Origin of the sequence: Moraxella sp. CTOTU47579, from assembly GCF_032004885.1 — a bacterium.
Lineage (GTDB): Bacteria > Pseudomonadota > Gammaproteobacteria > Pseudomonadales > Moraxellaceae > Faucicola > Faucicola tetraodonis.
The window spans coordinates 1-51071 of sequence record NZ_DALZOJ010000012.1 but is presented as its reverse complement, the minus strand read 5'-3'; the positions used below and the strand labels follow the sequence as shown (position 1 = coordinate 51071).

The 51071-nt window shown below is 43.3% G+C and carries 46 protein-coding genes, 1 other RNA gene and 2 pseudogenes; 28 read left to right on the top strand and 21 right to left on the bottom strand.

Going from position 1 to position 51071, the window contains the following annotated elements; translation table 11 throughout:
- From RTP55_RS08860 to RTP55_RS08850, 3 genes are all read left to right on the top strand, one after another.
- Window positions 1-1642 (top strand): phosphomannomutase/phosphoglucomutase (locus RTP55_RS08860; RefSeq protein WP_312385627.1); only part of this gene is annotated, 1642 nt, incomplete at its 5' end.
- Between the two features lie 61 nt (window positions 1643-1703).
- On the top strand, window positions 1704-2600 hold the full coding sequence (argB, locus tag RTP55_RS08855) for an acetylglutamate kinase (RefSeq protein WP_076774514.1): 897 nt from the start codon (window positions 1704-1706) through the stop codon (window positions 2598-2600).
- Between the two features lie 332 nt (window positions 2601-2932).
- Window positions 2933-3439: a BLUF domain-containing protein gene (locus tag RTP55_RS08850; protein ID WP_050324054.1), complete on the top strand. Its 507-nt coding sequence runs from the start codon at window positions 2933-2935 to the stop codon at window positions 3437-3439.
- Between the two features lie 133 nt (window positions 3440-3572).
- Here RTP55_RS08850 and rnpB read toward each other — a convergent pair.
- From rnpB to coaD, 4 genes are all read right to left on the bottom strand, one after another.
- Window positions 3573-3927: RNase P RNA component class A (gene rnpB / locus RTP55_RS08845), an RNA gene on the bottom strand.
- A gap of 28 nt (window positions 3928-3955) precedes the next feature.
- Complete coding sequence (locus RTP55_RS08840) at window positions 3956-4369, bottom strand: PaaI family thioesterase (protein ID WP_007115445.1); 414 nt, start codon at window positions 4367-4369, stop codon at window positions 3956-3958.
- Between the two features lie 65 nt (window positions 4370-4434).
- Window positions 4435-4698: a YfhL family 4Fe-4S dicluster ferredoxin gene (locus RTP55_RS08835; RefSeq protein ID WP_007115444.1), complete on the bottom strand. Its 264-nt coding sequence runs from the start codon at window positions 4696-4698 to the stop codon at window positions 4435-4437.
- A 43-nt stretch (window positions 4699-4741) separates the two neighbouring features.
- Window positions 4742-5266, bottom strand: a complete 525-nt coding sequence (gene coaD, locus RTP55_RS08830; protein ID WP_007115443.1) for a pantetheine-phosphate adenylyltransferase — start codon at window positions 5264-5266, stop codon at window positions 4742-4744.
- A gap of 390 nt (window positions 5267-5656) precedes the next feature.
- Between coaD and smpB the strand changes: the two genes are divergently transcribed.
- A complete protein-coding gene (gene smpB / locus RTP55_RS08825) occupies window positions 5657-6127 on the top strand; it encodes an SsrA-binding protein SmpB (RefSeq protein ID WP_203171597.1) in 471 nt (156 codons plus the stop codon).
- Window positions 6124-6915, top strand: a complete 792-nt coding sequence (locus tag RTP55_RS08820) for a methyltransferase domain-containing protein (RefSeq protein WP_203171596.1) — start codon at window positions 6124-6126, stop codon at window positions 6913-6915. Before smpB ends, RTP55_RS08820 begins: the two co-directional genes overlap by 4 nt.
- Here the strand turns inward: RTP55_RS08820 and RTP55_RS08815 are convergent.
- Window positions 6912-8114: an extracellular solute-binding protein gene (locus tag RTP55_RS08815; RefSeq protein WP_312385624.1), complete on the bottom strand. Its 1203-nt coding sequence runs from the start codon at window positions 8112-8114 to the stop codon at window positions 6912-6914. The two genes, RTP55_RS08820 and RTP55_RS08815, sit on opposite strands and share 4 nt — an antisense overlap.
- Window positions 8115-8281: 167 nt before the next feature.
- Window positions 8282-8962: an alpha/beta fold hydrolase gene (locus RTP55_RS08810; protein WP_312385622.1), complete on the bottom strand. Its 681-nt coding sequence runs from the start codon at window positions 8960-8962 to the stop codon at window positions 8282-8284.
- 248 nt (window positions 8963-9210) lie between these two features.
- On the opposite strand from RTP55_RS08810, the gene RTP55_RS08805 reads away from it, so the two are divergent.
- Together RTP55_RS08805 and RTP55_RS08800 are read left to right on the top strand one after the other, a co-directional pair.
- A complete protein-coding gene (locus tag RTP55_RS08805) occupies window positions 9211-10083 on the top strand; it encodes a rhomboid family intramembrane serine protease (protein WP_312385621.1) in 873 nt (290 codons plus the stop codon).
- A 150-nt stretch (window positions 10084-10233) separates the two neighbouring features.
- Complete coding sequence (locus tag RTP55_RS08800) at window positions 10234-11775, top strand: fumarate hydratase (RefSeq protein ID WP_312385620.1); 1542 nt, start codon at window positions 10234-10236, stop codon at window positions 11773-11775.
- 210 nt (window positions 11776-11985) lie between these two features.
- On the opposite strand, the gene RTP55_RS08795 is transcribed toward RTP55_RS08800, so the two are convergent.
- Window positions 11986-12207: a PspC domain-containing protein gene (locus RTP55_RS08795; RefSeq protein ID WP_312385618.1), complete on the bottom strand. Its 222-nt coding sequence runs from the start codon at window positions 12205-12207 to the stop codon at window positions 11986-11988.
- 472 nt (window positions 12208-12679) lie between these two features.
- Between RTP55_RS08795 and nadR the strand changes: the two genes are divergently transcribed.
- The 7 genes from nadR to RTP55_RS08760 all read left to right on the top strand — a co-directional run bounded on the left by nadR (window position 12680) and on the right by RTP55_RS08760 (window position 19754).
- Window positions 12680-13753, top strand: coding sequence for a multifunctional transcriptional regulator/nicotinamide-nucleotide adenylyltransferase/ribosylnicotinamide kinase NadR (gene nadR / locus RTP55_RS08790; RefSeq protein WP_312385616.1), 1074 nt, complete (start codon window positions 12680-12682; stop codon window positions 13751-13753).
- Window positions 13754-13873: 120 nt separating this feature from the next.
- On the top strand, window positions 13874-14620 hold the full coding sequence (gene pnuC, locus RTP55_RS08785) for a nicotinamide riboside transporter PnuC (RefSeq protein ID WP_312385614.1): 747 nt from the start codon (window positions 13874-13876) through the stop codon (window positions 14618-14620).
- Window positions 14621-14803: 183 nt separating this feature from the next.
- Window positions 14804-15259 carry an Mpo1 family 2-hydroxy fatty acid dioxygenase gene (locus tag RTP55_RS08780; protein WP_095356396.1) on the top strand — a complete coding sequence of 152 codons (456 nt, stop codon included), beginning with the start codon at window positions 14804-14806 and terminating at the stop codon, window positions 15257-15259.
- A 150-nt stretch (window positions 15260-15409) separates the two neighbouring features.
- Complete coding sequence (locus tag RTP55_RS08775) at window positions 15410-16600, top strand: hypothetical protein (protein WP_312114061.1); 1191 nt, start codon at window positions 15410-15412, stop codon at window positions 16598-16600.
- A 439-nt stretch (window positions 16601-17039) separates the two neighbouring features.
- Window positions 17040-17411 carry an HAD-IIIC family phosphatase gene (locus tag RTP55_RS08770; protein ID WP_062334198.1) on the top strand — a complete coding sequence of 124 codons (372 nt, stop codon included), beginning with the start codon at window positions 17040-17042 and terminating at the stop codon, window positions 17409-17411.
- A 46-nt stretch (window positions 17412-17457) separates the two neighbouring features.
- Entirely contained in the window at window positions 17458-19032 is a 1575-nt protein-coding gene (locus tag RTP55_RS08765; RefSeq protein WP_312385613.1) for an aminoglycoside phosphotransferase family protein, read from the top strand.
- The gene (locus RTP55_RS08760; RefSeq protein ID WP_312385612.1) at window positions 19023-19754 is read left to right on the top strand and encodes a glycosyltransferase family 2 protein; all 732 of its coding nucleotides are present in this window, start codon (window positions 19023-19025) and stop codon (window positions 19752-19754) included. Before RTP55_RS08765 ends, RTP55_RS08760 begins: the two co-directional genes overlap by 10 nt.
- Window positions 19755-19828: 74 nt before the next feature.
- Here RTP55_RS08760 and RTP55_RS08755 read toward each other — a convergent pair whose 3' ends face one another.
- The 7 genes and pseudogenes from RTP55_RS08755 to RTP55_RS08725 form a co-directional block, all read right to left on the bottom strand.
- The gene (locus RTP55_RS08755; protein ID WP_312385611.1) at window positions 19829-20905 is read right to left on the bottom strand and encodes a WavE lipopolysaccharide synthesis family protein; all 1077 of its coding nucleotides are present in this window, start codon (window positions 20903-20905) and stop codon (window positions 19829-19831) included.
- A 160-nt stretch (window positions 20906-21065) separates the two neighbouring features.
- Entirely contained in the window at window positions 21066-22037 is a 972-nt protein-coding gene (locus RTP55_RS08750; RefSeq protein ID WP_312385610.1) for an HpcH/HpaI aldolase/citrate lyase family protein, read from the bottom strand.
- A 77-nt stretch (window positions 22038-22114) separates the two neighbouring features.
- Window positions 22115-23251 (bottom strand): cysteine protease StiP domain-containing protein, encoded by a 1137-nt coding sequence (locus RTP55_RS08745; protein ID WP_312385609.1) that lies wholly within the window; start codon window positions 23249-23251, stop codon window positions 22115-22117.
- 2 nt (window positions 23252-23253) lie between these two features.
- Window positions 23254-24084: a hypothetical protein gene (locus RTP55_RS08740; protein WP_312385608.1), complete on the bottom strand. Its 831-nt coding sequence runs from the start codon at window positions 24082-24084 to the stop codon at window positions 23254-23256.
- Window positions 24085-24166: 82 nt separating this feature from the next.
- A complete protein-coding gene (locus RTP55_RS08735) occupies window positions 24167-25354 on the bottom strand; it encodes a phosphoribosyltransferase domain-containing protein (RefSeq protein ID WP_312385607.1) in 1188 nt (395 codons plus the stop codon).
- Between the two features lie 27 nt (window positions 25355-25381).
- Complete coding sequence (locus tag RTP55_RS08730; protein ID WP_312385606.1) at window positions 25382-26464, bottom strand: ATP-grasp domain-containing protein; 1083 nt, start codon at window positions 26462-26464, stop codon at window positions 25382-25384.
- A 231-nt stretch (window positions 26465-26695) separates the two neighbouring features.
- Window positions 26696-26812 (bottom strand): annotated as a pseudogene (locus RTP55_RS08725) (IS5/IS1182 family transposase); the annotation flags it as partial.
- Between the two features lie 160 nt (window positions 26813-26972).
- Here RTP55_RS08725 and RTP55_RS08720 point away from each other — a divergent pair.
- The gene (locus tag RTP55_RS08720; protein ID WP_312385605.1) at window positions 26973-29036 is read left to right on the top strand and encodes an OPT family oligopeptide transporter; all 2064 of its coding nucleotides are present in this window, start codon (window positions 26973-26975) and stop codon (window positions 29034-29036) included.
- A gap of 168 nt (window positions 29037-29204) precedes the next feature.
- On the opposite strand, the gene RTP55_RS08715 is transcribed toward RTP55_RS08720, so the two are convergent.
- Window positions 29205-30719, bottom strand: a complete 1515-nt coding sequence (locus RTP55_RS08715) for an aminoacyl-histidine dipeptidase (protein ID WP_312385604.1) — start codon at window positions 30717-30719, stop codon at window positions 29205-29207.
- A gap of 228 nt (window positions 30720-30947) precedes the next feature.
- On the opposite strand from RTP55_RS08715, the gene tauA reads away from it, so the two are divergent.
- The 10 genes from tauA (at window position 30948) to RTP55_RS08665 (ending at window position 44194) form a co-directional block, all read left to right on the top strand.
- Window positions 30948-32015 carry a taurine ABC transporter substrate-binding protein gene (gene tauA, locus RTP55_RS08710; RefSeq protein ID WP_409418431.1) on the top strand — a complete coding sequence of 356 codons (1068 nt, stop codon included), beginning with the start codon at window positions 30948-30950 and terminating at the stop codon, window positions 32013-32015.
- 29 nt (window positions 32016-32044) lie between these two features.
- Entirely contained in the window at window positions 32045-32824 is a 780-nt protein-coding gene (locus RTP55_RS08705) for a taurine ABC transporter ATP-binding protein (protein WP_312385603.1), read from the top strand.
- A 154-nt stretch (window positions 32825-32978) separates the two neighbouring features.
- Window positions 32979-33782, top strand: a complete 804-nt coding sequence (locus RTP55_RS08700; protein ID WP_409418432.1) for an ABC transporter permease subunit — start codon at window positions 32979-32981, stop codon at window positions 33780-33782.
- Between the two features lie 30 nt (window positions 33783-33812).
- Window positions 33813-34676 carry a taurine dioxygenase gene (gene tauD / locus RTP55_RS08695; protein ID WP_309593675.1) on the top strand — a complete coding sequence of 288 codons (864 nt, stop codon included), beginning with the start codon at window positions 33813-33815 and terminating at the stop codon, window positions 34674-34676.
- A gap of 317 nt (window positions 34677-34993) precedes the next feature.
- Entirely contained in the window at window positions 34994-36361 is a 1368-nt protein-coding gene (locus RTP55_RS08690; protein ID WP_312385600.1) for a tyrosine-type recombinase/integrase, read from the top strand.
- A gap of 183 nt (window positions 36362-36544) precedes the next feature.
- A complete protein-coding gene (locus RTP55_RS08685; protein WP_312385599.1) occupies window positions 36545-36814 on the top strand; it encodes a hypothetical protein in 270 nt (89 codons plus the stop codon).
- 471 nt (window positions 36815-37285) lie between these two features.
- Window positions 37286-38584: an HlyD family secretion protein gene (locus tag RTP55_RS08680; protein ID WP_312385598.1), complete on the top strand. Its 1299-nt coding sequence runs from the start codon at window positions 37286-37288 to the stop codon at window positions 38582-38584.
- 20 nt (window positions 38585-38604) lie between these two features.
- The gene (gene rbbA / locus RTP55_RS08675; RefSeq protein WP_312385597.1) at window positions 38605-41448 is read left to right on the top strand and encodes a ribosome-associated ATPase/putative transporter RbbA; all 2844 of its coding nucleotides are present in this window, start codon (window positions 38605-38607) and stop codon (window positions 41446-41448) included.
- A gap of 3 nt (window positions 41449-41451) precedes the next feature.
- Complete coding sequence (locus tag RTP55_RS08670) at window positions 41452-42615, top strand: ABC transporter permease (protein ID WP_312385595.1); 1164 nt, start codon at window positions 41452-41454, stop codon at window positions 42613-42615.
- A 97-nt stretch (window positions 42616-42712) separates the two neighbouring features.
- A complete protein-coding gene (locus RTP55_RS08665; protein ID WP_312385593.1) occupies window positions 42713-44194 on the top strand; it encodes a TolC family protein in 1482 nt (493 codons plus the stop codon).
- 151 nt (window positions 44195-44345) lie between these two features.
- Here the strand turns inward: RTP55_RS08665 and RTP55_RS08660 are convergent.
- Together RTP55_RS08660 and RTP55_RS08655 are read right to left on the bottom strand one after the other, a co-directional pair.
- Window positions 44346-44501, bottom strand: a pseudogene (locus RTP55_RS08660) (transposase-like zinc-binding domain-containing protein); the annotation flags it as partial.
- Window positions 44502-44769: 268 nt separating this feature from the next.
- Window positions 44770-45036 (bottom strand): ArsR/SmtB family transcription factor, encoded by a 267-nt coding sequence (locus RTP55_RS08655; RefSeq protein WP_007117092.1) that lies wholly within the window; start codon window positions 45034-45036, stop codon window positions 44770-44772.
- A gap of 67 nt (window positions 45037-45103) precedes the next feature.
- Between RTP55_RS08655 and RTP55_RS08650 the strand changes: the two genes are divergently transcribed.
- Window positions 45104-46396: an arsenic transporter gene (locus RTP55_RS08650; protein WP_239743207.1), complete on the top strand. Its 1293-nt coding sequence runs from the start codon at window positions 45104-45106 to the stop codon at window positions 46394-46396.
- Between the two features lie 25 nt (window positions 46397-46421).
- Window positions 46422-46832 (top strand): arsenate reductase (glutaredoxin), encoded by a 411-nt coding sequence (arsC, locus tag RTP55_RS08645; protein ID WP_312385592.1) that lies wholly within the window; start codon window positions 46422-46424, stop codon window positions 46830-46832.
- A 109-nt stretch (window positions 46833-46941) separates the two neighbouring features.
- Here the strand turns inward: arsC and RTP55_RS08640 are convergent, their stop codons facing one another.
- From RTP55_RS08640 to RTP55_RS08625, 4 genes are all read right to left on the bottom strand, one after another.
- Window positions 46942-47643, bottom strand: coding sequence for an IS1 family transposase (locus tag RTP55_RS08640; RefSeq protein WP_312385590.1), 702 nt, complete (start codon window positions 47641-47643; stop codon window positions 46942-46944).
- Window positions 47644-48159: 516 nt separating this feature from the next.
- Window positions 48160-48579 (bottom strand): translesion error-prone DNA polymerase V autoproteolytic subunit, encoded by a 420-nt coding sequence (gene umuD, locus RTP55_RS08635; protein ID WP_312385589.1) that lies wholly within the window; start codon window positions 48577-48579, stop codon window positions 48160-48162.
- Between the two features lie 11 nt (window positions 48580-48590).
- Window positions 48591-49850, bottom strand: coding sequence for a translesion error-prone DNA polymerase V subunit UmuC (umuC, locus tag RTP55_RS08630; RefSeq protein ID WP_312385588.1), 1260 nt, complete (start codon window positions 49848-49850; stop codon window positions 48591-48593).
- A 155-nt stretch (window positions 49851-50005) separates the two neighbouring features.
- Window positions 50006-50704: a hypothetical protein gene (locus tag RTP55_RS08625; RefSeq protein ID WP_312385587.1), complete on the bottom strand. Its 699-nt coding sequence runs from the start codon at window positions 50702-50704 to the stop codon at window positions 50006-50008.
- A gap of 176 nt (window positions 50705-50880) precedes the next feature.
- Here RTP55_RS08625 and RTP55_RS08620 point away from each other — a divergent pair, with 176 nt between their 5' ends.
- Entirely contained in the window at window positions 50881-51021 is a 141-nt protein-coding gene (locus RTP55_RS08620; RefSeq protein WP_312385586.1) for a hypothetical protein, read from the top strand.
- Window positions 51022-51071 lie beyond the last annotated feature (50 nt).

Below are 51071 nucleotides of genomic sequence, written 5' to 3'. Positions count from 1 at the left end.
GCTAATCAGTCGGCTTTTGCCCAGCTTAAGGCTATTAGCGGTGCGTAACTTCAGTCAGTTAGATGTTTTTTTTATGAATACTCTGTTTATTCATCCTTTTTTTCCGCAAAAATCCCTTTTTAAATCTTACGATATTCGTGGTGATGTCACCTTATTTACTGATGATTTTGTCTGGTCATTGGCAAGGGCGTTTGCCGAGCTTTTTGTCTATGCTCACCAAACGACAGCAACAACGCCAACGTTAGCGGCGCCCAAACCGACGGTTATCATCGGTTATGATGCTCGCCACCAAAGCCAAGAAATTGCCAAATATATCGCCTATGCTTGCCAGCAAGCAGGTCTAGTAGTGCAGTGGTTGGGATTGACAACCACACCGATGATGGCGTTTATGGCTCAGCAATTTTCCGGTAATGGGCTGATGGTCACCGCCAGTCATTCGCAAAAACATATCAATGGCATTAAATGGCTTATCAATCATGAGTCGCCAAGCGGTGATGATGTGCAGCAGCTTTATGAGGCTTTAATTGGCTACAAAGCCATTGTGCCTGATGACAGGCTTATTGCTGCCATCAGGCAAACTACTTATACAACGCCCAAGGATTTTTTTGCAGCTTATATCCAGGCTATCGAGCAGGCTTTTACTCACATCAATCAAGCCAAACTCACTCAGACCACCTATTTTCATGCCCCACAGCAAATTGTCATCGACTGTATGCATGGTGCGACCAGTGATTTTGCAGAGGCTCTATTTAGCCAGCTTGGCTATTATTGCATCATGCTAAACGCCTCCCCCGATGGCAATTTCCCCCAAGGTAACCCAGACCCAACGCAATCCAATCGCTTGACACAATTAGCTCACACAGTCAAAGCTACAGGCTCAGATATTGGCTTGGCTTTTGATGGCGATGGCGATCGGGTGATGGTAATTGATGCACAGGGTCAGATGATTAGCCCTGACAATTTGCTTTACCTACTCTCTCGCATTGCCATTGAAGAATTGCCCAGTACGTATACATCAACTGATAAAAAAGTCATTTTTGATGTCAAATGCTCGCATCACGTACCCAATCTCATCGCTTCGCATGGCGCCGCCCCGATAATGACCAAAACTGGCAGTAGCTTGATGCGAAAGTCGCTACAAAACAAATCAGACAACGCGATTTTTGCAGGTGAGTTATCAGGGCATTTTATTTTTAACGATGGCTATTTTGTGCTACATGACGACGCCATGTACGCGGCTGCCCGCTTGCTCAATTGGCTAAGCCATCAGCCTATCAGCCTTAACGATATTCTAGCAAGTTTGCCCACTTGCATTAGTACGGCGGATATGTACCTACCTATCGCGGATAACCATTATGGTCAAACCGTGATTGCTCGTATCACGGCACTGGGTAAAAAGCCGTTTAAACGGTTAAAATCTTCATTTGCGGTCAAAAATGTCAATACGATTGATGGGTTACGCTTGGATTTTGCGGAGGGATTTGGTATTTTACGCAAGTCAAATACGGGCAGTTTTTTGACCGTGCGTTTTTCTGCCAATGACGTCGCCGAGCTGCGGCATATTCAATCTATTTTTGTTGACTTATGTCGTACGATTGATGAAAACCTTGCCGAACAAGTCGCACAAATTCAGCCTGTATAAACACCGCTTGTAAAATCGCATTTTAAAAAACGTCTCTAGCAAAATTATATAAGGATTTGAAATGGCATTAGATCTTGAGCAAGCCATGCATACCGCTGACGTGTTGACCGAAGCACTACCCTACATCCAGCGTTTTGAAGGTAAAGTGATGGTGGTCAAATACGGCGGCAATGCCATGACTGATCCGATATTAGAGAGTTCTTTTGCCAGAGATATCGTCATGCTAAAAACCGTAGGCATTCATCCTGTGGTTGTCCATGGCGGCGGTCCACAAGTCGATAACTTGCTTAAAGAATTGGGGCGCAGCTCTGACCGTATTGATGGCATGCGAGTGACCGACAAAGCCACCATGGATGTGGTGGAAATGGTACTTGGTGGTAGCGTCAACAAATCTATCGTCAATCTCATCAACAAACACGGTGGTCGTGCTATTGGCTTAACCGGTAAAGATGCCAGTCTCATTCGCGCTAAAAAATTACCCATGAGCAAAACGGATGAACAAGGCAACGAACAACAAATTGATTTGGGATTTGTGGGTGATGTGGTCAGCATCAATCGCGATGTGATTGATTTGATGATTGCCTCTAACTTTATTCCTGTCATCGCACCGCTTGGCGTGGATGATGAAGGCAATACTTACAATATCAATGCCGATGTGGTGGCGGGGAAAGTCGCTGAGTTCATGCTCGCGGAAAAACTGATTTTGCTCACCAACATCAAAGGGGTGCTTGATAAAGAAGGCAATGTTGCCACTGGACTTACCCCTGCCAAAGTTGATGAGATGATTGCCGATGGCACTATCTCTGGCGGTATGATTCCAAAAATCAGCTATGCCCTAGAAGCAGTAAAAAACGGGGTAAAAAGTGCGGTGATTGTCGATGGTCGTGTCCCGCATGCGACATTGCTAGAGGTCTTTACCGATAAAGGCGTTGGCACCCTCATTAGCCGCCATCCTTGAAGTAGCTTTTGCGTCACTTATGTTTTTGGGTTGCTTTTGGTTTAATAAACCGCTGATTCAAGCGGTTTTTTTTCGCTCACGATATTGGTCAAATATTGTGCTTATTAGCAATATTACCTCTCTCAACAATAATCGCCCAGTTGCGCTAATCTTTATACCAACGATAGGATATATTTTAGTATTACAACACAAATGTAGTTGGTATTTTTTCTAATATTGACTATCATGACTATTTTAATTTGCAAATTTATATAATGTTGCAAGCGGCTGTAGTGGATAATAGCAATTATTTGAAGTTGATATTCACGTACCACTTACCAAGGACTATTGGGATGTCGCAAAAATACTTTATGGCTTATTGTAGTGAGATAACGCTAACTGCAGCGTTAAATCAACATACGTTTACCCACATTCTGAACCAGTCGATTAAAAATAATACCCGCTCTGGTATCACTGGTTTTTTGCTGTACGATGCCGGTAAGTTTTTTCAGTATTATGAAGGCGATGAGTTAGCATGTGTAAACTTGCTGCATGCTTTAAAACAAGATAATCGCCACACCCATATCAAAATCATTGGTCAAGGCTATATTTCAAACGCCGTATTTGACAACTGGTTTATGGGTTGTTTTGATTTATCCAAGCATTCCTATCTCTTTAAACACCATGCTTTTATCGAATCATTTGATGTCTATAGTTGGTGTATGCAAGAAGTCGTCAAGCTGATTGATATCATGTCAGAGCAAAGAATCACTTACATCACGCCGCAAAAACCTATCAAATCACTGTTTAGTAAACGCTTTATGCGTATTCGAAATTTCACCCTGCCGTTTCAAGGTTAGTGGCTAATGTCAAATCTACTAAATCGAGAAATTAAGCTAGCTATCAGGGTTTGTAATAATCAGGAAGTTAAAACGATATTATTGCCACCCGTAAAAATAAAAAACCTATTGATAACAATAGGCTGATTAAAATAAGCATGGCAAACCGATAAGCCGGGTTCTGTCTAGGACGAACATTCATCTAGGCGTATCGTTACCAATACGCTCAAGCAACCTACCCGTGTCCAACGCGGGCAACGCCATACGGACACCTATTTGGTCTTGCTACGAGTGGAGTTTACCTTGCCATGAACTGTTACCAGTCATGCGGTGGGCTCTTACCCCACCCTTTCACCCTTACCTTATTGCTAAGGCGGTCTACTCTCTGCTGCACTTGTCGTAGGCTTACGCCCCCCAGCCGTTAGCTGGCACTCTGCCCTGTGTAGCCCGGACTTTCCTCCCCTTACCCACTGTAAACAGGGACAAGCAGCGTTCGTCTGGTCTGCCAAGGCAAGCATTATAGCAGGCTTTATCTATTTAGTCACGGTCAGCAGGCAACGCATACGTACCGACTGCATGCGCCACAGGTCTGTCATCACCTTCTGAATAAATCAATACATCGCCTACCGCAAGCGTGCGCCCGACTTTGATAAGCTGGCATTTGGCGATAAGGTTGGCTTGTGCAGAGGGTTTTCGCAGAAAAGACACGTTAAGATTGGTAGTCACTGCCAATGGCACGATACCGATTTCACCCAAAATAGCCACATATAGCGCCACATCGGCCACTTTCATCATCACAGGCCCTGATACCGTGCCACCCGGTCGTAATTCATCATCACCGATAGGATGGGATACAATGGCTTGACCGTTACCAACCGATTCGATATGGCAGTTGGCTTGGGGGAAAGATTGCTTCAGAAAAGCACTCAGTTCTGCTTTATTGGCGGGCATAGACATTCCTTATCTACAATAGCGTTGTTAAAAATCGACGCTGTGAAAATAGCAGTTGTGAAAATTTATTGACTGGTTTTAGTTTGGGTGATGCGCTCAAATTTGAGCAGCAACTGCGCTGGCGTCTCTAGATAGTTGGGATCTTTTGGGATACAATCAGGTACAGGACAAAACAGCGAACACTGCGGCTCATCAAAATGACCGACACACTCGGTGCACAGCGCAGGGTCAATCTCATAAATCAACTCGCCCACATAAATCGCATCGTTGGGGCAAAGGGGCTCGCAGACATCGCAGTTGATACATTCATCAGTGATTATTAATGCCATAGCTTTTAAAACATTTACCAAGAAACGTTTATTTTACCACGACTTACCAACCCTGTTGTTTTTTTCGTTCAAACGCCTCTTCGACACATGGCGGTACAAATTTACTCACATCACCCTCTAATTTGCCAATTTCGCGCACCAGCGTTGAGGAGATAAAAGAATATTGCTGCGATGGGGTCAAAAACACCGCTTCAAAATTTGGGTCTAGTTCACGATTGAGATTGGCGAGCTGAAATTCATACTCAAAATCTGACATTGCCCGTAGTCCACGCAGTACACCGGTGGCTTGTTGATTTTTTGCCAAATCCACCAACAACCCATCAAAGCCAATCACAGATATATTGCTCAAATCTTTATCATGACAGGCTTTTTCTACCAATCCAATCCGTTCCTCTAAAGTAAATAGCGGTTTTTTATGATGCCCAATCGCCACTGCGACAATCACCTCATCAAACAGGCGGCAAGCGCGTTTAATCAAATCAAGGTGCCCTTTGGTAATCGGGTCAAATGTACCCGGATAGATAATTTTAGTATAAGGGGTGGCAAGTGGCTGGCTGGCTGCTGACATGGCTGTCTCTTTATGATAAATAATGCGCTATTTGGCGCTAACAATACGGCTAAAACAAAGATTGCTAGTTTGTTGCTAATCCTAGCAAAATTTGACCCCAATTAACAATCAAATCTCACTATCAATTTGTGTTTAGCGTGTTATCATGACAGCTTTGCAGCATTTTACCCAAAGCTTAATGAAAAATTAGGGTAACGCCTAGCAATCAAAAACTTAAATTTAATAATCGAAATCTATGAATTGATTTATTGGGATTTATCGCCATATTAAACGGCTTGTCATACTGATTTATGGCAACACGATTGTTGTAATAAGATTATTACAATAAGATGATTAACACACGCTGTGCAGCATTGGGTACGTCCGCGATGTTGCAGCAAGGAAACCTAAATGACTAAAAAACCAAAAATGCCTAGCCTGATTGCTAGCAACAAAAAAGCGCGTCACGAGTATTTTATTGAAGAAAGCTTTGAAGCGGGGCTTGAGCTACTCGGCTGGGAAGTCAAATCCATCCGTGCGGGTAAAATGCGTATCACCGAAAGCTATGTGATTTTTAGAGATGGTGAAGCCTTTTTGTTTGGCGCGCACATTCAGCCGTTGCTATCGGCATCGACTCACATTGTTGCTGACCCCCTTCGCACCCGTAAGCTGCTACTACACCGCCGCGAGATTGATAGGCTCTTTGGCATGGTCAACCAAAAAGGTCATACCTGTGTGGCGCTCAAAGTGTACTGGAGTCATGGACGCGTCAAATGCGAAATTGCCCTTGCTAAGGGTAAAAAACTGCACGATAAACGCGCCACCTTAAAAGAGCGTGATTATCAACGCGAAAAACAACGCGGATTGAAAAATCTTGTATGATGAACCAAGACCGCAATTTTGATGACATCAGCGCGCATTTTGAAAAAAAAATATACGGCGGCTTAAAAGGTGAAATTCGCCTTGCCGTGCTGCGCCATGATATTTTTGGCTGGGTAAAGTCATGGCAACAGACACACACCCGACCCCTTCGCATGTTGGATGTTGGTGCAGGCTTGGCGCAAATCAGTATCGAGCTTGCCAAAGACGGTCATGATGTCACCATCAATGACATCTCTGCCAATATTCTTGAGATTGCCAAACAAAATGCAGGCGAGGCAGCACAAAATATCACTTGGCATACCTGCCCCTATCAGCAATTGGATGATAAATTAACGGGCAAATACGATTTGATTCTGTGCCATGCGGTGCTTGAGTGGTTGGCTGAGCCCAAACTGATTATGGATTTTTTTGATAGGTGGCTTGTCGATGATGGCGCTGAAAAAGGGGTGCTATCGCTGTGTTTTTATAACCCTGCCAGCTTTGTGTATCGTAACTTGGTGATGGGCAATTTTAATCTACTACATAATAAAGATTTTAAAGCCGATAATGGCAGTTTGACCCCCAATCACCCGGTGGCAAAAGATGAGGTGATTGCTTGGATTGGCGACCATCATTACCAAATCTTGCATACCTCAGGGTTACGGGTGTTTCATGATTACTCACCGCTCAAGCGTGGTGGACATACCAATCCACAAGCGGTGATTGATATGGAAGTCGCCTATAGCGGACAAGACCCATATAAATGGCTAGGGCGTTATTTGCATTTTTTGGTGAGCAAAGCTAATTAGTAATAACCCGCTTGCTGCATTGAATCGACTGCCAACGCTTGTCTTTCGCCATACAGTCTGACAGGTATCGGGCTGACTTCGATATCCCCCCAAGACTTGAGTAATACTGAGGCTTCGGCATTGGGGTCAATTGGAAAGGTGTTACTTAAACTGGCATACAGTGATTGCTGATCTTTGGCAGCCAGCCATTCAATCAGCCCCAGCGCCAACTCGGTATGCTTGGCGGCATGGGGAATGGCAACCCCTGTGATGTTGGTACTGACGCCGCCGTAGCCCTTATTGATCCATTTGATTTTAATCGGGGTATCGGGATGCGCTTGTAGATAGCGTCCGTAGTGGTTGCTGTTGACCAGACCGATTTGGCATTTACCGCTTTCTATGGCCTTTAGCACTTCACTGTCATCCAGCAGCACAGGGACACTTAGATTGGCAAGCCAACCTTGCATCACTTCTTGGGTGCGTTTATCGCCTAGATTATTGATGAGATTGACCACCAGTGACTGATTAGGGATATATTTGCCTTGGCTTAGGCACAGTTTTTGTGACCATTTTAGTTTAGACAAGTCGGCATAGCTTGAGATATCATTGGTATGGAGTACACGACTATCATACACTGCGGTACGCGCGTAGCTAGATAACGCAATCCAATTGCCATCAGGATCACGGTAACGCTCTGGGACATGCGCCACTGCTTTTTCGGCATTAAAGGGTTGTAACAACCCTTCTTCGACTGCGGTACTAAAAATACCCGCATCTTCAGTCAAAATCACATCCGCAGGGCTATTGGCACCCTCTGCTTTTAACCGTGCCAAAATTGACATTGGTTCATCTTGCACGATATGAATCGGCACATTGATTTGCCTAGCATAGCTAGTTAATAACGGCTCAAGGGCCGCTTTGTCAATGGAGGTGTAAATCGTGAGTTGATTGGGCACTGCTGGAGTTGTACTCGCAATACTTGCATTTGGGGTCGCATTGGTATTACTGGCATCATTGCCATTAGCGCTCGAAGCGGTGGTCGAAGCCGATTGTGACGTTTGGGATGGCGGCGTCGATGACGGACTACAGGCAGTTAAGGTCGCACCCGATATACTGACCAAGGCAATTAACAAAGCGCTGATGGCTGATGATTGCGCATTGACATTGGTACGCACCTTATGACCCATCATACAACCCATCCCATCACTTGCTTTCAACACAGCTTAACCTTCTTCAACAGCTTTGCCTGACCATCGCTAAATGGATTATGGCTAAATACATCATCGCTCAATAGCGCGCCTAAAAAACTTTGGATGATTATAGCATTTTGCCCCAACGTAATTCTTAAAAAAACTTTGAATTGACGGGTTTTTAACCCTATTTTGTCTCAACAATTTTTTGTATGCAAAAAATGCCCTTGTTGCAAAAAGTGATGGATTTGTATCGCTACTTCATCATTTATCAGGAGTCCCGTATGGGACGCATTGATGATGATATGGTCTTTGGCAGCGGCAAGCTGGGTTTCGTGCACAAACACCGTGCCGTCATTGGGCTGCAGATGCGGCTCAAGCTTGGCAAGCTCACGGTTACGGGGTAATACCACTTTGCCAAGCCCCACCGACCGAACCCCCGCAATACTACCTAGCTGTACTCCATCGTTGAGTGCAGGTGCACTGCCATCTAGCCCCTGTAGATACGAGCGACCGATGAATTTGGGCAGGATTTTGAACATGTTATTGGCACTGATGCTACCATTATGCGGCGTTCCAAGTGTCACACAGCGCGTAATCTGCCACTGTGGATAGCGCTGCAAAAAGTCTCGAATGACCAGCCCACCCAGACTATGACCGACCAAATAAATAGGCGCATTCGGTTTTTCATGTTTGGTCAGCCAGCGGTGCAAACGGCGGCTATGGTTGGCAAGATTATGCGCGACGCTAAAATACCCAAACCTGTGACACTCATAGCCAAGTTTGGTGAGTTTTTTGGCAAGCGGTCGCATCGCCCAGGCATGCATGTGCAAACCATGAATGAGGATGACAAGCGGTTTGGGTTGGCGTTTTATCATAAAGCCTTTTGTATCTATAATTTTTATCTATGATGCTAAAAATTTGGCGAAAATGCCGCCCACTTAGCTTATCATTTTCTAGATTGAGCAGACGGATTTGCAAAACATTGTTACCATTTCATACTATAATTGCGATTTATGAATTGATGATAATGATTTTATACAGGCTTTTTTCTTTTGAAATTTTGGCTTAAATTGGCTTACACTTAAATTGGTTTACACTTAAATTGGTTTATATAAGGCGCGCTATGGCATTTGAATCCCCAATCCAACAAGCTTTACAACACTACCCTATCACGTTGGCGTTGGTGGTAATGTGTGTTGGGGTGTTTGCCTTACAGCTATTTTTTGGCGTCAATCCGACCCATCCCACTAACCAATCGTTAATTGCTTGGGGTGCCAATTTTTTACCCTTTTCACTGGGTGAAGCGCCGTGGCGATTGGTGACCAGCTTGTTTTTGCATATTGGTTTTATGCATTTGCTGTTTAATATGTTTGCTTTGTATTATTTTGGACAAGTTGCTGAGCGGATGTTTGGCGCTGTCAATTTTTTAGGGTTGTTTTTGTTGTCAGGTATTGGCGGCAATTTACTGAATAACTTTTTGGGCTTGCATAGCGTGATGGCAGGTGAGCCGCCAATCATTAGTGCCGGTGCGTCAGGCGGTATCATGGGCATTGGGATGGGGCTATTGGTGACAGCGCTAACCAAAACATCGTTCAATAATTTTGCGTTAAATTTTCGCTCGTTATTAATAGTCATGGTGATTAATTTGGGCTATGGTTTTTTGGTGGGCGGTATCGATAATGCCAGTCATGTGGGCGGTGCAATCATAGGTGGCTTGCTGGGCATGGTGTATGTCATGCAGTATCGTATTATCCGCCAGCAGCAGCTATTCGCCCATCAAACTAGTAGCGCGCATTGGCAACCCAATCATCTTGGTGATGGAGCAATCTCTGATAGCACTGCCCCATTCATTCCGCCTTCTTTAGTTGTGTTAAAGGGTAAAATTATCACTGCAAGCTATGTAGCTTTGATAGTGGGATTTATAGCGATGTATGGCTGGCTACATATCAGTTTTATGCAATTATTGAATCTTGCATTGCCAAGTATTATCCACTAATTGTTAATAATTTTTTAACGGGATAAAAATTTTAGGAGTTAACCGTTTAAAACGCTTATTCCTGCGCCCTTTTGCCAATCTTGTTTGCCAATCTAGCAAATGACAATGCTATAATAGCGCCACTATTTAGCCAGTGAAAAGGACCAGCCAATGACCGTCATCAAGAAAGACGACTTTATCAATTCTATCGCCAACGCCTTTCAATACATCAGTTATTATCACCCAAAAGACTTCGTTGATGCTGTATATGAAGCATGGCAAAAAGAAACCAACCAATCTGCCAAAAACGCCATGGGGCAAATCCTCACCAACAGCCGTATGTCAGCGATGGGTCATCGTCCGATTTGCCAAGATACTGGTAGTGCGGTGGTGTTCCTTGATATCGGTATGAACGTGCAATGGGACTTAGGGGATGACGCTGATATGAGCGTGGAAGACATGGTTAATGAAGGGGTACGCCGTGCTTACAACAATCCTGACAATCCATTACGGGCATCCATACTAGTAGACCCAATTAGTAAACGTCAAAACACCAAAGACAACACGCCAGCGGTGGTTCACATGAGCGTGGTACCGGGTGACAAAGTTGATGTGATTTGTGCCGCAAAAGGTGGCGGTTCAGAAAACAAAGCAAAATTTGCGATGCTAAACCCCTCAGATTCGATTGAAGAATGGGTGTTAAAAACCGTTCCCCAAATGGGGGCAGGTTGGTGCCCACCTGGTATTTTAGGTATCGGTGTCGGCGGTACACCAGAAAAAGCTATGATGCTTGCCAAACGCTCACTCATGGAACACATTGATATCCATGATTTACAAGCCAAAGCCCAAAGCGGTGCCGAGCTTGATAGCGTTGAGCGCTTACGTCTCAATATGTATGACAAAGTGAATGAGCTTGGCGTTGGCGCCCAAGGCCTTGGCGGCTTGACTACGGTACTCGATGTGAAAGTACTAGACTTTCCTACCCATGCCGCAAGCAAAGCCGTTGCCATGATTCCAAACTGTGCGGCGACTCGTCATATTCACTTTACCCTAGACGGTCAAGGTGAAGCAGCCTTGCCGGTACCTTCACTATCAGATTGGCCAGAAGTGTCATTTGGCTCCGATGATGTGATTAAAGTCAATGTTAACGACTTAACCAAAGAAACCTTAGGTCAGTTTAACATCGGTGATACCTTACTACTTAGTGGTAAAATCTTAACGGGTCGTGATGCCGCCCATAAACGCATGGTCGATATGCTTGCCAAAGGTGAAGCGCTACCCGTTGATTTACAAAATCGCTTTATTTATTATGTCGGTCCTGTCGATGCCGTGGGCGATGAAGTGGTCGGTCCGGCGGGTCCCACCACCTCAACGCGTATGGATAAATTCACCGACACAATCTTGGATCAAGGCTTGATTGGGATGATTGGTAAATCCGAGCGTAGCCCTGCGACCTGTGAAGTCATTGCCAAACATGGCGCAATTTACCTCATTGCCGTGGGCGGTGCCGCTTATCTGGTATCAAAAGCTATCAAAGGCGCTAAAGTGCTTGCCTTCCCAGAGCTAGGTATGGAAGCGATTTATGAGTTTGAAGTAGAAGATATGCCGGTGACGGTCGCTGTTGACAACCAAGGTAACAGTATCCACCGCTTTGATAAAGTCGCAGAACGCGCCCAGCAAGTGATTGCCGAGCCTGTACGTTTTGTGCCTTAGTCAATTTTTTCAAGATTTTTGATATAGACAAAAGCCTTAAGCATTCCCTTAAGGCTTTTTGTTTGGGCTAAAAAAATACCCAGATAATGTATTATCTGGGCAGGAGGAAAAGCGGAGAAGTTTATAGTTATTGTTATAGCTAGTTGTTATTATTCATAATATTTCTTTTTTTAATTGTTTAGCTGGGCTACAAATACGCCTATACACCCATCAAACCACACGGTAGGAATTTTGGGTAGCATTTGGCATGACAATCCATAAAACGATATATATCAGAATGCCAGGCACTGCCACACTCGCGGTTGAGATAATCACAAACAACAAACGCACCAATGTTACATTCCAGCCTAAATACTCTGCAATACCCCCCATCACACCTGCAATCATACGATGATTCTGAGAGCGATGAAGTTTTACCAGTTTATTTGCCATTCAATTTTTTACCTGTTAAAAATAAAGAAAACCACTTACGACTTAGTTAAAACCTAACATCTTTAAAATTTAATGCCTTTAAAACGTGCTGCCGTTAGAAAACTCAGTGCCATCAGCTAAAATTACTAATTAAAGATGCTATGTTTTGGTCATGATTTATTATAAGCAAATGCAGGGTGTAGTTGGGTGACAAAACGTAGAATGATGTTTCTTTTGGTAACTTTTTCTACAGCATTATTATCATGAACGATTATTACGAGCACAGTTTTGCGGCTATATAGCGTGTGTGGTAGCGTGTGCACCGATTCTTACAAATTGTGATACTAGCGTTACAAACGATTGTAACTTCATCGGGGCTAATCGATTATCATAGCGTTACTTTATATCCTTATTAGGGATATGTATCCAAGTAATCAAACAATCAAGTCGATAAAGAATAGTTAAAAAACCATGATAAAGTGTTGAGGAAAGCATGATGCAAGATGTGGGTATCATTATTGGACATTTTGAGCCGCTGCATTTGGGGCATGTAAGAACGATTTTGCATGCGTCTGGGCAAGTCAAAGAGTTATATATTTTTATTACCGCTCACCCTGCGCCAAATCCAAATTTTTCCATTGATTTGAAAGACAAAGCGCGCTGGATGACCATGGCATTTGCTGATTTGCCATTTGTGCATATAGAGATTTTACCTGATTTGGTAACCCCCTCGTATGAAGACAATTATCAAGATTTGAGCGTTGATCAGGTCAATGCGGTATTAGCGGATTTGCAACAACGTTATCCCAAGTTGAGCGCATCTAGCGATAAGGCAGAGGTAGTAACCCCGGTTGTGTTTATGGATGAAACCCATCCGTTTGTCGATTATGGTTTACATTTACCCGTGGTGACCACGCCACGCCAGCGCGGTTTTGATAGCCGCAAGATTCACAATAACCCCGCGCTGTATTGGTCAGCCATTCACCCGCAAGCGCGAGGTGACTACACCAAAACTGTGGCATTGGTGGGTGGTGAAAGCTCAGGTAAAACCACACTACTACATAAACTAGCCAACTATTATGGTGCAAGCTATGGCTTAGAAATGGGACGGCTGTTTGTACAAACCGATTTGGGGGGTACTGAGCTTGGTATGCAATACGATGACTATCCGCTCATGGCAACTGACCATGAACAAGCGATACGCGCCGCTAAACGCTTTGCCCCTGCCCCAATCACTTTGGTGGATACAGATTTTGTGACCACGCAAGCATTCTGTGAAGAATATGAAGGGCGTACCCACCCGTTTTTGACCGCCTGTATCGATGAGTTTCGCTTAGATTATACCCTGATGCTTGCCAATAACACCCCTTGGGTCGCAGATGGGATGCGATCCCTAGGCAGCGAGTCCCAGCGTGAGCGTTTTGAAAATCGTTTAAAACAAATCTTTGCCCGTCATCATATTGCGCCGCTGTTTATTGATAGTCCAGACTATCATCAGCGATTCTTGGATGCGATTGCGCTTATTGATGCACACGTTTTTCACCACTATCAAGATATCGAGGCATAAAATAATTTTCTAGACATGCTTAGTAGACACGCTTGGTAAATATGCTGAAAATTTTTGGTTTTATTTTTTAAAGCTTAATTAAAAAATGTTGTTATGGTTGTAATGACTGTTGGAGGCGAAATGCGAATTGCGATTTTGGATAAAATTACCGGTGAATGGGCACAAGAATGGACGGTGGTATGGTTCTTTTTTGGGGTGGTGGCATTGGCTACGGTCTTTTGGTTGACCACAGAACATCGAGCGTTAGACTGGTTTTATTTGGGGGTGTCTTTTATCGGGCTATTGTGTGTGGTATCGCTAAGTTTTCGCCGCAATGTCGCGGGTAATGGCTTTGGTATGTTGGCAACGGCGGGCGAAACCATTGTACAGGGAACCGCAGGTGCGGTGGGTTTGATGCTCGCGCCGCTGTTTAACTTTTTTACCCATTTATATGGCATTTTTTATTGGTCAAAAAATACCGATGGCGATGGCAATATGATTCCCAAATCAGCCAATAAAATTGTGTGGTTGGTAACCATTGCCTTTATCGCGATTGGCTTGGCATTATTTCCAACTGTCAATAATTGGCTAGCGTCGATGGGTTATGGCGTGGTCGCCAACGATGGCAGTAAATTTTTGGGCGTAATTGATTTTTTTTGGATTAATGTGTTGGCATTTGTGCTATCTATCACAGCGCAAGCCACGATGATTTTACGCTATTCATTTAACTGGTGGTTATGGATTGTGGTGAATTTTGTCTGGCTGATTGTCAACTTGATGTCGCAAAATTATATTTTTGCCATTCAAACCATGGTGTACCAAATCAATGCGTTTGTGGGGCTGTATGAATGGTATCGCAGTGAGCAAAAAGCCAAAGGCTTAGTCTAGTAGCCACTGATATCAAAAGCCATTGTTATTAAAAGCCACTGATATCAAAACCTATCAGTGTAAATTCGCTGATTTGAAAAACGACTAGGGTGTGATACGATTCAGGGGTAACTGATGGGCTTCACACCCATTTTTTATCAGCAATTTTTTTCATTGTTTTTATTATCTTTAAGGAAGAAGATTATGGCAACCGTGACCCTGCTTCATTCAAAGAAATCCCTACAAAGCTGGCTGGCTGACTACGCTGTGAGCCACCAACACCCTATCAATAAAAAAATTCATTGGCTGTGCGTACCCACGATTTTTGCCAGTATCTTGGGCATGGGAATGTCATGGCAGGCGGCGTTTACGTTGGTATTGATTGCTTTGGTAATGCTGTTTTATCTACGCTTGTCTACGCAATTATTTATTGCTATGGGCATGTTTGTGCTGTTTTGCTTGGCAGCGATTGCTATCTTGCCATTTGGGTTTAAGTTTTGGTTTGGCGTATTTGTGGTCGCGTGGATTGGGCAATTTGTCGGTCACAAAATTGAAGGTAAAAAACCGTCATTTTTTGAAGACTTACAATTTTTGTTGATTGGTCCTGCCTGGGTCGCGAATTCGTTGAGTGAAAAATTGGCAAAACCTAAAACGTCATAAAAAACTTCATATTCACTAAGAAAACCCAACATATTACAGCGGCTATTTCCTAGATAATTGCAATGGCTTTGACTATCGCTAGGTTTTTTGGCGATGTATGGTCGACCTACTCATTTTGAGTACCATATCACTTGTTAGCTTGCTGTTATTATGATTAAAAAAGTATCCAACCGTTGGCAACGTATTGACGTGCCGCAAACATTACCGACTATTCACGCGGCTTTGGCTTATTGTAAAAGCCAATTAAATAACTTGGGTGATAAAGGCTTTATCCAAATCAAAATTGCCGATGGCGAGTATTATTTAAGCCAAGTTGAAATTGATTTTTTTAGTGATCGGGTAGAGATTATTGGCAATTTGGACAATCCTGATAAGGTGCAGTTACATTTTGATGATGCCCATAACCGCTGTGGCTTTTTGATGCAGCGGGGCAACGGTATTTTTAAAATCGATGGCATGACTATCAATGGTACTAAGGCATTTTTGGGCTATGGACAGTGGCAAGATGAAGGCTATGGTGCCGGTATCATGTGCAATTACAATAGCCAAGTGCTGGTCGGGTCAAAGGTCCGTATCAATAAGTTTTATTATGGGGTTGCCGCCCGCTTTGGCTCAAGTATCCGCTGTGAACCTGGGGTGATTGTACAGTTTGCGGGGGATGTCGGTTTTTTTGCGTATGGGGGCTCGATAGATGCCCAGCAATGCGAGGCTTATCACTGTGCGCATTTGGATGAAGACTTGGGTTTTGGATTCTGCGCGGAATCCAGCGGCTTTGTCAATGCCGATAACAGCGTGTCTGCACACAACCATATCGGAGGGTTTTATGCACTCACCAATGGCTCGATGTGGTGTCATGATACCAGTGCCAGCGAAAACAAACATGGCTTTTTGGCGCTGCACAGTGGCATGCTAAGCTGCAATAGCATCAACCGACGTACCAATGCCTTTCGCAATTATGGCTATGGCTATTTTGCTGACAATGGCGGGCGTATTTTGGCTAATCGCAGTCTTGGCAATGAAAACGTGGTCGGTGGCTATTTTGCCCGTCATCACGCCAGTATCGATATCACCCACGCCAATGCCAACCACAATCAGGGTCACGGCTATACCGCAATCAATGCTACCTTGCTCGGTAACGGTGCTGAAGCGCGATTTAATCAAGGTAACGGCTTTGTCATAGGGCAGTCAGGTTTTTTGGATGGCAGTTTTTTGATGGCGTATGGCAATGCAGGCTATGGCTATCACTTAGATCATTGCCAAGCCTTTATGCCCTATGCCCGTGGCTGGAAAAACGCGCTGGGTCGTATGTACAAAGTCCATAGTTACGTCGCTATCAAATAAATTTTCCACGCCTTGCCGCGGTTTTTTGCTTACTGTTGTTTCGCTTTTTAATCTTTTAGCCTGTAGCCTATCAATCCATCATTAATAAAAGCCAATATTTTATTAAATCACAACCTATTTCATTTAGATTCATCAGCTTCTCACCCGCTTTTTACTGCATTTCTCGTGCTATGGCTTACCCTCAAAAATTGTCAACATCGATTGATTAATTGGTTAAAAGCGGTCTAACCCATATTAAGCATTGTGATTAAGCCCTATAATCGATTTTTTTCTCGCATTCTTACCTAAATTTACAATAAGTAATGAATAAGTAATATCATTTGGTAGGGATTCGTTTTAAGGTATTGAAATTAAAATAACAATCAAATACTTGATTTTATTAAAAATACAAAAAATTTTAGTTTAAGTCTATCACTGCAATATTAGGAACATAATAACAATGAAGCGGCTAATCTTTGACCTAGATGATACCCTATGCACCACCCAAAACGGCGACTATGCCAATGCCCAACCCATCACCGAAGTTGTCGAAAAACTTAAAGAATACCATCGACAAGGGTTTACCATTGTCATCAATACCAGTCGCAATATGCGCACCTATCAAGGCAATATTGGCGCTATTAATAAAAACACGTTGCCAATTATCATCAATTGGCTGGCACAACATGATATCCCGTATGATGAATTATACGTGGGTAAGCCTTGGTGCGGCTTTGAAGGGTTTTATGTAGATGACAAAGCTATTCGACCCGACGAATTGGTCAAGTTAAGCTATGCAGAGATTTGCCAGCTGCTTGATTTAACACCTTAATAAAAAATAAAAACAACAATAACGACCTTTAAGGTAATTTAACGCCATGATACTCATTAACGCCTCTTCCTATGTCAATGCCGAATTTGAAGCAGAAATTGGGCGCATTCCGCCTTGTATGCTGCCCATCGGCAATAAAAAACTATTACAGCTGCAAGTCGATGTGGTACGCCAACAATTCCCCCATGAAAAAATTCTATTGTCCCTACCTGAAGCTTATACTTTGACCATCAATGAAAAAGCGGTGATTGAGTCTCTGCCCATTGAAGTGGTGACAATCGCTGAAAATTTGGCATTGGCTGAGACCATTTTATATGTGCTTAATCTAGCGATTGATAAATCTTACCAGCATATTCGTATCATCCAAGGGGATATATTTTTACCACACTTAGTTGATTGCTCAGATTGTATTGGCGTGTCAGATAAAACGCGCCAATACGACTGGCAGCAAACCAAAAAAGTGAAAGAAAGTCCCACTGACTGGATTGGGTATTTTGCCTTTTCCTCACGGCTAGAGTTGATTAAAGCGCTAGCGATTAGTAAGAAAAATTTTGTACGGGCGATTTATTTGTATCAACAAGCTATCGCAATGAAATCGGTAAAAATTGAGCCATATTATGATTGCAGTAATTTTGTGCATTATATTCATGCCCGCGCCAATATGACCACCGAACGCGCCTTTAATTCACTGCAGATTCGTGAAGGCATTGTCACCAAAAGCAGTGATGACAACAACAAAATTGAAGCGGAAATTTATTGGTACACCCATATTCCTGCGCCACTCAGACGTTTTACCCCGCAGTTGATTGATTATCAGCAAGTGGACGGACAGTTTAGTTATAGCTTAGAGTTCTTGCCATTATTACCGCTCAATGAGTTGTATGTGCATGGGTTAAATACCACTGAATTTTGGCAACATATTTTTCAGCTATTAAAAGAATTTTTTAGTATGGCCAATCAGTCCGACGTGCATCGCCATATCGAAACCGGGTTTGCCAAATCATATGCCGAAGATTTGTACCATAAAAAAACCTTAAAGCGGCTGTACGCGTATGCCGATGATGCTGATGTCGATTTGAATAAAGCTGTAATATATGATGAAACGATGCTTGGCAGTACGCTAGAGATTGCGCAGGACTGTATCGACAAAGCCTTGGCACTGCCAAACACCGTGAGTGTCATGCATGGCGATTTATGTTTTAGCAACATTATGTATGACATGCGCGGTCGCCGGGTAAAAGTTTTTGACCCACGGGGCACGGATTCTAACGGCAACTTTAGTATTTTTGGTAATGCAAGCTATGATTTAGCCAAGCTCACCCATTCTGTGATTGGTATGTATGATTTTATCATCGCAGGGCGTTACGAAATTATTGATAGCCCTAGTGGTAGCAATATACGATTCGATATTGATAAGCGTTTGGAGCAAATCCAGCAAGAATTTTTTGCAGGCACCTGGGTCAATGGCATGACCACAGAATCTATCATGCCAGCGGTGGTGTTATTGTTCTTATCCATGCTACCCTTGCACGCGGATAGACCCGATCGCCAGCGCGCCATGCTGCTCAATGCGTATCGTTTATACAAAATGTATGTGATGGAGGCAGTGACATGTTCGTAATTCCAATGGCAGGGCTAAGCAGTCGTTTTTTTAAGGCGGGCTTTGAGGTACCTAAATATCAATTGTCGATTGCCGATACCATTGTGTTTGATTTGGCAATCAAGTCTTTTGAGCGCTATTTTAGTACCGATTTATTTTTGCTTATCGTGCGCGATGTATATGATACCCCGCGCTTTGTTGCTGAGCGATTAACGCGCTTGGGTGTGCGCAATTTTATGATTCATACCCTTGATGGCGAGACAGCGGGGCAAGCTGAAACAGTAACGCTGGGACTCGGCAATCCTAGCATTGATGACGATGAGCCGATTTATATTTTTAACATCGATACCTTTCGCTATGGTTTTGAAAAGCCTGACTGGGTAGAGTCCGTTGATGGCTATTTAGAGGTATTTGAAGGCGAAGGCGACCATTGGTCATTTATCGCCGTCGATGACGATGACAGGGTGATTAAAACCACCGAAAAGCAGCGTATCTCTAATCTTTGCAGTGATGGCTTGTATTATTTTAAATCCAAGCAGCAGTATCTATCGTTGTTTCAACAAGCGGTTGCCCAACAGTTGACGGTTAACAACGAATATTATATCGCCCCGATGTATAATTTATTAATCGCACAAGGCGGCAGGGTTGGCTATGTCAAAATCACGGAGGACGACATTGATTTTTGCGGTACGCCGGATGAATACCAAGCGCTTAAAGCCCACGGTTTAAAGGTTGATGTTTAAAAATTGGCGTTTAATTGTTTAACTGTTGAAGAAAAGCTTACCATCTATTGCGTAAGCTTTTTTATTTAGCGAATTTAGGGATAAAGACGGGAGAAAATCTGCTGTTGATCGACTGGGCTAGTTTGATAAAACTCTGCCGCGGCAATACTTTTCATCACCGCTCGTTCATCTGCATGCGCCAAGCGGGTTTCGTCGACTTGGTTGGGATACCAATATTGATAAAACAGCTGATACCAGTCATCATGGCTGATGCAGTTCATCGCCATAAAAGCATCGGTCAGTGTCCACGCGTATTTGGGTAACCGTAGTCCGTAGTCTGTCATATCAAGCACAATCACGTCACTCGCCAAAAATGCCTTGTGCGCGTCTAGAATCTGCTCGTTGAGTTCATTGTAATAGCTTGGCGTGGCAGCGTAGCCGATTTGATTGGCATAATGACTGGCAATATGCTGTTCGACAGCCAACCGCGTGCGAAAAGTATTGTCCGCAAATTTGGCATCGATATCTTGTGCATGCGACTCAAAATAAGTGGCATTGTCACGACTCATCAGGGGTGCCGACCAAAACGCCTGCAGTCGATCGGTCTTGCCAAATTGCGCCCAATCGCTGATATGAAACGCCATATGCTCAAACATGCTGGGGTCGATGGTAAAAAACGACGGCACGACTATCGGCGAATAGTCGGTTGCTTTAGTTTTTGAGGATAAATGGCGCTGCGAGTGCGACGTTACTTGCTGGGTATAATAGCGATAAAATTGTAGCAGATTATCATTGAGTAAGTAGCTATCGGTGCGCAGTTTCAGCGCATATTCGGTGCTAACTTGGCTTAAACCCGCTTGCGTGGAGATGATTTGTCGATTGACGTTGTTGGGGGCGTCGTAGCCAAATTTGATATTGGGCAGACCACCAGGATCTGGGTTTAAAATCAGCTGATCGATACCCAATTTGTCGGCGCTGTCAAACTCGGTGGGCAACGTAAGCGTATCCCAAGTCGATAATACAATGGTTGCATGGGGCAATGCTGCTCGGGTTTTGGCGACGTTAGCCATAAAATCACTGCCGTCATCACCGCCCTGCCCTAGCTGGTGAACGTTGATACCACCTTGAAAAATAACCGTCACTGACTGACTGGGGAGAGTGTTTGCTTGCATAGGTTTCCATGATGCTGATTATCAGTTAAATTGTTATCATTAATTATTGTTATCTGCTAACCCGTCATCATAGCGCAAATTTGTTCAATTATCGGTCAGTGATTTGTTATCTGACTTTGATGTGACAAACTGTTAGACATTGGCTGTTAAAACTTAGCTTTTAGACATTGGCGCGGAGCATGACACTGGTCGCCCACGCGCGATGCGTGGCTGGCTCAAGCATACTGTTGTCTTGCTTGAATACCGCCTTGGCATCAGTAGCAAGAATCGCGGTGGCTTGACTGCGCTCTATGTCATTGACATAAAAAGCGTGTTTGACTGCAGCAATTTGGTCAGGGTGAATGATGGTTTTTCCCACCAGTCCCAAGGCGACATCTTGCCGCAATTCTTCAGCAAACAAGGTAGGTTTATCCAAATATTCAAACACGGGCGCGGTCAAATAAAAACCTTGCGGCACGAAACACGCAATTAACTGATAGATGAGTATACCGACTGGGGTTTGATAGATCGTCACATCAGACGGACGACGCAAGCGCAGCGAGGCAAATAAATCATTGCCGCCAATACGCAGTGCCAAAATCGACTGGCTAAACCCTTCGCTAAACGCTAGCGCCAGTTCTTGGTTGTGTATCGGGTTAAAGATGAGTCGAGTCTCAAGGGTCGGCATCAATAACTGTGTCGATGGCAATGCCTGACAAGCCAATCGCCAATCGGCAAGGCTTTGCATATCAATTTTTGGTAACACAAAGCCATCTACCAAAGCAATCGACTGCCAACTAGCAAGCTCGCTGAGCATCAAGGCGTTACGCGGTCGGATAAACACCATCGGGCGTGAGCCTCGCGGTGAAATTGGACACGATTCATCGTTAACACCATGCGTCTGGGCGTGCTGAGCCCATGTTGCAAGCAGCTGCTTTAAATTTGCGAGCGCGGCAGGAATCTCACTTTCACTTACCGCATCTTCCAAACAAATCACGATACTGTCAATCTCAGCCAATTTTTGCTGGCTAATAATTTGCCAAATATCTTGGCGCGTGGCTGGCATATATAAGGTTGCGCCCAGCTGATAGGGATTGATAGTCGGCGCAACAGACGCAGGTAAAAAATGATTTACAGGGTGTAATAGTGTCATAAAAGTACAATGTGCGTAAAAGAGCGGTTAGGATAAATGGGCGGTTAACAAGATCGATGAGCGCAAAGACGCGGTTATCATTGGCTTCTGTTCTTAATAATGGTGACAGCTTGGTAAGGTGCAATGCTGGCATCTGCAATTACTTGAATATTTTTTTCCTCACAAAGATGCCGCAGTAATGCCGTATCTTGTCCGTCTGCCCTCTCATTGACCAATACACACTCAGGGTCGCGCCGTAATATCGCGCGGGTCGCCTCGGCAATGGTGGGTTTGATACGGTTACGATTGCTGATCGCAAAGCGCGCCGCCAAGTCCTCTATCACAGACTGGGTGGTAAAAGTCGGCAATAACTTGCCCGTTAGCGGCGTTGGTAAAGGCGTTTGCTGACGCAGCGCATCAATGGTTTGGATAAACTCGCCACTGCGATCCCAAGGCTGTAACTTGTCATAATACACTGCTTGGTGCAGTCCATCACTGGGCTCACGATACAGGGTGCGCGATATCAGCCCAGAGACAGTGCTATTGAGCAAACTTGCCGGCATCAGCCAATCATCCTCACTTGCCGATAGCCAAGCCACCCCGGCAGGATCTGCCAACGTCACCAGTGGAATCACCCCGTCGCCTTGGTGAAACAGTTGCGCTTGTTGCTGCTTATCAGTGATTTGGGCTAAACTTCGTTGCAACTCACCATATATAGCCCCTTTACCCGTCCAACCATCGACAAACACAATCGGACTATGGGGATGCTGCTGCAAAATATATTGCAAGGCAACAGGGTCAAGCCCGCGGTCACGAATGATACTCACCCCGTAATGCTGGCTGGCTAACGCATAGCTGGCAGATGCATCACTAAGCGCTTTTTGTAGCAAGACCCCAATCGGCAATCCTGCCCGCACGAGACTGACCAATATCAGCGGCTGCGAGGCACTCACGCAAGCATGAAATAGCTGATGTAAGCTAAAGGCAAGGCTTGTGACATCATTTGCCATGCGCTGTTTGCCTGCCGCCAATGCTTGATTGTACAAAGTTTCATGCGTGGCGCTGGGCGGTTTTTCAAGCGTGAGCATATCTGAATAATGGCGCTGACCTGATTGGATTAACGCTTCTTTTTGGGTTGGGCTGATATCACTGACGCTATCAGCACGGACGATATCGAGCAGCAAGGTAACCTCAGAAGGTAAATAACTACCCGAAAAATTTGCCTGAATTGTCATGATTATAAATACCCTTGACTGATAGCATCATGCAGTTGCCCTCGATTGGGCGTGCCATACCAGTCCAATAATTGTAAAAACGGCAAATCCGCTAAGCTATCACCAAAACCAAAACAAGGGCGGTTTTTATCCAAATGATAATCGAGCAAAAAACGCATCGCGTGATGCTTGTTGACGACGTGCGGCAAGAGTGCCAAGTTATTGGCATTGACATGGATATAAAACTCATCGCCCAAATCAGCCGCCTCATTTAGCAGGCTCGGCAACTGTGCCGCAAACTGCAGCAAAGCATCGTGGTCTTTATGCCGATGTTTGATGGCGACATATACCATCAAATCCGTCGCGTTATTGTCTACTATAAAGTGTTCATAATGTGGGGTTATGCGTAGTGCTTCAAACCCTGCCAATCGCGCCATAAGCTGGGTGAGTTTGGGTTGTAGCGCCACCAATTGCCCTGCCATTAGCCGCTGCCAACGCGCACACAGCTGCCCCGATGGCGCTACAATCACCGCACCATGGGTCAAAACTTGCCAACTATCAAACGGCAGTTTGACGCGCATAATCTCAGTGGTATCTCTTGCGGTGACGGGGATGAGCTCCGTTGATTGGGATAACCAATTAAAAAAATGGCGCTGCTTTGGGGTCAAAAAGCTCAATGGCGCATTCTGCTTATCGACGGTCGCCGCCACTAACCCATCCATTGGCAATTGCCAAGCTGCAATTTTTCGCTGGGTTTGAAACAAGGTATCATCCAAATCCATCAAAGCATAAGGCTTGACTAGCGCGACTTTTGATTCAAAAAAACGGGCTTCGGGTTTAAAAAAATCGGTCATTCACACTCACTTTTATCAAACTTAACTTTTATCGATTTTGTGGCTGATTAGCTTTCGGACTTCGCTTGTCAGGTTTAGAATGTCAGATTTCGAGTCTTGGTGAAATTACCATGACATTATCAAAACGCTGCCAAATCTCATCCACGCTATCTTGGGGGGTTTCCACGCACAACAGCACCCAATCCCACGCCTCAGGCGTCACGTTGTAAACAAAATTGGTCATGCCCAAGCCATAATGATCAAAGAACTTGATGACGCTAGTCACGGCGCTATCAGCATGGATGGCGATGGGTGACCGCGTTAAGGCAGAAAATTTGACATCCGCTTGATATTGCGCCAGGCGTTCAGCAAGCAACAATGGCAACCAAACAAACTCATTACTGCCCAGCACCAAGATCTTTTGACGGGCGAAGGACGCTAGGGTCAATTGTCTTTGGCTCAGCGTATGCTGCAAACCTTGCAGCAAAAAATCCAATCCCGATGTACTATCGCGTGTCGGTTGTCTACCCCAATTGCCGGTAGGCAGCAGTGGCTGACTGCCTGCCTCTGTGGTTGACACATTTGGCATGGTAACCGCGGGCGCATTTACCCTATCTGTCCACGTCCAATCTCCTGCCAGCAAATGATGGCGAAAAAAGGCGATGTCATTAAAAATATTACTATCCGTTTTGCCCAGTTTTTTGCCCAGTGACCAATCAACCAGCGTCGCCAAATGCACTTGCTCAAGCTTACTCATTCCTGCTTGACGCAGGGCGTTGACCACATTTTGGCAGGTATTACCTGTGGAAGCTTCGTCATCGACCATAATCAAGGTTTTGGCGTTTTCAACGTTCGCTTGTAGCGCGCTGTCATCACTTTGGTAAATCAAATGCACACTGGCATGACTATGATCTTCGTTAAACGTGGTGAAAAGCTCTGCTGCCTGTGCATGCCGTGTTGAGTTGAGCAAAATAGCTTGCGGATAACGTGCCTGCAGCACTTGATGCACCCCTGCCGACAGTCCGACTGCGGTCTCTGCCATACCAATCACCACAATTGGCTCGGGCAAATCATCGGGTATGAGAGTCGCCAACTGGGTGAAGGCTTGTCGCATTTTATCCGGAGATACCGGAATATGTCGCCCCAATACTTTGGATACAAACAAAAACGCGCGCTTGGGATTGATACGCTCAGCAAACCCCAACAAATCATCAAGCTGATAATCAGCGCTGGTTTGATAACGTAAAGTAAGCTCGCCACGCGATAACGAAATGGTTTTTTGCTGGTCCATGGCGTCTGTTGTCCTGTTATTTTTGCGTTAACCGATTTTGACACTGGTCATGAGCGGACGCACGATGCAAGGGGTGATGGTATCACGTACCGCTGCTAAATGCGGTTTGGTAATACAGCCTGACCAATAGGCAAAAGCTAATTGGGTTAAATTCATCGTGCCGTTGTCAAAGGCGTGATCGGTGTAACCAATCCCACCTGATGCGCGGCTATTGATTTCCAGTACCTTGTGCGTCCCATTTTCATCAGCCTTGGTTTGGATGCTCACAATACCATCGGCTTTTAGGGCTGCCACTAGGCGCTTGACAAGTGCCATCACTGCCTCGTCATAGCCCACATGCTGCTCACTGCCTTCTTTATAGCGCGTCACTGCGGCTAACACTTCCCCTATCTCACATACCACATCAATCGAATATTCTTTGCCTACTAAATATGGCATCAATAGCATGACAATGGGTTTGTCAGTTACCATTTGGCTATGGTTATAGGCGTGTAAAAATTGCGCAAGATGGATTTTTTTAGCATCGGTGAAGTATAAATGCTCAAAACTATCCCACGCATCGACCGCTCCCGTATCGAGTCGCCAAAACCCTTGCGCAAATATGCCTTTGACGGGTTTTACACATAACGGCTGCCCACCATGCAACGCTAGTAGTGCCATTAACTCATCTGTATTAGCAAACTGCCAGCCACTTGCCACAGGGATATCATGTTGCTGGCAAAAAGCTGTAAAAGCGGCTTTATCATCCATTAATTCAAGCGTAGCTGTGTCAGTTGCGCCTGTCAACAACCGAATACCGGCTGCTTTGAAGTCATGACGTCTGGCTTCGTAATCTTGGCTGTTACGCCCTGTGAGTACCACTTTGACATGGTGGTGTTTGGCACGGTCAAGTACAAACCCAACCCGTTCACTTGGCTCGGATGGCTCTTGGTACGCTATGTCGGCACAGTTTAAGATTTCTAGTCGTGGTTGTCGATGGGATGCCACGATGGTCATGGGTAAGTTATATTGGCATTTCATGGCTTGCATGGCAAGTAGCATCTCACGCTGGCTTGACTGCCCTTCTGCCAACCAAATTGAAAACGGGGTATTACTGGGGTTTAAAATCATTGAACTTCCATTGGCAACGCATCATGCCATTTAACTTATTATCAACTGGATGAGAAGCCGTATCATAAAATAAAACTGGGTTGGATGAATAGCATTTTTAGCATTTCGTCCACTAAAAAATCTTGGGCAACTGAACGAGTGAGTAACGCAATCATAATTTTTTTCCTTTACCGCTTAAATGCTGGCTAAATCAGGGATAAAATCTGCAGACTGTTGTTAAATTAACCACCGTGATTTTAACCGTTTAACAAAGCTGTCTTTATCACAATTCAAATGAATTTTAAAGCTGCAGACGATTTTTACTTTGTCAGTGCTATCTTTTTTACTGACATAGGCGGCTTCATTCTCTTAGCTATTAAATGATCGTCCTATTCAGAACCGTAGTGTTACGATGTTTCGAGGGTGAGGGTGCTCGATAAAAGTTATTGTTTTAGCCATAAAACGCAGTATAATCCATAATATTTTTTTTACTCACCATCAACTTTTGCTTTTACATGGAGATTTGCCCATGCAAGTTCAGCCTATCGGTGATATGTATGCCAATCACAAAGAATTGACGCTAAGGGGCATTATTCTTGGGGCATTAATCACTGTCATCTTTACCGCGTCCAATGTATATCTTGGACTTAAGGTCGGGTTAACGTTTGCCTCGTCCATTCCGGCGGCGGTGATATCAATGGCGGTTTTAAAATTTGCCAAAGATAGCAATATTCTTGAAAATAATATTGTACAAACCCAAGCTTCGGCGGCAGGTACTTTATCGTCCATTATCTTTGTGTTGCCAGCGTTATTAATGCTTGGTTATTGGACAGGGTTTCCGTTTTGGCAAACCACTATTTTATGTATCGCTGGCGGTATCTTAGGGGTGATTTTTACTATTCCGCTTCGCTATGCGATGGTCGTTAACAGTGATTTGCCCTACCCTGAAGGCGTTGCCGCTGCTGAAATTTTGCGGGCAGGCGAACAGGACACATCAGATGATACCACCGCTCAGTCAGATGCCTCAACAGGCGCCAAAGATATTGTGATTGGTGGCGCGTTATCAGGCATTGTAGCGTTTTTGACCGGTGGACTTAGGGTGTTGGCAGATTCGGCAGGCTACTGGTTTAAAGCAGGCTCGGCGATTACCCAATTACCCATGGGGTTTTCCATGGGGTTTTCCTTGGCGCTACTTGGCGCAGGCTATCTAGTTGGCGTAGCGGGCGGTATTGCTATTTTGCTGGGTATCGTTATTGCTTGGGGTGCAGCGGTGCCGATATTGACGAGCATGACGCCTCAGCCCAGTGACATGGAAATGTCGGCATTTGCCATGAAAATCTGGAAGGAAAATGTCCGTTTTATTGGTGCAGGTACCATTGGTGTTGCCGCGATTTGGACGCTACTGACGCTTATGAAGCCAATGATTGAGGGATTAAAAATTTCCATGCAGGCGCTCAAAGGTGGCAATTCATCAAACCTCAGTCGTATGGAGCAGGATTTATCGCCCAAGGTTATGATCGGCTGGACGGTGGTAATGACGTTGTTATTGGCGGTTAGTTTCTATCAGTTTGTGGCGGATGCAAGCTTGCCAGCGGGTTTGGCATGGTTATTGGTATTGGTTTGTACCGCGGTCACCTTTATCATTGGTTTCTTGGTAGCGGCAGCGTGTGGTTATATGGCGGGCTTGGTTGGATCGTCGTCTAGCCCAATTTCAGGTATTGGTATTATCTCGATTGTGGTGATTTCGCTCATTTTATTGCTTGTTGGCAATGCCTATCCACAATTGTTAACCACGGGTGATGGCAAATTTGTCACCGCGTTGGCGTTGTTCTGTGGTTCGGCGGTATTATGTGTGGCGACGATTTCAAATGACAATTTGCAAGACTTAAAAACGGGTTACTTGGTAAAAGCCACACCTTGGCGTCAGCAAATTGCGTTAATGATTGGTGTGGTGGTAGGTGCATTGGTAATCTCCCCTATCTTAGAACTATTATACAAAGCTTATGGTTTTACTGGGGCATTGCCTCGTCCTGATATGGATGTCTCGCAAGCCTTGGGCGCACCGCAAGCAACCTTGATGACCACGATTGCCAAGGGGATTTTTGCGCATAATTTGAACTGGGACTTTATCCTTATCGGTGTGCTAATTGGTACGGTACTGATTGTCGCTGATACTTTATTACGCAAAACTTCAGCGGGTAAATACAGCTTGCCTGTATTGGCAGTGGGTATGGGTATTTATTTGCCACCTACCATTAATATGCCGATTTTTATAGGCTCGGTGTTGGCATGGTGGATTAAAAACCGTATTACCAAAAACAGTGCGGCGGCGCAACGTGAGCGCAACTTAAAGCTTGCAGAGCGCAAAGGCACGTTATTTGCTGCAGGGTTAATTGTGGGCGAAAGCTTGATTGGCGTTATTATGGCGTTTATTATTGCCGCGTCAGTCACGACGGGCGGCTCAGATGCACCGCTCGCGCTTAAACTTGCTAATTGGGACAATATTGCCCAATGGCTAGGGTTATTGGCATTTGTATTGGCTATCGTGATACTAGCAAGACGCGTGTTAAGCAGTGCCAAAACATCGGGATAATAGGCATTAAAATCCAACATCCTTATAAACTAAACCCTTGAAAATCAGTGTTTTCAAGGGTTTTTTACGTATCGCGGTGTGAAAAAATAGGCTCAAAACCCTAGATTTAAAACCTTAGCAACGACATTTTTTCACAACTGTGATAGCAGCATAAGCAATCATTAGCCATTACAAGACTTTTAATAAGTCTAATAGCACCTGCCAAGTTTTTGCCACGCTGGCGATTTCTACGCGTTCTTTGGGTGAGTGTGCCGCACGGATATTTGGACCAAAAGAAATCATGTCCATGTTTGGCGCTTTACCTTTAAATATGCCGCATTCAAGACCGGCATGAATCACCTGCAGCTTTGGCTCGCCTGCAAAATGACTCGCCATCACAGATTTTGCCACTGCCAATAGCTTGGAATCTGGGTCAGGTTGCCAGCCTGGATAATCATCGCTTAACTCTAGCGCTGCCCCTGCCAAATCTGCTAAAGCTTGTAGCCGCTGGGCAATGTCATCTTTTGGGGTTTCACCCAAAGATCGCATCAGACAACGTATCTCAAGGGTGGCGGTTTGATTATTGTCGTGAGTTTGGGCAAGCTTAACCACGCCCGTGCTAATTGATGTATCTACCACGCCGGCAAAACTATCGCTCATCCGTATCACGCCATTGGGTAGGCTACGCAGCAAGTTAAGCACACGCTGACTGTCGGCTATACTAAGAGCGGAAAGGTTGGCAGCGTCAGATGACAGCGCGTCCGTGGCTACTAGTTTTTCAACAGTAACGGTGAGGTTGGGTTCCGTGATTTTATATTCAGCTTGTAGCGTTTGCAAGATAGTAGGAAGTAACTGGCTGATACGCTCAAAATCACCCAACACCGCCGCAGAGGCTTCACGCGTAATCACATTCCGCAGTACCCCACCTGTCCAGTGTTGTAGATAAAAAGGCGATGAGCCAAACAGGCTTGCCAGCACGCGCGCCAGTAACAAGTTAGCATTGGCTAAGCCTTTATGAATATCAATGCCAGAGTGCCCACCTTGTAAACCGCTCACCTTAATTACCATCGGCGTGACATCGTCGGTTACGGTAATGATCGAGGAAGTTAACTGGAATGTGGCATCACGTCCGCCAGCACAGCCAATAAACAGTTCACCTTCATCTTCCGAGTCAAGGTTAATCATCGCAGGTGCGGTCAGCCACTCAGGGTGAATAGCTTGGACGCCGCCCATGCCGATTTCTTCTTCACAAGTCAAAATCAACTCAAGCGGTGGATGGACAATATCATCACTAAACGCCACCGCCAATGCCATAGCAAGCCCAATACCATTATCTGCCCCAAGCGTCGTATCGCTTGCCCAAACCCAATCGTCTTTAATGACAGGTTTGATAGGGTCAGTGATGAAATCATGGTTGGTGGTTTCCCCTTTTTGTGCCACCATGTCAAAATGCGCTTGGATAGCCACCGCAGGATGGTTTGCCATATTGCTATCAAGCTGTACGCTTGCTGGCTTATAGATAAAAATATTGCCTTTTTCATCTTTTTTGACCGTTAACCCGTATGGCTGTCCGCGGGTTTGTACTGCTTGAACAATAAAGTCACCCAATGCATGTTCATGAAAAGTAGGATGTGGAATAGCACAAATTTGATCAAACCATTGCCAAACAGCAGTGGGTGACAGTTGAGAGAGATTGGTTGTCATGGTATTGCCCGATTTTTAGTGTATCAAATATCAAAGGCAATATTGTAGCGAATTTTACTTACGAATTGTCAGCTTATTTCTGGTTAGCTTAGTTATAGGGCGATTGGCAAACGCACAGTATTATTCCATTTTAGAAAATACAATATTGTTAATATTATTTTACAGAATATAAAGGTTTTTACATAATAATTCACATACAGAATATCTATGATGAATTAAGGGGTAAAAATGACTAAGCAAAATAAATTATTCGCGGCAGGATTGACCGCAGGCATTGTGGCGATTGGCGCGGGCTATGTTTATTCTCAATCACCAACACAGTCGCAAAATCAAACAACGTCCAACAGCGCATCCGCAGCGGGCAACACATCAACTGCAGATAGCAAGCAAGCCGTTACCATTGCTTATCAAACCGGGGTTGACCCAGCCAAACTTGCTCAAGCCGACAAAACCTATGAACAAACCACGCAGCGTGATATCAATTGGCGAAAATTTGATACGGGTGCAGACGTCGTTGCTGCCATTAGTGCCGGCAGCATTGATATTGGCAATATTGGCTCAAGTCCATTGGCAGCCGCTGCCACCAAAGGCGTACCGCTTCAAGTTTTTTTGGTGACCAGTGAAATCGGTGAAGCAGAAAGCTTGGTCGTGAGAAATGCTAGTAATATCAAAACACCGCAAGATTTAATCGGTAAAAAAATTGCCGTACCCTACGTTTCTACCACCCATTACAGCTTACTTGCCGCGCTGAAGCATTGGAACATTGACCCAAATAAAGTCACCATTATTAACCTTCGTCCACCGGAAATCAACGCGGCTTGGGAGCGAGGAGATATTGATGCCACGTATGTTTGGGAGCCTGTTTTAAGTAAAGTCAAAGCCACTGGGCATGTTTTGACGACTTCAAAAGAAGTGGCTAGCTGGGGTAGTCCGACCTATGACTTATGGGTGGCGCGTAAAGATTTTGCCCAAAAAAATCCTGACTTTTTAAAACAGTTCGTCAAAATCAGCACCGATGCCACCGGTAAATATAGCCAAGACCCTAAAGCCTTTATTGGTAATGCTAGCAACGTGCAAAAAATTGCGCAAATTACAGGTTCAACACCGAGCGATATCAGCAACCTACTGGCAGGAAATCGTTATCTACCCGTCAGTGAACAGCAGACTTTGCTACAAAAACCATTTGCTGACAACATCCGCAAAACGGCTGAATTTCTTAAATCACAAGGCAAGGTGGATACCGTATTAGCTGATTATTCAGATTTTGTCACCAATCAATATTTGGATAGCAAGTAGTGGCAAGGCTTAACAAGGAATGAGATAGCATGAGCGGATTAGTGATTGAAAATTTAAGCGTACAGTATCCAACTACCCAGTCCAATAGCCACCCCACGTTGGCACTTGATAAGGTGAATTTATCATTGGAAGCGCAAAGTTTTTGTGTGGTACTTGGGGCGTCAGGCTGCGGTAAAAGCACTTTGCTCAACACCATTGCAGGCTTTATTCCTGTGACCCAAGGCGCGTTAAGCCTAGACGGTCAAGCCATTACCAAACCCAGTGTAGATAGAGCGGTGGTATTTCAAAACCATGCGTTATTCCCTTGGCTCAATGTCGCTGACAACGTCAGTTTTGCTGGCAAATTAGCAGGGGTCGATGCCAAAACGCAAGCCAAACAAACCGAGCAAATTTTGCAGTGGGTAGGACTAGAACATGCTGCCGAAAAATCGATTTGGGAATTATCAGGCGGGATGCAACAACGTGTGGGCATCGCCCGCGTACTAGCATCAAAAGCCAAAATGTTATTACTAGATGAGCCGTTTGCTGCCCTTGATGCTTTTATGCGCGAATCCATGCAAGAACTACTGCTCAATATTTGGCAACAAAGCAAACGACAAATATTGTTGATTTCGCATGATATTGAAGAAGCGTTATTTTTGGCAACCGACTTGGTGGTGATGGGTCAAGGAAAAATTCTGCACCATTACCAGCCGACTTTTAGCCAACGCTTTGCCCAAGGACAAAGCACGCGCGCCATAAAATCAGACCGTGAGTTTATTGAATGGCGAGAACAGTTATTTCAGCAAATTGTGGCGGGTCGTATTTGACAGCTGCTAAAACTGCGCCAATTCATCATAATAATTTAACAGGAATTAGGTCATGACGAGCCAAACAATTTCTAAGATTGATACCGCAACTCACCCCGCTGATAAACCAATCGACCATCAGTCAGCGCCAACCGCAGCCGTTATTGAGACTACCATGACAACACGCCCCACCCCTGCCTCATCTTTTGTATCCCAACATCATGGGGTAGTCTGGGGGTTTATCAGTGTGGTTACTGCCTTGGCGATTTGGTGGGCGGTGACTGCGACAGGACTGGTGCCAAGTTTATTTTTGCCAAACCCTACCAGTGTGTGGCAACAGTTTGTCAAAGTCTCCACTGAAGGCTATATGTCGGCCACCTTGATACAGCATACCTTTGCCAGCCTAGGAAGGGTATTTATTGCCTTGGTTTTGGCAGTGGTGGTGGGTGTGCCTATCGCTATTTGGATGGGAACCAATCGCACAGTTCGGGCTATTTTTGACCCGTTGCTCGAGTTTTATCGCCCAATTCCCCCGCTCGCTTATTTGCCATTATTGGTGATTTGGTTAGGGATTGGTGAGCTGACCAAAATCACGCTTATCTTTTTATCGATTTTAGCCCCGATTATTATCTCAACATTGCAGGGTATTTTGACCGTTAATAAAAGCCGCCAATTTGCCGCGCTATCGCTCGGTGCAACCCCATCGCAATTACTTTGGCATGTGACATTGCCATCGGCTTTACCGCATATCCTAACAGGGATTCGTATTGGGCTGGGTGTAGGTTGGTCGACTTTGGTGGCAGCTGAATTGGTGGCTGCAACTAAAGGGTTAGGCTTTATGATTCAGTCAGCCGCGCAGTTTCTATCGACGGATATTGTCATTCTAGGGATTATAATTATTGCGGTGATTGCGTTTATTTTAGAAATTTTATTAAGAAAATTACAAGCCAATCTTGCCCCTTGGTACGGCAAATATTAAAACAGCTATAACAAGTGATAACTGAACAATTTGGAGATCATCATGACCACGTTAACAATCGAAAAAATCACCCCAAATATTGGCGCGGTGGTGACAGGTGTCGACTTTAGCCAACCTTTGGTAGAGACTCAACAACACGAAATTGAGCAAGCATTATTGACGCATCAAGTCTTATTCTTTCGTAAACAGGCAATTACCCCAAAACAACAAGCGGATTTTGCGCGTCAATTTGGCTCACTGCATATTCACCCGATTTTCCCCCAAGCCGATAACCAGCCAGAGATTGTACTGCTTGATAATCATAAAACCGATTTGCGAGACAATGCCATTTGGCATACCGATGTGACTTTTAGCGAAACGCCACCGCTTGGCAGTATTTTGGCAGCCAAACAAGTTCCAAGCTTTGGTGGTGATACGCTATGGTCAAGCAGCTATGCGGCGTACGATAATTTATCACCTGCGTTTCGCGCTTTTTTGGCAGGGTTGACGGCAACGCACAATATTATTCAATCCTTCCCGCAAGAGCGATTTGGCAATACCCCCGAGGGCTTTGCTCAGTGGCAACAAGCGCAAATTGACAATCCGCCTGTAGTGCATCCTGTCATTCGCACCCACCCTGTCACCGGTAAAAAATTGATTTTTGTCAATGAAGGCTTTACCACAAAGATAAATGAATTGTCCGACTCAGAAAGTAAATCGGTACTCAACTTTTTATTCCAACATATTAGCAAACCTGAGTTTACGGTAAGATGGCACTGGCAAAATGATGACATTGCGTTTTGGGATAATCGAGCTACTCAGCACTATGCGACCCATGATTATGGCGATACGGTACATCGTGTCATGCACCGTGCGACTATCAATGGGGATAAACCGTTTTATCATTCAATCTAATGGTTGCTCAATTAATAGATTCAACAAACTTGCTATCAAGGATAAAACAATCAATGACAATGAGGTAAACTAAAAAGCAGATGATAGTGAATTTATCAATAAAATTAATGTTTTAGATTAAGGATTAAATCAAGAAAATGGTGCGCTCGGCGGGTGTCGAATCAGTGAATCATGGCGTACCATAGTCTATAATTTTTTACATATATTCAATAACTTAGGTTATAGATTATCTCATTTTATTCCATTATTACTATCCTAATATCTGCATTTAATGTACACTAGAATGTACACTAAAGTAATATATAAATGAATGATTTATGGAAAAACGTAAGCCCATCACTTCAGACCGTAGTATCAGCTCACATAAAGCTGAAGCAAAAGAGTATCTAGTTCCAGTTAAAGGTCGCCCAAAATTATATTTAATGGTACGCCCTAACGAAACAAAGTCATGGCTCTTTCGTTATACTTCACCCAACACTGGTAAAAGTCAACGTATCTCATTTGGCATTTATCCAAGCATTACATTAGCTCGTGCTCATGATATTTGGCAAGAATATCAAGATTTATTAAGTAAAAATATTGACCCAAACGATAATCGAAAAGCTGTTAAGCAAGCACTACTTGAGAATGACGATAGAACATTTGGCAGATTTGCTGACGAGTATTTTGATACGCTCAAAACAACGCTTAAGCCTAACACCTTACAACGTAAACTAAACTGCCTAAAACTACTTAAAGACAGCTTTGCTGAAACACCTATTGGTGAAATAACGCCGCCGCAAATGCTTTCAATGTTGATTGATGTGCAAAACCAGTTCGTTAAGGCAGACGGTAAACCTACAGAAAAGGCTGAACGCTGTGCCAGCATCGCTAGCGATATTTTTAAGTATGCTAGCGCTCGTGGTTTTTGTAGTACAGACCCTGCCAATATGGTAAAAAGCCAATTGATTAAGCCCGTATACGGTCACCGTCCTGCAATTATTCAGCCCGATAAATTTGCCAAACTGCTACAAGACATTGAATCCTTGGCAACTAAAGTTGATGGTAATACCATTAGTTCACTTAGGCTATTATCTATGCTGTTTGTGCGTAATGGTGATTTACGTCGTATGCGTTGGGCAGATTTAGACTTTAAAGAAGCTAAATGGCGATTTCAACCACTTAAAGGCGAAAGCAAAGAACATATGGTGCGAGATATGGTCGTACCTCTACCCCGTCAAGCCATTGAAATTTTACAACACCAGTATAAAATCAATGGTCATAGTGAGTTTGTTTTTTATAGCCCTTCGGCTAAAAAGAACGGCATAATCTCAGACAATACCGCCAATAAACATCTTAAAGAATTAGGCTATCAAAATGTCCATTGTGTGCATGGATTTCGTGCAAGTGCTAAAACCATGCTCCAAGAACAATTAAAGTACCCAGCAGTGATTGTTGAAATGGGATTGGGTCATATCACCAAAGACCAAAACGGCACAGCTTACGGACGTTTTGAATTCCTTGATGAGAGAACTGAAATGATGCAAACATGGGCAGATTACCTTGATGCTTTAAGCAACGATGAAGATGTGAGCCTTTTTAAAAATCGCACTTCATTGAACCCAAGTAAAGGGATGCCTGAAGAAATTATGAAACAATTAATTAAACAATTAGGAAAAGATAAAATATTAGAATTAATAAAATAAAATTTAATTTTATCTAAAATATACATTATTTAAGAAAAACCTTTTTTGAGAAAATCATGCACAATAAGCTATCTGTTAATATCAACGACTTGCTTTTACAACGTACGATTGAAAGCGAGCATATTGAATAAAAAACTGACTGGAATCCAGAGAGCGTGATCCACACGCTGTGTGCCTTTCCCAATGAATTTTACAACCTTGGTAGTGGCTAGCTATATTGTCATCGGTGTGTCAGAAGAGAATGGAAGACCTGTATTACCGCCTCTGGGCTTGTCGCCAGAGAGAATTGATAAGATTTTAAAAGAATTGGTGCAACTCGAGAAAAACACCATTACGCCAACCTACAACACGCTTACCGCCACTTATGCCATTGAAGGTAGAACAATTTTAGTGCTACGGGCGATTGCAGGGGAACATTGTATTGTCTCCTTTTCCCCCATTTGGGTTGTTTAGGTGAGGGTGACAACTATTCTGACAGTGGGGGCACTCAGCTAGTCTTAGATGCCCTAAATCAAGCCTTAGACGCTCAAAGTTTTATTAGAAATCCATATTTTTTGGAATATTGGAAGAAAATTCTCCTTAACGTTCGTTCACAAATTTTTTTCTGTATTGTTACTCTTATATGAATTTTAGTGCTACAATTTATTTTAGAAACAGTTTTTAATTTTTATTTCTTGCATTACAAGTAATGATATAAATTAGAATTTACGTACTATCTTAAACAAAAAATCATAATAGCCCTATCTTCTTGTGAGTTTTTTATCAATAACTCTATTAAGGGAATATATTGTGCGTGAACAAATAAAGATTTGGAAAGCTTTATTTTTTCTATAATAAATGTTGATAACTGTTCTATTAGATACTTAAAAAGGATTTTTACAAAGTACTATTAAATAGTTGTCAGCTATTTTTTAAGACTAAAACATGAAAAAATCTTATTATATTCTGATCGCCTTGATATTGGCTGTGGCAGTCGCTTTTGCTGTGTATATGAACTACAAACGTACCGCTGATACGACCCCAGAAGGCTTTGCCTCTTCCAATGGACGTCTACAACTACAAAATATCGATGTGGCTAGCCTACGCGCAGGACGTGTCAGCCAAGTGCTTGTGCATGAAGGTGACTTGGTCGAAAAAGGCACGCCACTGGTGACCTTATCTTCTGAAGAACTTGATACTCAACTGCAAGGTGCCGAAGCTGCCAAATTGCAAGCCGAAGCTGCCAAATTGCAAGCCGAAGGCCGTAAATCGCAAGCGCAAGCTGCCAAAGCTCGTGCTGAAGGCGCGGTCACTCGTGCCATGGGTACCGAAAAACGTGCTGAAGGCGGCTATGCTCGTACCCAAGGCGGTGTCAACCAAGCCGATGCGGTGATTGCTGCTAAAAAAGCCCAATTACAAATCGCGCTAGACAATCTAAACAACACCAAAGCATTGCGGAAAGATGACTTAGTTTCTATCGCTGAATTACAACAGCGTGAGCAGGCCTACCAAGCTGCCAAAGCTGAAGTTCTTGCTGCTCAAGCCGCCAAAGCACAAGCAGCAGCAGGTGGCACAGAAGCACAAGCAGGTATTGCTGAAGCCCAATCGGGTATTGCCGAGGCCAAAGCAGCCGTTGCCGAAGCCCAAGCGGGGATCGAGCAAGCCCAAGCAGGGATCGAGCAAGCCCAAGCAGGAATCAACCAAGCCCAATCTCAAATCAATCGTGTCAAATCGATTCAATCAGATATGTATGTGCGTGCCCCACAAGCAGGGCGGGTTGAATATCGCATTGTCGAAGTGGGTAATGTGATTGCCCCTGGTAGCAAAGTTGTAACCTTAGTTGATCCAAACGATGTCTATCTTGAAATCTTTTTGCCAACTGACAGCAGTAATCAAGTTCAAATTGGTAGCCCTGCCCGTATCGTGTTAGACGGTATCAAAGCCGTACTCCCTGCCAAAGTTAGCTTTGTGGCTAACCAATCACAATTCACGCCAAAATCCGTCGAAACCAAAAACGAACGTGAAAAGATGATGTACCGTGTCAAATTAAGTCTTGATCCACAAGTGGCAAGCCGTTACCAAACCTTGCTCAAAGGCGGTATGACAGCCCAAGGTTATGTGCAACTTGATCCAAGTAAAGCATGGAGCAAGGACCTAGAAGTCAAAATGCCATCGATTGTACCAATCGCCCCAAGCCGACCTGTACATCCACAAATCGCATCCACCGTAACGGTAGGGCAATAACCGACAAAGGATGCGTCAGCATGACTTTCGATAACACTCAATCCAAAGACAATAGTGATGACTTTGCTGTGGTAGTGAGCAATGTCTCGCATCGCTATGGTAAGGTCATCCAAGCCATCAAAAACGTCAGTATAGCTATTCCCAAATCTGCTACCATCGGTCTGGTCGGGCCTGATGGCGTCGGCAAATCGACCCTGCTAAGCCTAATTGCTGGGATGAAAAAAATCCAAACTGGCACAGTTCAAGTGCTGAACAAGGATATGCACAATAAAAAAGCTCGAGAGTTTTTACTCAATAAAGTCGCCTTTATGCCACAAGGCTTGGGACATAACCTTTACCCTACCCTATCGGTTTTTGAAAATATCGACTTTCATGCTCGGCTATTTAGCATTGACAAAGCTTCTCGCCAAGCTCGTATTGAGCGATTATTGGTAGCGACCGACTTGCTCAAGTTCAAAGACCGTCCGGCTGGCAAACTCTCTGGTGGTATGAAACAAAAACTCAGCCTGTGCTGTGCCTTGGTGCACGACCCAGATTTGCTAATTTTGGATGAACCGACAACAGGGGTTGACCCCCTCTCGCGTCAGCAGTTCTGGCGATTGGTCGATTCGCTCCGAGCCGAGAACCCAAGCATGACCGTGCTTGTTTCGACAGCGTATATCGATGAAGCCGCCCAGTTTGAGTACATCATCGCGATGAACGATGGCGAAGTGCTAATTAATGATAAAACCACCAATGTGGTGAAAAAATATGCCCAAAACTATTATGATGCTGAAGGTCGGCTCAACCTTGAAGAAGCCTATAATGTGCTATTGCCAGAAAATAAACGCGGCGACAGTAACTTTACAGTACCCCCGTTTGTACCCGACCCTAGCCTACCACCAGCCATTGAAGCCGAAGGCTTAACCAAACGCTTTGGTGACTTTGTGGCAGTGAACCATGTGAGTTTTAGTATCGCTCAAGGTGAGATTTTTGGCTTTCTAGGGTCAAATGGTTGCGGTAAATCCACTACCATGAAAATGTTGACAGGCTTACTTGATGTGACTGAAGGTACAGCCAAATTGCTTGGCGAACCTGTTACCGCAGGTAGCATCGAAAACCGCCTAAAAGTCGGCTATATGTCACAAGCTTTCTCTCTTTACGAAGAACTGACTGTACGTGGTAACTTAAAACTCCATGCCAAACTATACCGTATTCCAGAAAGTGAACAGAAAAACTATATCGACCAAAGCCTTGCTACCTTTGATTTGACCAAAGAAGCCGACAAACTGCCGGCAGATTTACCACTGGGTATTCGCCAACGCCTGCAATTAGCAGCTGCATGCTTGCACCAACCTAAAGTGTTGATTTTAGATGAGCCGACGTCAGGGGTTGACCCCGCTGCAAGGGATATGTTTTGGAAAAAATTGGTCGAATTATCTCGTGAACAACGGATTACCATTTTTGTCTCCACCCATTTTATGAGTGAAGCGGTGCGTTGTGATCGTATTTCGCTGATGCAGCAAGGCAACTTGCTAGCGGTGGGCAAACCACGAGAGTTACAAGCCAACAAACACGCCAAAACGTTGGAAGAAGCCTTTATCGAGTATTTACTCGAAACATCCAATGACAACAAAGTCGAGCAAAAACCCACTAGAGCTAATAATCAAGCAAATGGCGAACAGATCAAATCAACCACACCGCAAACACAATCGGCTAAAGAGACCGGTAAAAAAGCCACCCACAGTAAAGGCTTATGGGCTTGGTTGTCACTCATGCTTGCTTTTGCCAATCGGGAAAGCAAAGAATTACGCCGAGATAAAATTCGGCTATCATTTGCTTTGATTGGCCCTGTGATCATCATGATGACGGTAGCGTATGCTGTGTCGTTTGACATTAATCATTTGAACATGGCAGTTATCGACCACGACCAAAGTACTGAAAGCCGTGAACTTATCCAATATTTTGATGGTTCGCCTTATTTTTCGGGCGTAAAAAAGCTTGACTCTATCGAAGAAGTCCAAACGCAGCTTAAAAGCGGTCAATCTAAACTGGTGCTAGAAATCCCTGACCATTTTGCTTCAGATATGAAGCACTTAGACAGACCTGAGATTAATTTTTATATTGACGGTAGTGCGCCCTTTATTGCAGACAATATCAAAGGCTTTGTCACAGGTATTTTACTCAACTATGCCCAAGACAAAATCCGTCAAACAGGCTTACCCCTTGATACCCGCCCTGTGATGGTGATAGAACCGCGTTTTTTATATAACCAAGGCTTTGCCAGTATTTATGCCATCATCCCTGGCACGATTATGCTTGGCTTGATTTTGATTCCTGCGATGATGACTGCTTTAGGGGTAGTACGAGAAAAAGAACTCGGCTCAATTAGCAATCTTTATACATCTCCTGCCTCAACCACCCAGTTTTTAATAGGAAAGCAAATACCCTATATTTTGACCGCATTGGGCAGTTATTTTAGCTTAGTTTGGATTGCAATCGTCATTATTGGTGTACCGATCAAAGGCTCGTTTATGGGACTAACCATTGGGGCATTTTTGTTGGTGTGTACTGCAACAGGCTTTGGATTATGGATTTCTTCAATGATGAAAACCCAAGTTTCTGCTGTGTTTGCTACGGCGGTGGCTGCCATGATTCCTGCATTGAACTTCTCAGGATTTTTATACCCACTGTCATCGATCACAGGCAGTAGCCATTGGGTAGGTCAAGCTTTTCCTGCGGCATACTTCCAACAAATCAGCTTAGGTGCATTTACCAAAGGGTTAGACATTGACAGTTTTGTGCATAACTATGTGATTATTTTAGGCTTTGGGGTTGCCTATGTAACCTTGGCAAGTCTGTGTTTGCAAAAACAGGAGAAATAAGCCATGTATCATCAAGTTAGCAGGCCACCATCCCCATGGGGACAATGGGTTAAAAACGTCATCACCTTAACCAACAAGGAGTTTCAAACCCTATTTAGCGATAAAATGGTAATTATCATCATTGCTTTTTTGTTCACCGTGTCGATTTATACCATTTCGACAGGGATCACTACCGAAGTGCATAACGCCACTGTGGCAGTGGTTGACCACGACCAATCGCAAATGAGCAATTATATGGTATCGACCCTACAACCACCAAACTTTCAAAAACCCGTGTATATACCAGATACTGAAAAACTCAGTGATGGCTTTGATAAAGGCGACTATATTTTCTCGCTTGAATTTCCAGAAAATTTTGAGAAAGACGTGCGGGATAATAAACATCCAACGGTGCAACTTTCTGCTGATGCCACTGCCGTGTCGCAAGCAGGGGTGGGTATGGTATATATCCAAGAGATTTTTAATAAAGAAAGCTATAACTATCTTAAAAAAACCAGCCCGTTAGACCAACTACCGGTCAAGGTGCAAACCAGCGTGTGGTTTAATCCGAATACTACCAGCCATTGGTTTTTCTCGGTAACCAACATTGTGGGCTTCATTTTTTTACTTGCCATGATGCTAGTGGGCGCAGCGATTATCCGTGAAAAAGAACGAGGAACGATTGAGCATTTACTGGTCATGCCTGTTTCCGCCAACCAAATAGCCTTGTCAAAAATCATCAGTAACGGCGTGGTGATAGCGACGGCTGCGTTTTTATCCTTGATGTTTGTGGTGCAAGGGTGGCTTGGTGTCCAGATTAATGGCTCAATTGCCTTGTATATGCTGGGTACATTTGTATTTTTATTCTCGGCGTCGGCAATGGGTATTATGTTTGCTACCCTTGCGCCGACTTTGCCACAATTTGGACTATTGTCGTTGCCGGTGTATGTGGTTTTACGACTAATATCAGGCGGCGATGCGCCCTTTGAGAGTATGCCTACCTGGGTGCAAAGTATTTCGCAATTCTCCCCTGTGACCCAATATGCCTTATTTAGCCATGCGGTGCTATTTCGTGACGCCAATTTGCCTATCGTGGGACATTATTTGCTCGAGATGACCGTGTCAGGTCTGATTTTTATGTTTTTTGCCCTAAAACGCTTTCGCAGTATGCTTGATAAACAAGGGTAAAGATAATTTTGGCAAAATTACGGTATATTGGGTGTATGTGTTATACCCTTATCAATCGAGATGTTAACCAAATCCAAAGTTAAAAATAGTGATAAAAATGACCGGTAAAACTATGAAGCAATCTACTTTATCTCATTTAATTTTAGCAGGTATATTAACCACTGCTTTTACCGCCAGTTTAACTGGCTGTCAAAATACGCCTGTCAAATCGCAATCCCAAGTTGTTATGCCACAAAAATTTAATTATGTATTGCCGGTTGGTGAGCAAAGCAATATCAGCACATGGTGGCAAAATTTCCATGACCCTGTACTTACTAGCCTAATCGAGCACGCCCTACAAACGGCACCGGATATACGAGAAGCTAAGGCTCGGATTGATGAAGCAAGCGCAGTTGCTAATCTTGCCAATGCCAATAAAGGTATTATGGTAGGTGCCGGTGGCAGCATCACAGGCGTGAATAGTGATGTCGATAACCCTCTACCCTCTAAGGTCCGCAAACCTCTAGGTATGCTTGGTAGTGATTGGGGCGATTCTAGCCTTGATGTTGATGGACATGCTTATCATTTGGGCGTATTAGCTAGTTGGGAACCTGATTTTTTTGGCAAAAAACAAAGCGATGCCGATGCCGCAGGCTACGCCTATCTTGCGACCCAAGAAAAAATCCACGGTGCTCATATGCTAGTCGCTGCCAAAATCGCCCAAGCGTATTTTCAAGCACGCAGTAAAGAACAAGAAGCGTTAATTCTCAAGCAAACCCAATCTTCGCTAAGCGAGTTACGCCGTTACGCCAAAGCGCGTTTTGATTTAGGACAAGCGACTCGCTATGACATTGATGATATCGATATTAAATTGCAAGGTATCAAAGCCAAACAAGACAATCTCTCTGCAGAACGTCAAGCCAATATCCGCCAAATCGCAGTATTAAGTGGTAAGACATCACAAGACTTTGACTTGCCACCTAGCCCTGTCAATGTCTTAAAACACTTGCCCCCTGCCCCACAAGGCTATTATCCTAGCGATTTACTGACCCGTCGCCCCGATATTCGCGCCAAACAGGCGCAAGTTAATGCACTAGCCGCTTTGCATGGTAGCGCGGTTGCCGACCAATACCCTAGATTTGGGATTAATTTTGGGGTATTGAATGGCGGTTTGTCCATTAGTAATAATGACTTAGATAGTACTGGGATAACCGCAGGGCTGATTAATGCCAATGTCTCGGTGCCATTGTTTACCAATGGCCGTATTAAACATAACATCGAAGCAGCCGATGCCCGAGTACAGGCGGTAATGGCGGACTATGATAAAACCTTGCTCACTGCATTGGCAGAAGTGGATAACAGCTCACAGCTTAATATCGCTTTGATTCGTCAACATCGTAACCTACAAAATGCCGTCAAAGATGCCGAACTGCAGGCAGACCATGCCAAAAAGTTATTTAATTATGGACGACTAACCTTTGATGATATGCCAAAGGCTCGAATCACCGCCCAAGAATATGAGCAAAATTTGCTACAGAATGAATTGGGTCAAGCCCTTAATTTGATTGCCTTATATAACAGCTTGGGTGGTGGGTGGTAATTGATTCACTTGATTATAGGCTGATTGTTTAACTTCGCTGCATGATCAGCCTGCCAATTTGAAAGTATATTTTGTTTAGAATGTCCAATACACAACTTATAAATGCATTTTTAGGCTTAGGCGGATTTTTCAAACAATACGTTGCTTTATCGCTTTTACAGCCTTGGTAACTTAGCTCCGTTTCATGAATGAATTGTCGATGACAGTCTTTGCATTGGTAGTTCTGCTTGCCATAGATTTTCCAGCCGTTTTTCTTTATACTAAAGCCAAGACAGCTTGGGCATCTGATTGTAATTTGTGTCTTCATAACCTCAAATTATCATCTTTTTCTCAAGCTGTCTTTTTTATTTACACCTCAGCATACTTTTCAGACCAGTACCACAATGAGGGCTGTGGTTTGAAAAGTATGCTCACTAGAACCAGCGGTAGTTTTCAAAAAACTGGGGTCAGACGATGATGCAGTTGTCTCTCCATTTCCCTGGTCGATTAGATGCGGTAATGAGCCTCTAATTTAATTTATCCTGACACAGAATTTTGAACGCCCTCAAACGATCTCTATGAATCATACATTTAATTTAATTTAATTCCAATGCACCAATTACCGCTTTACCCCAACTTGGTAACTCTTGACTAATCGAATACCAAATCCAAGTGCCTTTACGCTCACTTTCTAAAATACCGATTTGCTTTAATTGGTTTAAATGCCGTGAGATAGTTGGCTGGGGTTGGTCTAACTCGCTAATGATGTCACACACGCATAACGCTTGCTTCTGATTAAGTAGTTGCACAATTTTTAATCTGGTGGGGTCGCTTAACGCCTTGAGAAAGTCTGTTTTATTCATATATTTACATATCCAAATATATAGATTATAGTATAGCTCAATTTTAACAGGTTTCTATAGGCAGTCAATGATTACCGCATTACTCATTTTTCTAGTGACTTTGATATTTGTAATATGGCAACCTAAAGGCTTGGGCATCGGTTGGACTGCCAGTATCGGGGCTGGGATAGCTTTGCTATTAGGGGTAATAACGGTTGCCGATATTCCTGTAGTGTGGAATATTGTTTGGAACGCTACCTTTGCCTTTATTGCTATTATTATTATTAGTCTGTTACTTGATGAAGCAGGCTTTTTCCGCTATATCGCCTTGCACGTCGCAAGATTAGCAAAAGGTAGCGGTAATCGGTTGTTTGCGTTTATTGTGCTACTTGGGGCGGTGGTATCGGCATTGTTTGCCAATGATGGTGTGGCTTTGATATTAACACCCATTGTGATTGCGATTTTAACCACGTTACGCTTTTCCCCTGCGACTACCCTTGCTTTTATTATGACAGCAGGGTTTATCGCTGATACCGCCAGTATTCCGCTCGTGGTGTCTAATTTGGTAAATATTGTGTCGGCTGACTTTTTTAAAATCCCTTTTACCGATTATGCCAAAGTGATGATACCAGTAAACGTAGTAGCGGTTGTCACCTCATTATTGGTATTGTATGGGTTTTATCATAAAGACATTCCTACGGTTTATGCGTTGGATTTAATCGAAAACTCACAATCGGCTATCGTGGATAAAAATACCTTTATCATGGGTTGGGTGGTATTGGCGTTACTGTTGTTGGGTTTTTTCGTACTTGAGCCTATAGGTGTACCCATTAGCTTCATTGCAGGGGTTGGAGCGTTGGTGTTGCTTGTGGTAGCGAAAATGGGTAAAAAAATAACGGTGTTGCCGATTGTCAAAAATGCCCCATGGCAAGTGGTGATATTTTCATTGGGTATGTATTTGGTGGTGTATGGTTTAAAAAATGCAGGGCTGACCGATTATTTAGCTCATGAGTTAAGCCAACTCGCTAATCATGGCATGATGACAGCTACAGTAGGAACAGGGTTATTATCGGCAGGGCTTTCATCTGTCATGAATAATATGCCAACGGTGCTAATTCAAGCTTTAGCGATTGATGAGGCGATTATCCATGACCCCATGATAAAGCAGGCCATGATTTATGCCAATGTAATAGGCTGTGATTTAGGCACGAAAATTACCCCGATTGGCTCACTCGCTACCTTATTATGGTTGCACGTTTTAGCCAGTAAAAATATTACGGTGAGTTGGGGCTATTATATTAAAGTCGGTATTATTTTAACCTTGCCTGTATTGGTGGCTACATTGGTTGCATTGGCAATTTGGTTGCCAATAATTCAATAATTTTAAAACTTAAAAAGGAACAAGTATGCAAAATATCACAATTTACCACAACCCTAACTGTGGCACATCACGCAACACGCTTGCTCTTATCAAACATCAAGGAATTGAGCCTTCTGTTATTCAGTATTTGGATAACCCACCTGATGAAACAACCCTGCGTGATTTAATTACCAAAATGGGTATTACCCCAAGACAATTACTGCGTGTAAATGTGCCGCCTTACGCTGAACGTAAACTAGATAACCTTAGTTTGACTGATGATGACCTTATTCAAGCTATGTTAGCTGACCCACTTCTAATCAATCGTCCAATCGTTGTGAGTGATAAAGGCGTTAAGCTGTGCCGTCCTTCCGAAGTTGTACTAGATTTGATTGATACGCCCTTAACCAAAACCTTTATCAAAGAAGATGGGGAAAAGATTGAGCCGAAAATTTAGTCAAAACACCTGTTTTTATTGAACTTGTAAGCCGTTACTGGGAATCCCGAGTAACGGCTTTCTCATTTCAGCAATAAACTATCGGGCTGTGGTATAAAAAGAATGCTCACTATACCCAGCCATAATTGACATAGTGGAACAGTAAATCAAACGCTTTAAAATGATTTGCTAGCTTTTTCGAAAAACAGCTTGTCTTTCGAAAGACTCGCCTAAGCCTTTGCCTAAAACGATTGTTGTTCCCTTCAATATCAACCGTATGGTATTTACCCACCTTTTTAAAGTCAAAATCAAAGGCGGTTAAAAAACTATCCCAGTTATCACAGCAGATATAGCCAAAGTCAATGCCTAACGCATCAAGCTTGGCTCTTAGCTCTCTAGCCGTCTTTAGATTACGTTTGCCCCATACGAAGGCAACAATCTCACTGGTATCTGAGTCGTATGCATAGACTAGCCATACCTTGTTCTTCTTATGCCCTACATACGTCCAAAACTCATCCACTTGCAGTTTTAGATAATAGCGTTGTTTGGGTTTTATATCATGGTTTGAATTGACTAAAACGCTTAATATTTTGTACTTGCTAACTTTCTCAATGATAACAATGTCAGCAACAATACAGCCTCGAACTAGCATTAAGCGTATCTTGGCATTGATTTCGCTTTTGCATCCTTGGTAGCTTAAATCCATCTCATGGATGAATTGCCGATGGCAGTCTTTGCATCGATAATTCTGTTTACCATAGATTTTCCAGCCATTTTTCTTTATACTTAAACCCAGACAGCTTGGGCATCTGATTGTAATTTGTGTCTTCATAACCTCAAATTATCATCTTTTTCTCAAGCTGTCTTTTTTATTTACACCTCAGCATACTTTTCAGACCAGTACCGATTATTTTAGTTAAATAAGTGAATATAATTTAAGTAGGGCAATTTTAAGCTGAGTATCTTTTCATTAGACTAATATTTGAAACAAAATCTTAACTTATAATTACATTTTTTAACATTAAATTTCATGGTTAATTGTTAAACTAAAAAAAGGTGGACTAATGATAGAAATCTAGTGAACATAGATTCGTATCAAATAAAAAGTTATTAAAGCTTGGACTGCAAGTATCTAACTTCTTATTTTTTATTACGAATAGCTTCTTTATTTCTGAGCCCACCTCCTCTTAAAAGCCGTATGAAAATTACGGCTTTTTTTATTGTTTGATTTTTATAGAAACGATTTGAATAATAAAACTTAATCCAATTAAGTGCATAGCAGATTTATTCAGCTATTAAATTGAGTAAAACCCCTCAAATTTATTATTTAAGTCAATTTGCCATGATATTACAACTTCCTCACCACACTCACCACCACCCCAAATAGCTCCAGATTATCCTTGATAAGGATATCAGGATAATCCGGGTTATGTGAGCGTAGAATAATATTGTCACCTAAGATAAGCTGTTTTGCCATAAAGCCATCATCCACTAAGGCTATCACAATGTCTTTATGCTTAGCCGTTATCGCTCTATCCACCACCAAAATATCATGCGGATAAATCCCAATATCTTTTAAGCTATAGCCTGCCACCTCAACAAGGTAAGTTGAACTTGGATGATTAACCAACAACTCATTTAAATCAATACGGTCTTGCACATAGTCACTGGCAGGACTTGGAAATCCAGCTCGTACCACATCGTTAAATAACGGAAAATACTGTTTTTCAAGTAGTTCGTCTAATAAGCCAATAATTGCCACTGTCATGAATTGCCGCCTTAATGTACTTTTGGGAGTTGTTTAACATTGGTGGTATAACAAGGAGACAACATATCACGGCTCATCTGCCATGTTTTGGTAGTGCCTTCACTGGCAAATTTTAAGGTATGTGCGCCAAACTGAAGATTGATCGTATCTAACGCTTGCATTAGCCTGTGGCTCTTCTCAATATCATAAGCCGCCCTATTTTCGAACAAATCGTCTTGGTAGGGTTTATGGCTATAAAAATCAGTGAGCATTACCCCTGCTTTGGCATATCGGTAGCCATCCAGCCAGAGTTTATCGACAAGTAGAGTTGCCATTTTAATAAATAGACGGCTGTCATCAGATGGGTGTATCAGTTCACTTGATAAGCTAACACTACGTTGTTTTCCATTGTGATTAAATTGACCTGTACGAATAAAAACCGTAATACGTTTGGCTAGGCTTTGCTGATTGCGTAGTTTTTCACAGGCTCGGGTGGTATAAAGTACCACTGCTTCGATAATTTGGGTTTTATCTGTTATACGCTGACCAAAGCTACGGCTACAAACGATTTCTTTTTTGGGCTCAGTAGCATCCAAGCCATAACAACGAATGCCGTTAAGTTCTAAGGCGGTACGTTCAGTTAACACACTGGTTTGTTTTGCTAACGGTTTGATGAGATAGTTGGCTAAATCTAAGGCAGTTTTTATGCCTAAAATATTTAAGCGTTTGGTGAGTTGGCGTCCAACACCCCAAATGTCAGCGATATCGGTTTGGGCAAGCAGCTGTGTACGGTAATCATGGTTGTCAATTACACAGATACCGCCTTGTTGTTTGGCATAGTGATTTGCTAGTTTCGCTAAGGTTTTGGTAGGTGCAATGCCGACACCCACAGGTACGCCTACATTTTTATAGACCGTTTGCTTCACCTGGTTGGCATAGGCATCAAGTCCTATTAATGCGGTGGTATAGCCTGTTAAGTCTAACCAAGCTTCATCAATGCTATAAATCTCACAGTCAGGTGATAAGCTTTCTAAGGTGGTCATCACGCGGTTAGAGATATCTTGGTACAGTGTGTAGTTACTGCTAAAAACCACACAGCCACTCTTCTCAAGTAAGTCTTTGCACTGAAAATACGGTATGCCCATTTTGACAATCTTTTTAGCCAAGGCACAGCGTGCAATGACACAGCCATCGTTGTTGGATAATACAACGACTGGTATATTTCGTAGGTCAGGACGAAATAGTTTTTCGCAGGACGCATAAAAGCTATTGCAGTCAACAAGGGCATACATGTTTCATCAGCCTAAAGTTATGGTATTGATAAATACTTAATGGACTGACTTTAAGTGTAGTGAATTGGTGCGTTTTTTTTCAAGGGTGAAAAAAATGTAAGCGACGATTTACGTCGCTTACATTTTGATTTTGATACGATACTTCGTTTACTTTCTTATGCTTCTATCTCATTAGTTACTTGATAACAAATACTATCTAGGAAAGCCATGCGATAAGGATATATTTGGCTTTCAACATTAGCATTTTGATACCAATTAGATTCCTTAATTTGCTGTAAAACTTCCCAATATTGGTTCGGCTTTGCTTTTATAGGCATTTCATACAAGTAATTTAAATTGTAATTATTTAACCCATTTAATCCAACAAACACATCAGGACGTTTCAAAGTTAAAAAACGATAGTAGCTTGACATCATATTAGGATGTTTGCTTGATGAAATTTCATTAAATTTTTTGATATAATTAACAAAATCTCTTTTTGTTACTTCACCTTCTAATGGAATTAAATCTAGCGCGTCAGAAATAATGATTGCTTGCACTTGCTTGGGCTTAGTGGGATTAAAATAACCCTTCATTTTACCTACAGCAGTTAAAGCACCGAACCATGCGAAGAAAGGAAATTCTGGTTCACTCAACTTACAAACGCCTGCAATAACTCGTTGGTCACCAATGGGCATAGTTTTGAGAGACTTATATTGTTTAAATTTTTCTTGTGCGAAATCTAATAGCTCTTTTCTTTCTCCCATACATTGTTCAGGTTGTTCGTCTTGACGATCTAAGAATTCTTGTCTTGTAAACTCTTCAAACTCATTCCAATTTAATGCATAAGCTGAGTTAATATGGCGTGTTTTCATAGGGGGTTACCTTTAAATAATCTAACTTACAACAATGTTTATTTATATTCGCTAAAGTAATAATATCTTAATTATCGGACATTATTAGTCCGATGATTTAATACAGTGAAAATATCTCTTATTTTTGTCATTCTATATATTTTATTCATATTGAAGCCAAATTAATCGGGAAATGCATGTCATTATCTAATAAAGAAACGCCTTTGTTAAAACAAATACTAACACTTTATAAGGCTTTGCCCAAAGGGCAAAACCACGCTATAACTATTACTCAATTATTAGCTAAAGCAGAAGTAAAATTGGCTTATGAAATGTAAGCATCCGACCATCCCATCTACCACCATTCTAAAAAATACGAGATAGTGCC

What these genes read in the sequence shown, in the direction of transcription:
- argB (WP_076774514.1), top strand. Translation starts at nt 1,704, where the DNA reads ATGGCATTAGATCTTGAGCAAGCCATGCATACCGCTGACGTGTTGACC.
- RTP55_RS08850 (WP_050324054.1), top strand. Translation starts at nt 2,933, where the DNA reads ATGTCGCAAAAATACTTTATGGCTTATTGTAGTGAGATAACGCTAACT.
- RTP55_RS08840 (WP_007115445.1), bottom strand. Translation starts at nt 4,369, where the DNA reads ATGCCCGCCAATAAAGCAGAACTGAGTGCTTTTCTGAAGCAATCTTTC.
- RTP55_RS08835 (WP_007115444.1), bottom strand. Translation starts at nt 4,698, where the DNA reads ATGGCATTAATAATCACTGATGAATGTATCAACTGCGATGTCTGCGAG.
- coaD (WP_007115443.1), bottom strand. Translation starts at nt 5,266, where the DNA reads ATGTCAGCAGCCAGCCAGCCACTTGCCACCCCTTATACTAAAATTATC.
- smpB (WP_203171597.1), top strand. Translation starts at nt 5,657, where the DNA reads ATGACTAAAAAACCAAAAATGCCTAGCCTGATTGCTAGCAACAAAAAA.
- RTP55_RS08820 (WP_203171596.1), top strand. Translation starts at nt 6,124, where the DNA reads ATGATGAACCAAGACCGCAATTTTGATGACATCAGCGCGCATTTTGAA.
- RTP55_RS08810 (WP_312385622.1), bottom strand. Translation starts at nt 8,962, where the DNA reads ATGATAAAACGCCAACCCAAACCGCTTGTCATCCTCATTCATGGTTTG.
- RTP55_RS08805 (WP_312385621.1), top strand. Translation starts at nt 9,211, where the DNA reads ATGGCATTTGAATCCCCAATCCAACAAGCTTTACAACACTACCCTATC.
- RTP55_RS08800 (WP_312385620.1), top strand. Translation starts at nt 10,234, where the DNA reads ATGACCGTCATCAAGAAAGACGACTTTATCAATTCTATCGCCAACGCC.
- RTP55_RS08795 (WP_312385618.1), bottom strand. Translation starts at nt 12,207, where the DNA reads ATGGCAAATAAACTGGTAAAACTTCATCGCTCTCAGAATCATCGTATG.
- nadR (WP_312385616.1), top strand. Translation starts at nt 12,680, where the DNA reads ATGATGCAAGATGTGGGTATCATTATTGGACATTTTGAGCCGCTGCAT.
- pnuC (WP_312385614.1), top strand. Translation starts at nt 13,874, where the DNA reads ATGCGAATTGCGATTTTGGATAAAATTACCGGTGAATGGGCACAAGAA.
- RTP55_RS08780 (WP_095356396.1), top strand. Translation starts at nt 14,804, where the DNA reads ATGGCAACCGTGACCCTGCTTCATTCAAAGAAATCCCTACAAAGCTGG.
- RTP55_RS08775 (WP_312114061.1), top strand. Translation starts at nt 15,410, where the DNA reads ATGATTAAAAAAGTATCCAACCGTTGGCAACGTATTGACGTGCCGCAA.
- RTP55_RS08770 (WP_062334198.1), top strand. Translation starts at nt 17,040, where the DNA reads ATGAAGCGGCTAATCTTTGACCTAGATGATACCCTATGCACCACCCAA.
- RTP55_RS08765 (WP_312385613.1), top strand. Translation starts at nt 17,458, where the DNA reads ATGATACTCATTAACGCCTCTTCCTATGTCAATGCCGAATTTGAAGCA.
- RTP55_RS08760 (WP_312385612.1), top strand. Translation starts at nt 19,023, where the DNA reads ATGTTCGTAATTCCAATGGCAGGGCTAAGCAGTCGTTTTTTTAAGGCG.
- RTP55_RS08755 (WP_312385611.1), bottom strand. Translation starts at nt 20,905, where the DNA reads ATGCAAGCAAACACTCTCCCCAGTCAGTCAGTGACGGTTATTTTTCAA.
- RTP55_RS08750 (WP_312385610.1), bottom strand. Translation starts at nt 22,037, where the DNA reads ATGACACTATTACACCCTGTAAATCATTTTTTACCTGCGTCTGTTGCG.
- RTP55_RS08745 (WP_312385609.1), bottom strand. Translation starts at nt 23,251, where the DNA reads ATGACAATTCAGGCAAATTTTTCGGGTAGTTATTTACCTTCTGAGGTT.
- RTP55_RS08740 (WP_312385608.1), bottom strand. Translation starts at nt 24,084, where the DNA reads ATGACCGATTTTTTTAAACCCGAAGCCCGTTTTTTTGAATCAAAAGTC.
- RTP55_RS08735 (WP_312385607.1), bottom strand. Translation starts at nt 25,354, where the DNA reads ATGGACCAGCAAAAAACCATTTCGTTATCGCGTGGCGAGCTTACTTTA.
- RTP55_RS08730 (WP_312385606.1), bottom strand. Translation starts at nt 26,464, where the DNA reads ATGATTTTAAACCCCAGTAATACCCCGTTTTCAATTTGGTTGGCAGAA.
- RTP55_RS08720 (WP_312385605.1), top strand. Translation starts at nt 26,973, where the DNA reads ATGCAAGTTCAGCCTATCGGTGATATGTATGCCAATCACAAAGAATTG.
- RTP55_RS08715 (WP_312385604.1), bottom strand. Translation starts at nt 30,719, where the DNA reads ATGACAACCAATCTCTCTCAACTGTCACCCACTGCTGTTTGGCAATGG.
- tauA (WP_409418431.1), top strand. Translation starts at nt 30,948, where the DNA reads ATGACTAAGCAAAATAAATTATTCGCGGCAGGATTGACCGCAGGCATT.
- RTP55_RS08705 (WP_312385603.1), top strand. Translation starts at nt 32,045, where the DNA reads ATGAGCGGATTAGTGATTGAAAATTTAAGCGTACAGTATCCAACTACC.
- RTP55_RS08700 (WP_409418432.1), top strand. Translation starts at nt 32,979, where the DNA reads ATGACAACACGCCCCACCCCTGCCTCATCTTTTGTATCCCAACATCAT.
- RTP55_RS08690 (WP_312385600.1), top strand. Translation starts at nt 34,994, where the DNA reads ATGGAAAAACGTAAGCCCATCACTTCAGACCGTAGTATCAGCTCACAT.
- RTP55_RS08685 (WP_312385599.1), top strand. Translation starts at nt 36,545, where the DNA reads ATGAATTTTACAACCTTGGTAGTGGCTAGCTATATTGTCATCGGTGTG.
- RTP55_RS08680 (WP_312385598.1), top strand. Translation starts at nt 37,286, where the DNA reads ATGAAAAAATCTTATTATATTCTGATCGCCTTGATATTGGCTGTGGCA.
- rbbA (WP_312385597.1), top strand. Translation starts at nt 38,605, where the DNA reads ATGACTTTCGATAACACTCAATCCAAAGACAATAGTGATGACTTTGCT.
- RTP55_RS08670 (WP_312385595.1), top strand. Translation starts at nt 41,452, where the DNA reads ATGTATCATCAAGTTAGCAGGCCACCATCCCCATGGGGACAATGGGTT.
- RTP55_RS08665 (WP_312385593.1), top strand. Translation starts at nt 42,713, where the DNA reads ATGACCGGTAAAACTATGAAGCAATCTACTTTATCTCATTTAATTTTA.
- RTP55_RS08655 (WP_007117092.1), bottom strand. Translation starts at nt 45,036, where the DNA reads ATGAATAAAACAGACTTTCTCAAGGCGTTAAGCGACCCCACCAGATTA.
- RTP55_RS08650 (WP_239743207.1), top strand. Translation starts at nt 45,104, where the DNA reads ATGATTACCGCATTACTCATTTTTCTAGTGACTTTGATATTTGTAATA.
- arsC (WP_312385592.1), top strand. Translation starts at nt 46,422, where the DNA reads ATGCAAAATATCACAATTTACCACAACCCTAACTGTGGCACATCACGC.
- RTP55_RS08640 (WP_312385590.1), bottom strand. Translation starts at nt 47,643, where the DNA reads ATGAAGACACAAATTACAATCAGATGCCCAAGCTGTCTGGGTTTAAGT.
- umuD (WP_312385589.1), bottom strand. Translation starts at nt 48,579, where the DNA reads ATGACAGTGGCAATTATTGGCTTATTAGACGAACTACTTGAAAAACAG.
- umuC (WP_312385588.1), bottom strand. Translation starts at nt 49,850, where the DNA reads ATGTATGCCCTTGTTGACTGCAATAGCTTTTATGCGTCCTGCGAAAAA.
- RTP55_RS08625 (WP_312385587.1), bottom strand. Translation starts at nt 50,704, where the DNA reads ATGAAAACACGCCATATTAACTCAGCTTATGCATTAAATTGGAATGAG.
- RTP55_RS08620 (WP_312385586.1), top strand. Translation starts at nt 50,881, where the DNA reads ATGTCATTATCTAATAAAGAAACGCCTTTGTTAAAACAAATACTAACA.